Here is a 57,671-nt window from a genome sequence, read left to right as displayed (position 1 = left end):
GTGTCTGCCGATCGCCGAGGTCTCCCGCATCGTGGGCAACGACACGGCGGGCATCTCGGTGGCGTTCCTCGTGGTGGGGTCGACCGTCGAGCTGCCAGCGCTCCGACTCGCGGCGACGCGGTTCCCGGTGGGGGTCGAGGTCGTGGCCGTCATCTGCGAGCCCGAGGCCCAGCCGCGCTTCCTGCGGGTCGCGGGCCTGACGGTCATGACCATCGGCTACCTGGACGACCTGCGCCATGCGCTGCACCGGTCGGCTGCCGCATGAGCGCCCCCGCTCCTGCTCCCGCGCCCGCGGTGCGCGTCCGAGGGTCAGCGCGTCGCGATGCCCGGCGCAGTGCTCGCCGCGTGTCCGCGCTGCGGTTGGTCGGCGGGACCCTCGTGGTCTGGTTGCTCGTCGCCGTCGCCAGCGTCTCGTGGTGGCCCGTGTACCGCGACGGCGCGATGGCGGTCGCCGCGGTCACGGCGATCCTGGCCGGCACGCTGGTCGCGCTCCTCGGCGCCGTGTACCGCCTGTCGTCCCCGGTCGTGGGCATCGCGACGGTCGCGGCGTTCGCGCTCACCGGGGTTCCCGCCGCGGTGCCGGGCGAGGCGAACGGGGTCCTGCCCACCGGTGGGGGGCTGCTCGACCTCTTCGCCGGCGTCGCCCTCGGCTGGAAGCAGCTGGTGACCATCAGCCTGCCGGTCGGCTCGTACGAGGCGTTGCTCGTCCCGTACTTCGTCACGGCCCTCGTCGTGACCGTGACCGGCGTGAGCGTGGCGACCCGTGCCTCCCGGCAGGAACTCGGCGCGATCGCGCCGCTCGTGCTCTTCGTCATCGGGATCGTGGTGGGGCCGAGCCGACTCGACACCTCGGTCGTGACCGCGGTGGCGCTTGCCGGCATCGCGCTGGTGTGGGCACTGACCGCGCGGCACGTGCGTCGGGCCGTCGCAGTGGCCTCGACGATCGGTGCCCGCGTGCCGATCGCCCGGTCGGTGCTCCGTCCGGCGCTCGTCGGGACGGGCACGATCGTGGCTGCCGCCGTCGTGGCGACCGGTCTGGGCCTCGTCGCGCCGCCTTCGGTCGGTCGCACGGTGGCGCGGACCGACGTGGTGAAGCCGTTCGACCCGCGCGACTACGTGAGCCCGCTCAGCGGGTTCCGAGCCTACGAGGAGACCGACGAGGCCGATGCTGCGCAGCTCCGGGTGACCGGGCTGCCGGAGGACGGCTTCGTCCGCATCGCGACGCTCGACACCTACGACGGTGTCGTGTACCGGGTCGGCGGATCGGACGGGGCCTCGGCCTCCGGGACCTTCGAACGCGTGCCGACCTCGGTCGACGTGCGCGGCGTCCGCGGCACGACCGTCCGTGTCGGGGTGACCGTCGAGGGGTACCGCGGCGTCTGGCTCCCGACGGTGGGTGACCTCGAACAGGTCGACTTCTCGGGGCGGCGGGCCGACCGGGACCGCACGTCCTTCTTCTACAACGCCTCGACCGGCACCGGCGCGGTGGTGGGTGGCGTGACGCAGGGGACGACCTACGACCTCACCGCGGTGCTGCCCGATCAACCGACGGAGGAGCAGCTCTCGTCGGCGCGGCCCGGCTCGGCGGAGGTCCCGGCGCTCCAGGGCGTGCCCGACGCGGTGCGAGACACGACGGAGGCGTACACGGACGCAGCGGGCTCGGACGGCGCGAAGCTCGTCGCGATGCTGCAGGAGCTCAAGCGCACCGGCTACGTGAGTCACGGCGTGGGCGACGACCGCGCGAGCCGCTCGGGTCACGGCGCCGACCGGATCACCGAGCTCCTCACGTCGCCGCTCATGGTCGGCGACCAGGAGCAGTACGCCGTCGCCGCCGCACTCATGGCGCGGGAGCTCGGGTTCCCCTCGCGGGTGGTGCTCGGCTTCACCGAGGGCGGTGACTCCGGTACCGGGTCGTCCTCGACCAGTGGGACGACGACGTTCCGCGGTTCGGACGTGACGGCTCGGATCGAGGTCGACACGGCGCAGTGGGGGTGGGTGATGCTCAACCCGAACCCGACGGTCCGCGAGATCCCGGACGCGCAGCAGGAGACGCCGAAGCCGGTCACACGCCCGGAGACGGTCGTGCCGCCGCCTCCCGCGGACCAGCAGGACCAGGACCAGCAAGCGCCCCCGCAGAGCGACCGCGACACACCGTCGGTGCAGCCCCTGTGGTTGCAGATCCTGCTCGCCGTGCTGCCCTGGGCACTCGGTGTCCTCGCAGTGGTCGCGCTCGTGCTCCTGCCCTTCGCCGCGATCGTCCTGGTGAAGCGTCTCCGACGGCGGCGACGACGACGTGCTCCGTCGCCGCGCGCACGGGTCGTCGGCGCGTGGGACGAGTACCGCGATGCCCTGGTGGACCGTGGACACGACGTCGAACCGTCGGCGACGAGGCGTGAGAGCGTCCGGGGAGCGCCGGGGGAGGGCGGACCCGGACTCGCCGCACTCGCGGACCGCGCGGTGTTCGGGCCGAGCGACGTCGACGCGCCGACCGCCGACCGGATGTGGGCCGCGACGGACGAGGCGATCTCGAGCCTCCGCGCGGGACGGAACCGGCGGGAGCGCTTCAGGTCCGCAGTGTCCCTCCGGTCGCTGCGGGTCGCCGCAGCCGGTCGGGGCGCGGTGACGGGCATCGTCGGTGCCGTCGGCTCGAAGGGCGGTCGGACGTCACGTGACTACGATGGCCGGAGGCCGTTCGGACCTCGTGGACGCCAGCGCGAGGGTGGTCGGCCGAGTGAGGACAGAGGCACCACGTGATCAGATGCGAACACTGCGGCTCGGCGCTCCCGGACGGAGCGATCTTCTGCGGTGAGTGCGGACGTGCGGTGACGGCATCGGCGAGCCGACTCCCGGCAGCCACCGCACCGGTCGAACAGGCACCGCCGCCGCCGCTCCTCCAGCCCGACGTGCACGGCCGTCGCCCGGACCCTGCTGCGGACGCCTGGCTGCCCGAGGCGACCCTCGACCCGGCGACCCGCGCGTGGTTGACGGGCTCGGACCGCCCGGACGAGCAGGCACCTGCACCGACACCGGTCCACCGTCCGGACGACCCGGCGCAGCGCTCGGTGTCGACCGATCCGGACGCCGCCGGCTCCGGTCCGGCGCCGTGGACGCCGACCGCCGGCGGCGCGTCGATCGACGAGCCGCCGCTCGACCCGGACGCCTTCGCCTCCCGGCCGACGACCGGCACCACCGACGACGATCCCGAGGTCACCCGCGTCGCTGAGCGCGCTCGGCGCGGCGCGGTCGCGGACGGCACCGCACCCCAGGCGCCGACGGCCCCGCCGACCGCACCCGTGTGGGAGTCGCCGGTGCAGCAGGATGCTCCGTCGTGGCAGCCGCCCGCTGCTCGGGAGGCCGCCCCGGCACAACCGTCGACACCGTCGTGGTGGATCGGACGGTCCAACTCCGCCGCCCAGAGCACCCCGACCGAGTCGTCGACCGACGTGGCGCACGCCCCCGGGGTCGGCACGGACGATGCGTCCGAGCACTCCGACGCCGCCGCGGACGGCCGGCGCGCGACCCCTTCCGACGAGGGGAGTGGGGCCGAGCAGGGAGAACCCGAGGGTCCCGCGCCCGTGGCGTCCCCGCCGCAGCCCGGGGACACTGCCGTCGTCGAGCCGTTGGTCGACCGACGGCCCGCCCCGCAACGACCCGCCACCCAGCGGCCGACGCCGCTCGTCACCCCCGGGAGCGCCGGAGCCACCTGCCACGTGTGCGGCCACACGCTCGAGCCCGACGACATCTTCTGCGGCGAGTGCGGTGCCGTGCGCCCCGCGGTGACGGCAGCGTTCACGGGCCCGATCGTCCCGCTGCCCGTCGCTCGCCCGGACTGGGCCGCAGACGGTGACGAACCCGCCGACGCGGGCGACACCGTCGCCGAGCACGACGAGGTCGCGACCGGAACGGACACCTCGACCGGCACAGCGGACGGTCCAGCGGACGTGGTTGACGACCCGGCCGCCGCCGCTGAGCCATCGCTCGGCGGTTCACCTGCGGACGACGACGACCAACTCTTCCGCGCCGCCGTCCGACCCCGCGGCCTCCATGCGGCGCCGACTCCGGACGGCGACACCCCCGACGTGTCGGCGACGGCAGGACCGGTCGCCACGGACGGGCAGACCCCGACCTCGGCTCCGTTGCCGCCCGTCCCCACCGCCGCGCCGCTCCCGCCCGTCCCCGGGCTGCCGGAACCCACGCCGACGCAGCTCCCGACGACGCCGCTCGGCCGCCCGGTGGTCCCGTCCAGTGCCGGCGCCGAACTCGACGACGGTGACGCACCCGATGACGGCCCACCCGACGGCACGGCTCCCGACGACAGCGCTCACGACGCCACTGCACCCGACGAGGAGCCGGACGTCGACGAGACTCGGATCGTGTCGAAGACTCCGACGCATGCGCCCTTCGTGCTGCACTTCAGCACCGGGGAGCGCTTCGGCGTCCACGGCACAGGGCTCCTCGGCCGCCTGCCGCGCCCGCAGCCGGGTGAGCGGTTCGACGACCTCCTGACCGTCCACGACCCGGGCAAGTCGGTGTCCAAGACGCACCTCGAGCTCGGTCGCGACGGTGGAGACCTCTGGGTGTCCGATCGTTTCTCCGGCAACGGCACCGTCGTGCGGCACATCGACGGGTCGATCCGCCGGTGCGAGCCCGGACGCCGCTACCGGGTGGAACGCGGTGCCCGTGTCGACATCGGCGAGCAGTTCTTCCTCGTCCAGTAGGCCTCTCCTGCACCGGAGTGGTCGAGCGTTCCGGCCTCCACAGGTCGTTCGCGGTGCGTTCGAGCACGGACGGTGTGCTGGTGCGATGGGGGAGTGGAACTCCTCGTGGCACGCACGGTGCTCGTCGTCGGCGCGGTCGGGCTGGTCGCCCTCGGCGTGCTCGCGGCGACGTCCGGGGTCGCTCGCGCGGCGGCGATCGGCGCCGGGCTGGTCCTCTCGTTGCTGGACCGCGCGTTGGTCCGCCACGGGGCCCGGGCAGCGCCGAAGCCGGAGGTGACCGGATGGTCGGCTGCTGTGTCGTTGCCCAGCGCCGGATCGACACCGGGCGAGCGCGGGGCGGTCCGGGCGTCAGCGGACACGGTCGAGGCACTCGCCGTCGACCACGAGCGATCGGTGCTCGTCGGGCACACGCTCGGCGACGCTCGCGCCGTCCGGACCGATGCGCCGCACGTCGTCGTCGTGGGGCGCGGAGCCCTCGCACGAGCGGTGTTCGACGCCATCGCGGTGCAGTGCCGCGCCGCCGCGGCCGAGGTCCGGGACAGCGACGCCCTCCCCGACGGGCTCACGGCACCCGGCGACGGCACCGCGGTGGTCGTCTGCACCGACGCGAGGGCGGGGTCGAGGCGAACGGTCGTCCTCGTCGCCGAGCACGGCCACGTCCCTCGACGAGCGGACCTCCTGGTCACGGTGGGGCGCACGGGCTGCACCGCGCGGACGGACGACGGCCGCGCGGTGCGGATCCTCCCGGTCCTGCCGAGCGTCGAACCCCCGGCAGGGCCGAGCAGGGCAGACCGGGACACGCGCGAGCGCACCCGACGGCGCCCACGTGCTCAGCTCAGCGCAGGCCGGCTCCGACGCGGACCGCCCCCACCGGCACATCCCCGCCGAGCACCTGCTCACCGGTCGCCGCCATGACGCCGGCGACACCCTCGGTGCTCACCAGGCCGTTGCGCTCGAGCAGCGTGAGCGCGGCGAGCGTCCCCGCCCGCTGTGCCCCGTCGAGGGTCTTCACCGCGACGGCCGCCCCGCCGGGCAGTCCCATCACCATGACCCCCTCGGCGCCGAGCTTCGCGAGGACCCCCAGCTGCTCGATGGTCACCGTGTTCGCCCGACCCACACCGTCGATCGCCCAGGGGTGTGCCAGCACCGCATCGGTCAGGGCCGCCGAGTCGTCGTCGGCGCGGGCCACCACGGCCGCGAAACCGTGGGCGAGGCCGGTCAGCGTGAGCGGGAAGACCGGGGCGCCGCACCCGTCGGTGCCGACGAGGTCGACGGTCTCCGAGGTGTACTCCGCGACGGTGGAGCGGACCAGGCGCTGCATCGGGTGCTCGACGTCGAGGTAGGTCTGCTCGTCCCAGCCGTTGACCCGGCAGGCAGCGAGCATGGCGGCGTGCTTGCCCGAGCAGTTCATCGCCAGGCGTCGTGGCTGGTCCATCGTGCGGGCGGTCGCCCGGTCGAAGGGCATGTCGGGCGGGCAACCGAGGTCCGCTTCGACGTGGTCGAACGACTCGAGCATGTGTTGCGCCACGGCCTGGTGCGCGACGGTGCCGGCGTGGCTCGCGGTGGAGAGCACGAGTTCCTCGTCCGAGAACGACGCGCCGGCACGTCGGACCGCGAGTGCCTGGAACGGCTTCATCGTCGATCGCGGGTAGATGCTGGCAGCGAGGTCACCGACCGAGTCGATGACGCTGCCGTCAGCCGCGACGACCACCCCCGCGCCGACGTGGCGGCTCTCGTCGAAGCCGTTGCGGTCGAGGACGGCGAGTTCGACGGATCCGTCGGCGGTGAGAGGATGGCGCTCAGTCATGCCGCCATGCTAGAGCGCGCGGCCAGGGTCACCAGAGCCACCACCGCCACGAGGAGCCACACGTGTCCGACCACTCCTACGCCGTGTCCGTCCGTTGGACCGGAGACCGCGGCTCCGGGACGAGCGGCTACCGCGACTACGGCCGCGACCACGTCGTCTCCGCCACGGGCAAGCACGACCTCGCCGGCTCCGCCGACCCCACCTTCCGCGGCGACCGCGACCGCTGGAACCCCGAGGAACTCGTCGTCGCCGCCCTCGCGCAGTGCCACATGCTGAGCTACCTGCACGTCGCCGTGCAGCAGGGCTTCACGGTCGTGGCCTACGAGGACCGCGCGACCGCGAGCCTCAACCTCAACCGCGACGGCTCCGGGGAACTCACGGAGACGACGCTGCACCCGGTCGTGACCATCCGCGAGGCCGACCGGGTCGAGGACGCCGCAGCAGCCCACGCCGAGGCCAACCGCCTGTGCTTCATCGCGCGCTCCGTTGCGTTCCCCGTCCACCACGAGCCCGAGATCCGGGTCCTCGCAGGGGACTCATCGGCGGGTGCGGCAGACTAAGGTCCCGTGAAGCGTCTCCGCCTGCTCCCGATCGCCCTGGTCCCCGCCGTCGTGCTGGGCCTCGCCGCCTGCTCCGGCTCCGGATCGGGGAGCGCCTCCTCGTCGCCGAGCGCAACGTCCAGCGCGAGTGCGAGCGCCGCCGCGATCACGTCCTGCCCGGACCCGGGCAAGGCATCCGACTCGGTGAAGGTCTCGGGCGCGGTCGGCGGTGGCACGGCTCCGAAGGTGTCGTTCGCCAAGGGGCTCAGCGCCTCAGGGGCTGAGGCGACGGTCGCCGTGAAAGGCTCGGGGCCGACGCTCAAGTCGGGCGACTACGCCCAGGTTGCGGTCGTCGTCTACAGCGCGAAGGACGGCACGAAGATCGGCGGTGCAGGGTTCGACTCCGGGAACGCGCAGACCTTTGCCGTCGGCAGCCCAGGGTTTGGCGCCGTCCTCGAATGTGCGGCAACGGGATCGAGAACCATCGCCGTCGGACCGGCGAGCGCGTTCAACGCAGGGACGTCTGGTGACGTCGTCATCGTCGCCGATGCACTTTCGAAGATCCCGACGAAGGCCACCGGCATCCCGCAGCAGCAGGACCCGGCGCTGCCGACCGTCGAGGACAAGGCCGACGGCGAGCCGCAGATCACGGTGCCGTCCGGTGCGAAGGCTCCGTCGAAGACCGAGGTCGAGGTCCTCAAGCAGGGCGACGGCCAGGCCATCAAGGACGGCGACACGGCGCTCGTGCAGTACAAGGGCGTGACGCTGCAGGGCGGCAAGGAGTTCGACTCGTCGTGGTCGAAGGGCGTGCCGACCACGTTCACGGTGTCCGAGGGCCAGCTCATCAAGGGCTTCGTCACCGGGCTCGTCGGCCAGAAGGTCGGCTCGCAGGTGCTCATCGTCACGACGGCGGCCGATGCCTACGGTGCGAACCCGCCCGAGGGGTCGGGCATCCCGGCGAACGCGCCCCTCGTGTTCGTCGTGGACATCCTCGCCCTCGGCTGAGTCGACCGCCATGCAGCCGGCCACCGAGCAACCCGCCACCGAGCAACCCGCCACCGAGCAACCCGCCACCGAGCAACCCGCCACCGAGCAACCCGCCACCGAGCATCCCGCCAAGCGCCGGATCATCATCCTCGGCAGCACCGGATCGATCGGCACCCAGGCCCTCGACGTCGTCGAGCGGAACCCGGACCGCTTCGAGGTCGTCGGCCTCACCGCGGGCAGCAACCGCGACATCGTGGCGCAGCAGGCGGAACGCTACGGCGTCCGCGACACCGCCTTCGGCGCCGAGGACTCCGAGCGCCTCGTCCGCAGCGTCGAGGCCGACGTGGTCCTCAACGGGATCACCGGGTCGGTCGGTCTCGGCCCGACCCTCGCCGCCCTCGATTCCGGCGCGACGCTCGCCCTCGCCAACAAGGAGAGCCTCATCGTCGGCGGTCCGCTCGTGCAGGCGGCCGCGCGCCCCGGGCAGATCGTCCCGGTGGACAGCGAGCACTCCGCGATCGCGCAGGCGTTGCGCTCCGGCTCCGCCGACGAGGTCCGCCGCCTCGTCCTCACCGCGAGCGGCGGCCCGTTCCGGGGACGCTCGCGTGCCGAGCTCCGTGACGTCACGCCCGCGCAGGCGCTCGCCCACCCGACGTGGGACATGGGGCTCGTCGTCACGACGAACTCGGCGACGCTCGTGAACAAGGGTCTCGAGGTCATCGAGGCCCACCTGCTCTTCGACGTCCCCTACGACCGCATCGACGTCACCGTGCACGCCCAGTCGATCGTGCACTCGATGGTCGAGTTCGTCGATGGCTCGACGATCGCGCAGGCCTCCCCGCCCGACATGCGGCTCCCGATCGCGCTCGGTCTGGCCTGGCCGGACCGGGTGCCCGGCGTCGGCGTGCCGCTCGACTGGACCACCGCGAGCACGTGGACGTTCGAGCCCCTCGACGCGGACGCGTTCGGCGCGGTGGCGCTCGCGAAGCGCGTCGGCGAGGCCGGCGGCACCTTCCCGGCGGTGTTCAACGCCGCGAACGAGCAGGCCGTCGCAGCCTTCCACGCGGGTGCGATCGGCTTCCTCGACATCGTCGACACCGTCGAGCGGATCGTCGACGAGCACGCAATGGGGGAGTCCTCCCTCGAGGGCGTGCTGGCAGCGGAGCGCTGGGCGCGCGCCGCAGCGGACCGCGCGCTGACGCGCTGACCCGCACCGTGCCTCCCGGCTGCGACGTCGGCGGGGCAGCACCGGAGGTGACCGACCCTGCCTGGAGGCACGGTGAGCCTCTCAGAGAGCGCTCGGCTCCGTCTTGGGAAGCGTCCCGTACCCTTTCCCGGTGACCGTCGAATCCGTCCTGCTCTTCGTCCTCGGCGTGGTCGTCTTCATCGTCGGCCTGCTGGTCTCGATCGGACTCCACGAGCTCGGGCACCTCTCCTTCGCGAAGCTCTTCAACGTGAAGGTGACGCAGTACTCGCTCGGCTTCGGCAAGGCGATCTGGTCGTTCAAGCGGGGCGAGACCGAGTACGGCATCCGCCCGATCCTGCTCGGCGGCTACATCTCGATGGTCGGCATGCTCAAGCCGCGGGCGTCCGGGAGGCCGAACGCGATCACGAACACGGGCATGTACGGGGCGTTCGTGCAGGACGCCCGGCAGGCCAGTGCCGAACAGATCGCGGAGTCCGGCGGGGACGACTCGCGGGCGTTCTACCGCCTGACCCCGTGGAAGCGGATCATCGTCATGGTCGCCGGCCCAGCGATGAACCTGGTCATCGGGATCGTGCTCTTCGGCGTGCTGCTCTGCGGCTTCGGGGCGCCGACAACGACGTTCACGTCGAGCGTCGGATGCGTGCTGCCGAACAGCCAGACGACGACGTGCACCTCGGGCGACGCGGTGTCCCCGGCGAAGCAGGCGGGCATCGAGTCCGGTGACGTCGTGCTCTCGGTCGACGGGAAGCCCGACCCGACCATCGCCGAGGTGTCGTCGGCGTTCCAGAAGAGCGCCGGCAAGGAGCTCACGGTCGTGGTCGAGCGGGACGGCGAGCGGAAGACCCTCGAGATCACGCCCGTCCGCGCCACGCGCGACGTCTACCTGTCCGACGGCACCGTCGCCAAGAACGAGGACGGCACGACGAAGACGCAGCAGGTCGGTGTCGTCGGCGTCAGCATCGGCCAGTCGCTCGTCCGGCAGTCGCCCGCCGCGGTCCTCCCGGCGACGGGCGCGCAGATCTCCGCGTCCGCGCACCTCATCATCGACCTGCCGCAGCGTTTGGTCGCGGTGTGGAACGCGGCGTTCGGCTCGCAGGCCCGGTCGCAGGACAGCCCGGTGTCGGTCGTCGGCGTCGGCCGCGCGATCGGCGAGGTGTCGTCGATGTCCGGTGTGCCGGTCGTCGACAAGGCGTACACGATCCTCGGCCTGCTCGCGTCGCTGAACATCGGCCTGTTCGTCCTCAACATGGTGCCGCTCCTGCCGCTCGACGGCGGGCACATCGCGGGCGCGTTGTGGGAGGCCGTGAAGCGCCGGTCGTTCAAGCTCGTCGGCAAGGCGGATCCGGGGCCGATCGACCTCGCGAAGACGATGCCGCTCACGATGGTGGTCGTGGTGCTCCTCGCCGGGATGAGTGCCCTGCTCATCTACGCCGACATCGTGCGCCCAGTGAACCTCTTCGGGTAGCGACGGCGCCGCGGCCGCGCACTACGCTTCCACCCATGAGCACTGCTCCGGAAGTCCGCACGGTCGAGCGCCAGGGGACCGACGTCATCGCCGAGGCCGACCGGAAGGGCACGCCCCGCGGGCTGTTCTGGCCGTGGTTCGCCGCGAACATCTCGGTGCTCGGACTGAGCTACGGCTCGTTCGTGCTCGGGTTCGGCATCTCGTTCTGGCAGGCGACGATCATCACGGTCGTCGGCGTCGCGTTCTCGTTCCTGCTGTGCGGCGTCGTCGCCATCGCGGGCAAGCGTGGGTCCGCCCCGACGATGGTGCTCAGCCGTGCGGCGTTCGGTGTCCGCGGCAACCGGCTGCCGTCGTTCCTGAGCTGGGTGCTCACGGTCGGGTGGGAGACCGCGCTGGCAGCCCTGGCCGTGCTCGCCACGTCGACGGTGTTCCGCGAGCTCGGGTGGGACGGCGGCGTGCTGACGAAGGTCGTCGCCCTCATCGTCGTCGCCGCGCTCATCGTCGGGGCCGGGATCGCCGGCTTCGACGTCATCATGCGCCTGCAGACGTGCATCACCGTGATCACCGCCGTGCTCACGGTTGTCTACGTGGTCCTCGCGGTTCCCTCGATCGACTTCGCCGCGATCGCCGCGCTGCCGGCGGGCAGCGTCCAGCAGGTCATCGGGGCCCTCGTGCTCGTGATGACCGGGTTCGGCCTCGGTTGGGTCAACGCAGCCGCCGACTACTCGCGGTACCTCCCGCGGACGGCCTCCACTCGGGGGGTGGTCGGATGGACCACGTTCGGCGGGGCCCTCGCACCGGCGCTCCTGGTCGTCTTCGGCGTCCTGCTCGCCGGGTCGTCGAAGGAGCTGAACACCGCGATCCAGAACGATCCGATCGGCGCGCTCACGACGATCCTGCCCGTCTGGTTCCTCATCCCGTTCGCGATCGTCGCGATCCTCGGCATCGTGGGTGGTGCGGTGCTCGACATCTACTCGTCCGGGCTCGCGCTGCTCAGCGCGGGCGTGCGCATCCCGCGGCCGGTCGCGGCCGGGGTGGACGGTGTGGTGATGGTCATCGGAGCCGTGTACGTCGTGTTCTTCGCCGGGACCTTCCTCCAGCCGTTCCAATCGTTCCTGATCACGCTCGGCGTCCCGATCGCGGCCTGGGCCGGCGTCTTCGTCGCCGACGTCCTCCTGCGCCGCCGTGACTACGCCGAAGCCGAGCTCGAGGACCGACGCGGTCGCTACGGCGCCGTGCGGTGGAGCGCGGTCGCCCTCATCGCCGTCGGGACCGCACTCGGTTGGGGCCTCGTCACCCTGTCCGGGCCAGCGTGGCTCGCCTGGCAGGGCTACCTGCTCGGACCGTTCGGGCTCGGCGGCCGTGAGGGCGCGTGGGCCTACGCGAACCTCGGCGTCCTCGTGTCGCTGCTCGTCGGCTTCCTCGGCACGCTCCTGTTCTCGGCCGGGGCCGTGCGCCGCCAGGAGGGCCGCGCATGACGGTGGCCGACGACGCCTGGCTCGTCGTCGTCGACATGCAGGAGGTGTTCACGGGAGAGAGCCCCTGGGCCGCACCGCGGTACGCCCACGCCGGGATGGCGATCGAGCACCTGCTGCCCCGGTTCACCGGTCGGACCGTCTTCACCCGGTTCGTCGCGCCCGAGCGGCCCGAGGGTGCGTGGGTGCCGTACTACGGTGACTGGCCGTTCGCCCTCGTGCCCGACGCAGACCCGCTGTACGCGCTGACCGAGCCCTTCGCGACCGCAGCTGCCGACCGCGGCGACCCCGTCGTGACGGAACCGACCTTCGGCAAGTGGGGGACGGGCCTCCAGGCCGTCGTCGGCGACCATCCGCACCTGGTGCTGACCGGCGTGTCCACCGACTGCTGCGTCCTGTCGACCGCGCTCGCGGCGGCGGACGCCGGCGCGACCGTCACGGTCGTCGCGGACGCCTGCGCGGGCGCGAGCGACGAGGACCACGAGCGTGCCCTCGCGGCGATGCGGCTGTACGCGCCGCTCATCACGGTGGTCGACTCCGCGAACGACCTCTGAGCGCGGCCGACGCGACGGGCGTCTGCGCGCAGCTGACGCCGCCCGCGTCCCGCCTGTGAGACGGCGGCGGTCGCGTCACCGCGACCGCGTAGAGTGACGACCGTGCCAGCAGTGAACCTCGGTCTGCCGAAAGTCCCCGAAACCCTGAGCCCGCGTCGCAGGTCGCGGCAGATCCGGGTCGGCAAGGTCCTCGTGGGCGGTGACGCACCGGTCTCCGTGCAGTCGATGACGACGACGCCCACGACGAACATCAACGCGACGCTGCAGCAGATCGCCGAGCTCACCGCGTCCGGCTGTGACATCGTGCGCGTCGCCGTCCCGAGCCAGGACGACGCCGACGCGCTGCCGATCATCGCGAAGAAGTCGCAGATCCCGGTCATCGCCGACATCCACTTCCAGCCGAAGTACGTCTTCCAGGCCATCGACGCCGGGTGCGCCGCGGTCCGCGTGAACCCGGGCAACATCCGGAAGTTCGACGACCAGGTCGGCGCGATCGCGAAGGCCGCGAAGGACGCCGGCGTCTCGCTCCGCATCGGCGTGAACGCGGGGTCGCTCGAGCCGAGCCTGCTGCAGAAGTACGGCAAGGCCACCCCCGAGGCGCTCGTCGAGTCGGCCGTGTGGGAAGCGAGCCTCTTCGAGGAGCACGACTTCCACGACTTCAAGATCTCGGTCAAGCACAACGACCCGATCGTCATGGTCAAGGCGTACCGGCAGCTCGCCGCGGCGGGCGACTGGCCGCTGCACCTCGGCGTGACCGAGGCCGGCCCGGAGTTCCAGGGCACCATCAAGAGCGCCACGGCGTTCGGCATCCTGCTGGCCGAGGGCATCGGCGACACCATCCGCGTCTCGCTCTCCGCGCCGCCCGTGCAGGAGGTGAAGGTCGGCCTGCAGATCCTGCAGTCGCTCAACCTCCGTGAGCGCAAGCTCGAGATCGTCTCGTGCCCGAGCTGCGGCCGCGCGCAGGTCGACGTCTACCAGCTCGCGAACGACGTCACGAAGGGGCTCGAGGGCATGACCGTCCCGCTCCGCGTCGCCGTCATGGGCTGCGTCGTGAACGGCCCCGGTGAGGCCCGCGAGGCCGACCTCGGCGTCGCGTCGGGCAACGGCAAGGGCCAGATCTTCGTCAAGGGCGAGGTCATCAAGACCGTGCCCGAGCGCGAGATCGTCCAGACCCTCATCGAGGAGGCGAACCGCCTCGCCGACGAGATGGGTCCCGCGGCAGCCACCGGTTCCGTCCAGGTCATCACGACGCCGTAGCGGTCACCGCTTGACGGACGGGAGGCACGGTGCCAGCTGGCACCTGGGACCACGCCGGCCGGTTCCCGGCAGACGCGCCAGCGGCTGCCGGGCCGTGACCGGTGGGGAGCCTCCCGTCCGTCACCGGGACCGCTGGGTGAGCGCCGCGCCGCTAGGCTTGCCCCGTGGTCACACGGCTCTCCCATCTCTTCCTCCGCACGCTCCGCGACGACCCCTCCGACGCCGAGGTGACGAGCGCGAAGCTGCTCGTCCGCGCCGGGTACGTCCGTCGCCAGGCCCCGGGCATCTTCGCCTGGCTGCCGCTGGGCCTCCGGGTCCGTGCCCGCATCGAGGGCATCATCCGCGACGAGATGGTCGCGGCGGGTGCGCAGGAGGTCCTGCTCCCGGCACTCGCACCGCGCGAGCCGTACGAGGCGACGAACCGTTGGACCGAGTACGGCGACGGCATCTTCCGCCTCAAGGACCGCAAGGACGCCGACTACCTCCTCGCGCCGACGCACGAGGAGCTCTTCGCCCTGCTCGTGAAGGACCTGTACTCGTCGTACAAGGACCTCCCCGTCACGCTGTTCCAGATCCAGGACAAGTACCGCGACGAGGCCCGCCCGCGTGCCGGTCTCCTGCGCGGTCGCGAGTTCACGATGAAGGACGCGTACTCGTTCGACATCGACGACGCCGGTCTCGACCGCAGCTACCAGACGATGCGTGACGCCTACGAGCGGATCTTCGCCCGGCTCGGCCTCGAGTACGCGATCGTCAAGGCGGACGCCGGCGCCATGGGCGGTTCGAAGTCCGAGGAGTTCCTGCACCCGATCGCGGTCGGCGAGGACACCTTCGTGCGCAGCGCCGGCGGCTACGCGGCGAACGTCGAGGCCTACGTCACCCCGGTGCCCGAGTCGCTGCCGATCGAGGGGCAGCCGGAGCCGGTACTGCTCCCCGCGGCGGACACCCCCACGATCGACACCCTCGTGGCGCACGCGAACGAGGTCGCCCCGCGCGACGGCGCCCCCTGGACCGCCGCTGACACGCTCAAGAACGTGGTCCTCGCGTTGACGCACCTCGACGGCACCCGTGAGGTCGTCGTCGTCGGCCTGCCCGGTGACCGCGAGGTCGACCTCAAGCGCGCCGAGGTGGCCTTCGCGCCCGCCGAGGTCGAGGCCGCCGGCGACGACGACTTCAAGCAGCACCCCGGCGTCTTCGTGAAGGGCTACATCGGTCCGCAGGTCCTCGGCGCCGAGAGCGCGTCCGGCGTCCGGTACTTCGTGGACCCCCGCGTCGTCGACGGCACGGCCTGGATCACGGGGGCGAACGAGCGCGGCGTACACGTGTCCGGGCTCGTCATGGGCCGTGACTTCACGGCGGACGGCGTCGCCGAGGTCTCCGACGTCCGCGCCGGCGACCCGGCCCCGGACGGCTCCGGTCCGCTCGAGACCGCTCGTGGCATGGAGATCGGCCACGTCTTCCAGCTCGGCCGGAAGTACGCCGAGGCGCTCGGCCTCAAGGTGCAGGACGAGAACGGCAAGCTCGCGACGGTCACGATGGGCTCGTACGGCATCGGCGTGACGCGGATCCTCGCGATCCTCGCCGAGGCGCACAACGACGAGAAGGGCCTGGTCTGGCCGAAGAACGTCGCGCCGTTCGACGTACACGTCGTCGCGACCGGCAAGGACTCGGTCGCCTACGACCTCGCGACCTCGATCGTCGACACGCTCGAAGGCGACCGCTTCGAGGTCGTCTACGACGACCGTCCCAAGGTGTCGCCCGGCGTGAAGCTCCGGGATGCGGAACTCCTCGGCATGCCGATCGTCGTCGTCGCGGGGCGGAACGCCGCCGACGGCGTCGTCGAGCTCTGGGACCGCGCGTCCGGTGAGCGCCGCGACGTGCCGGTCGCGGAGCTGCTCGACGCGGTCCGCGCGATCTAGCGAGTCACGCCCGCGACGGGACGACACGACGGCCTGGAGGCGCGGTGCCAGCTGGCACCGCGCCTCCAGGCCGTTCTGGGGTACGCTGGTCGCCGACTTCCGCGACGTTCCACTGCGGAGGCGACTCATCTGAATACGGAGGCACCTCGGTGAAGATCGATCTCGCAGTCCTGCGACTCATGGAGCGCGAGCGGGAGATCCCGTTCGAAGAGCTCGTCCAGATCATCGAGCAGGCGATCCTGACGGCCTACCACAAGCACACCGCCGAGAACGGCGAGCCGGCCGACGCGCAGTCCCGCGTCGAGCTCGACCGCAAGAGCGGCGAGGTCTCCGTCTACGTGCCCGAGCGCGATGAGGAGGGCACCGTCGTCGGCGAGGCCGTCGACCAGCCCAGCGACTTCGGACGCATCGCGGCCTTCGCGGCGAAGCAGGTCATCAACCAGCGCCTCCGCGACATCGGCGACGACAAGATCCTCGGCCAGTTCCGCGGCAAGGAGGGCGACATCGTCGCCGGCGTCATCCAGCAGGGGCCGAACCCGAAGATGGTGCACGTCGACCTCGGCACCGTCGAGGCGATCCTGCCGCCCGAGGAGCAGGTGCCGGGCGAGGAGTACAAGCACGGCAGCCGCATCCGCGTGTACGTGACGAGCGTCGGCCGTGGTCCGAAGGGCCCGCAGATCACCGTCTCGCGAACGCACCCCGGGCTCGTCCGGAAGCTGTTCGCGCTCGAGGTCCCGGAGATCGCGTCGGGGGTCGTCGAGATCACCTCGCTCGCCCGAGAGGCCGGCCACCGCACGAAGCTCGCGGTCAAGGCCAACGAGCCCGGCGTCAACGCGAAGGGTGCGTGCATCGGCGAACTCGGTGCGCGCGTCCGTGCGGTGACGACCGAGCTCGGTGCCGAGAAGATCGACATCGTCGACTGGTCGCCCGACCTCGCGACGTTCGTGGCGAGCGCGCTGTCGCCGGCGAAGGTGACGAGTGCGTTCGTGCTCGACGCCTCGACGAAGGCCGTCCGTGCGCTCGTGCCCGATTACCAGCTGTCGCTCGCGATCGGCAAGGAGGGGCAGAACGCCCGTCTCGCCGCGAAGCTCACCGGTGCGCGGATCGACATCCAACCGGATTCGATCCTCGACGGCGACGAGTGACCGCGACGAACCGTCGCACCGGAGCGTGACCGCGCAGGCGCAGCCTCGCGGACGGCGTCGCGTCGGCGGCGTTTCGCTGCCGGCGTGGGCCCACCGGGCGTGCCGGATCGCGTCCGTCCGAGGCAAGGAGTAAGGTGGAACCCGTCAGAACGTGCATCGGCAGTCGCCGTCGCGCGCCCCGATCCTCCCTCCTCCGTGTCGTCGCCCTCGGCGACGGGCGAGTCGTGGCGGATCCGAAGGCAGTCATGCCGGGCCGGGGAGCGTGGCTCACCCCGACCGTCGACGCCTACGAGCTGGCCGTCAAGCGCCGGGCATTCCGCCGGGCACTTCGGCTGGATCGCGAACCCGACACGTCCTCGGTCCTCGAGTACCTGCAAGGCCTCACGGCCGCGCCGGCATCCGAGCGCCCGGACACGACAGAACAGGCTGAACGGCTTATGGACAACTGATGAGCGGCTCGAAATGAGACCCGTCATCCAGTGAGTCCTGCCCCTTCACGGGGCAGGACCCGTGAAGGAGAACAGTGGCAAAACCACGCGTACACGAGATCGCATCCGAACTCGGTGTCGACAGCAAGACCGCAATGGAGAAGCTCAAGGAGCTCGGCGAGTTCGTCAAGGGCCCGAGCTCCAGTGTGGAACCCCCCGTCGCGCGCAAGCTCCGTGCTGCGCTGCAGGCGGCCGGCGCCTCGGCGTCGAACACCGCCGCGCCCGCGGCCGGAGCAGCAGCGCCGAAGCCCGGTGCCGCCGCCCCGAAGCCGGGCACGGCATCCCGCTCCGCCGCGCCGAAGCCCGGTGCGAAGCCGGGTCCGGCGACGCCGACCCCTGCCCCGCAGGCACCCGCCGCTGAGCAGCCCGCCTCCGACGCGCCGACCCCGGCCGCGCCGAAGTCGGTCGCACAGCGTCAGGCCGAGGCAGAGGCCGCGCAGAAGGCCGCAGCGGCCGAGAAGGCCTCGGGCACGGCGAACAAGGGTGGCGAGGCCACCGGTTCCGCTTCGCCGAAGCCGAACACGGCCGCCGGCCCCAAGCCGGGTGGCCCGAAGCCGGGCGCGCGTCCGGGCAACAACCCCTACGCGTCGAGCCAGGGCATGGGTTCCCGCCCGCCGCGCCCCGGCAACAACCCGTACTCGCAGAACCAGGGCATGGGCCAGCGCCCGGCCGCCGGTCAGGGTGGCGGCAACGGCATCCCGCGTCCGGCCCCGCCGCGTCCCGGTGTCCCGCGCCCCGGTGCTCCCCGTCCGGGTGGCCCCGGCCAGCAGGGTCGTCCGAACGGCTTCGGGCAGCGCCCGGGCCAGGGTGGCGGCCGCGGCGGCCAGGGCGGCGGCTTCAACCGTCCCGGTGGTGCCGGTGGCGGCGCCGGTGGTGGCTTCAGCCGCCCGGCGTTCAGCGGCCCGCGTCCCGCCGGTGGTGGCGGTCGTGGCCGCGGTCCCGGTGGCGGCACCGCAGGTGCGTTCGGCCGCGGTGGCGGCAAGAGCCGTGCCCGCAAGTCGAAGCGGACGAAGCGCGCCGAGTACGAGATGCGGCAGGCGCCGTCGCTCGGCGGCGTGCAGGTCCCGCGCGGCGACGGCACCACGGTCATCCGTCTGCGTCGCGGTGCGAGCATCTCGGACTTCGCGGACAAGATCGACGCGAGCCCCGGCAACCTCGTGACGGTGCTGTTCCACCTCGGTGAGATGGCGACCGCCACGGAGTCCCTTGACGAGGCCACGTTCGAGGTCCTCGGCGAGGAGCTGGGCTACAAGATCCAGATCGTCTCGCCGGAGGACGAGGACAAGGAGCTCCTCGAGGGCTTCGACATCGACCTCGAAGGCGAACTCGAGGACGAGGACGACTCGGTGCTGCAGCAGCGGCCCCCGGTGGTCACCGTCATGGGTCACGTCGACCACGGCAAGACCCGCCTCCTCGACGCGATCCGGAACTCGAAGGTCGTCGAGGGCGAGGCCGGCGGCATCACCCAGCACATCGGTGCGTACCAGATCGTCACCGAGCACGAGGGCGTCGAGCGTCCGATCACCTTCATCGACACCCCTGGTCACGAGGCGTTCACCGCCATGCGTGCCCGTGGTGCGCAGGTGACCGACATCGCGATCCTCGTGGTCGCGGCGGACGACGGCATCATGCCCCAGACGATCGAGGCGCTGAACCACGCGCAGTCGGCCGGTGTGCCGATCGTGGTCGCGGTGAACAAGATCGACAAGGAAGGCGCGAACCCGGCCAAGGTCCGCCAGCAGCTCACCGAGTACAACCTGGTGGCCGAGGAGTACGGCGGCGACGTCATGTTCGTCGACGTGTCGGCCCGTCAGAACATCGGCATCCAGGACCTCCTGGACGCGGTGCTGCTCACGGCGGACGCCGGTCTCGACCTGCGTGCGAACCCCGACAAGGACGCCCGCGGTGTGGCGATCGAAGCCCGACTCGACAAGGGTCGTGGTTCGGTGGCGACCGTGCTCATCCAGTCCGGCACGCTCCACGTCGGTGACGCCATCGTCGCGGGCACGGCCTACGGTCGCGTCCGTGCGATGACGGACGAGAACGGTGTCGCCGTCCAGGCAGCGACCCCGTCGCGTCCGGTCCAGGTGCAGGGTCTGTCGTCGGTGCCGCGCGCCGGTGACACGTTCCTCGTCACGGAAGAGGACCGCACGGCTCGTCAGATCGCCGAGAAGCGTGAGGCCGCCGAGCGCAACGCCCAGCTGGCCAAGGCCCGCAAGCGCATCTCGCTCGAAGACTTCACCCGTGCACTCGAAGAGGGCAAGGTCGACTCGCTCAACCTCATCATCAAGGGTGACGTCTCCGGTGCCGTCGAGGCACTCGAGCAGTCGCTCCTCGACATCGAGGTGGACGACAGCGTCCAGCTGCGCATCCTGCACCGCGGTGTGGGTGCGATCACGGAGTCGGACATCGACCTCGCCACGATCGACAACGCGATCGTCGTCGGCTTCAACGTCCGTCCGGACGTCAAGGCCCGCGAGCGTGCGGCCCGCGAGGGCATCGACGTGCGCTTCTACTCGGTCATCTACAACGCACTCGAGGACATCGAGCAGTCCCTCAAGGGCATGCTCAAGCCCGAGTACGAAGAGGTCCAGTCGGGCGTCGCGGAGATCCGCGAGGTGTTCCGTTCCTCCAAGTTCGGCAACATCGCCGGTGTCATCGTCCGCTCCGGCACGATCACCCGCAACGCCAAGGCGCGCGTCATCCGCGAGGGTGTCGTCATCGCCGACGGTCTGGCGATCGAGTCCCTGCGTCGCTTCAAGGACGACGTCACCGAGGTCCGCACGGACTTCGAGGCCGGTATCGGTCTGGGCAAGTACAACGACATCCAGATCGGTGACGAGATCGAGACGACCGAGCTCGTCGAGAAGCCGCGCGACTAGTCGCCTGGCTATCCTGGACCCCGCCGTTCCCCCAGGGAGCGGCGGGGTCCACCCGTTCCACCAGTAGATTCCCTGCCCCAGGAGGCACCCATGGCTGACCCGCAGCGCGCCCGCAAGATGGCGGACCGCATCAAGGAGGTCGTCGCACGCCGGCTCGACAAGGGCCTCCGCGACCCGCGACTCGGTTTCGTGACGATCACCGACGTCCGAGTCACGGGGGACCTGCAGCACGCGTCCGTGTTCTACACCGTGTACGGCACCGACGAGGAGCGCGCCGACTCGGCAGCAGCGCTCAAGGCGGCGACCGGCATGCTCCGCAGCGAGGTCGGCAAGAACATCACGGCGCGGCTCACCCCGTCCCTCGAGTTCATCGCTGACGCGCTCCCGGAGACCTCGGCGCACATGGAGGACCTGCTCGCGCAGGCGCAGGTCCGGGACGCGCAGGTCCGTGCCGCCTCGGCGGGGGCGCAGTACGCCGGCGACGCCGACCCGTACAAGCACGACGACGACGAGGAGGACGACGCCGCTCGGGCGTAGTCCTCAGCCGACCGGGAGCGTGTACCCGCCCGCATCGTCGCCGACGGCCAGTCCGTCACGCACGAGCGAGGCGAGTGCACGCTCCCGCTGCTCGGCGTCCGGCCAGACGAGGTCGATCTCCGACCGGAGCACGGGCACGTCGCTCGCGCGGAGCTCCGCCATGATGAGGCCCCGCACCTGCCGGTCGCTCCCGGCGAACCTGGCCTGCTTCGGCGCGCGCGGCCCGTCGTGGTCCGGGTACCCGGCGGCGCGCCAGGCGCAGCGGTCCGCGATCGGGCAGGCGTCGCACGCGGGGGAGCGGGCGACGCAGACGAGCGCTCCGAGTTCCATCACCGCGGCGTTCGTGGCGGCGGCGTCGTCGCGGTCCGCCGGCAGCACCGACTCCATGAGCGGCAGGTCCTGCTTCGCCTTCGCGGGACCGGGCTGCCCCTGGCCGAGCAGGGCCCGTGCGAGGACGCGGCGGACGTTGACATCGACCACGGGGTGCCGGTCGCCGTAGGCGAAGACCGCGACGGCCCGTGCCGTGTAGTCGCCGATGCCGGGCAGCGCGAGGAGCGCGTCGACGTCGCGCGGCACGACGTTGTCGTGCTGTTCGGCGATCGCCGTCGCGGCCGCGTGCAGCGCGAGCGCCCGTCTCGGGTAGCCGAGCCGGTCCCACGCGCGCACCGCGTCGGACGGTGGCGACTGCGCGAGGTCGCGAGGGGTCGGCCAGCGGGTGAGCCACGCCTCCAGTCTGGGGACCACACGCGCGACCTGCGTCTGCTGCAGCATGATCTCGCTCACGAGCGTGCCCCAGGCGGGGAAGCCGGGACGGCGCCAGGGGAGGTCGCGCGCCTCGGCGCGGAACCACGCGATGAGCGGGGTGGCGATGTCGGGGGCGCCGGTCTCGGCGGTGCCGTCCACGGGTCGCGCGTTCTCCACACCCGGCCTGGAGGCTCGACTCGCGTTCACCAGGACAGCCTACGGTGGGGTGCATGGCACGCTGGGCACCGCAGGAGACCGACACCATGGCCGCGATCGCGGCCGAGGCGATCGCGCAGGTCGGCACGAACCGGACCGTCGTCGGGGTCGACGGACAGTCCGGGACCGACCTCGAGCACGTGGCCGCGGCGCTCGTCGCCGGCTTCGAGCAGCACGGGGTGCAGGCGATGGCCGCTGCGGCCCCCTCGGCGTCGGTCGACCAGCTCCGGTCCGAGCTCGTCGCACCGTTCCGCTCCACCGGTTCGGGTCCCGGCGTGCTCGTGGTGCACGGTCACGGCGTCCTCGACCCGGGCGTCCGTGGCCTGTGGCGGTGGTCCCTGTGGGTCGAGCAGGAGGAAGGACGGCTCGAACGGCGGGCGGACGTCAAGATCGCCGCGTCCGCCGTGCTCGACGTCACCGACCCCGAGCACCCCCGCCGTGAGTGGAACGACGCCTGCTGACCGGACCTCGGTCGTGACGGGCGCTGGTAACCTCTCCGGGTGCTCGAATCGCCGCCGGACGGGATCCTCCTCGTCGACAAGCCGCAGGGGATCTCCAGTCACCGGGTCGTGTCGATCGCTCGACGTCGGCTCGGCCTGAAGAAGATCGGCCACGCCGGCACCCTCGACCCGATGGCCACCGGGCTGCTGCTGCTCGGTGCCGGGCCGTCCACGCGGCTCCTGACGCACCTCGTCGGCCTCGGCAAGACGTACACCGCGACGATCCGTCTCGGTGTCTCGACGGACTCCGACGACGCCGACGGCGACCCGACGGCGGCGACGGGCGTCTCCGGCGCGGACGTGTCCGAGGCCGCTGTCGAGAGGGCGGTCGCGGCACAGCGCGGCACGATCGACCAGGTGCCCTCGACCGTGAGCGCCATCAAGGTCGACGGCCGTCGGGCGTACGACCTCGCGCGGAAGGGCGAGGAGGTCGTGCTCAAGTCCCGCACGGTCACGGTGTCGCGCTTCGACGTGACCGGCCGTCAGGAGCACACGGTCTCCGTGGACGGTGCCGAGGTGCAGGTGGTCGACCTCGACGTCGTGGTCGCCTGCTCGTCGGGGACGTACGTCCGTGCACTCGCTCGCGACGTCGGGGCCGCGCTCGGCACCGGAGCGCACCTCACCGCACTCCGGCGCATCGACGTCGGGCCGTTCCACGTCGACGACGCAGTCGACATCGAGGACGACTCGGTCGACGTCCGGGCAGCGCTCCTGCGTCCCGTCGACGTGGCGCGCACCCTCTTCCCGACCGTCGCGCTCGACCCGGTGGCCGCGAAGGACCTCGCGGACGGCAAGCGGGTCCGCGCCGAGCACCCGGACCACGACGGCCCGGTCGCCGCCATCGCCTCGGGGTCGGACCGCCTCGTCGGACTCGTCTCCGTCCGTCGCGGCCAGCTCCGGGTCATCACCAACTTCCCGACCGCGCTCTCCACCCCGACGGGAGCCTGACACGTGATCGAGTGGTTCATGTGGGTGCAGCTCGTCGTGGCGGTCGTCGCCGGGCTGTTCGCGGTCGTCGTCGGGTTCGTCGGTCGGAAGCCCGACGACTACACGGTCGGCTCGCTCGTCCTCGTGGAGCTGCTGCTGCTCGCGCAGGGCGTCATCTCGCTCGTGCTGCCCGCGGTCGGCAACCCGCCGCAGGGCAACGCGCTCGAGTTCGGCGTGTACGCAGTGTCGGTGCTCCTCGTGCCGCCGGCAGCGATCGTGTGGGCACTCATCGACCGGACGCGGTGGAGCACGGTCGTCCTCGGCGCCGGGGCGTTCACCGTCGCCGTGATGGTGTACCGGATGTACCAGATCTGGTTCGCGCTGACCTGACCCATCCGCTCGTGACGTCCCGGTCATCGGTGACGGCGGGCGTCGGTAGAATCGGTGCAATGGCGACCAGATCCTCACTCGCGACCGGCGTCGGCCGCGTCCTCATCGCCGTCTACGGCATCCTCGCGCTGGCCGCGACGGGTCGCAGTGTCGTGCAGATCATCGAGAAGTTCTCCTTCGCGCCGTTCGCCTACACGCTGAGCGCGGTCGCCGCCGTCGTGTACATCGTCGCGATGATCGCCCTGATCGCGCCCGGTCGCGCCTGGTACCGCGTGGCCTGCGTCACGATCGGCTTCGAGATGGCCGGTGTCCTCGTCGTCGGGACCCTCTCGTTGCTCGACCGCCAGCTCTTCCCGGACGACACCGTCTGGTCGTACTACGGCCTCGGGTACCTCTTCGCGCCGCTCGTGCTGCCGATCGCGGGACTGTGGTGGCTCCGCAAGCACCACCGCACGGCGGCGACCGCGTCGACCGCTGACCGGACCGACCCGTCCGCGACCGCCCGCGTGGGCGAGTAGGGACCCTCGTGCAGTACTACGACGACCTCGCCGACGTGGCCGACGGCTTCGGGCCGAGCGCCGTGACCATCGGCAAGTTCGACGGCGTCCACGTCGGCCACCGTGCTGTCATCGCGCACCTCGAACGCGCGGCGGAGCAGCAGGGACTCGTGTCGACGGTCGTCACCTTCGATCGTCACCCGCTCAGCGTGATCGACCCCGTGAAGACCCCGCCGGCGCTGACGAGCACGGCGCAGCGTCGGGAGCTGCTCGACCAGGTGGGTGTCGACGCGACCGTGCTCCTGCACTTCGACCAGGACCTCCAGTCGAAGGAGCCGGAGGACTTCGTGTCCGAGATCCTCGTCGGAACCCTGCACGCGCGGTTGGTGTTCGTCGGGAGCGACTTCCGCTTCGGTCGTCGCGGCGCCGGCGACGTCGCGCTGCTCCGCCGTCTGGGGGAGCGGTACGGGTTCACGGTCGAGCTCATCGACGACGTGGACCTCGTCGACGACGTGCGGCCGGCCGGCGAGCGTCGGGTGTCCTCGACGTGGATCCGCGAGCTCCTCGGTGTCGGGCGTGTCGCCGAGGCCGCGCGGCTCCTCGGCCGCGAGCACGCGGTGCGCAGCGTCGTCGTGCACGGCAACCAGCGGGGCCGCGCGATGGGGTACCCCACCGCCAACCTCGACCCGCACTGCGAGGGCTTCGTCCCCGCCGACGGTGTCTACGCCGCTCGTGTGCTGCACGAGGGCACGGTGTACCCGGCGGCGGTGTCGGTCGGCAACAACCCGACGTTCGAGGGCGTGCCGGAGAAGCAGATCGAGGCGCACCTGCTCGATGTCGACATCGACCTCTACGGCGACACCATCGCGGTCCTGTTCGTCTCGTACGTCCGCGGCATGGTGAAGTTCTCGTCCATGGACGAGCTCGCCGAGCAGATGCGGCAGGACGACCGCGACATCCGGCTGCTGCTCGGGCTGCCCGCGCCCGTCTGACACCGCCGCGCGGCCCGAGCGTCGTGCGTGCGCCCCGAGCCGGCCGGCCACTGGCCCGGCGTCCGTTCCGCGATGGCGACAGTCTCGTCGTGTCGCTTTCGCGATGGCGACAGGTCCGTCGTGCCGCCTTCCCGAAAGCGACAGAACTCCGAACGCACGACCCGCAACAGTGTCGCTCTCGAGGGACGCACGCGAGCCGACGACCGGGCCCGGTCGCGCGCGAAGCCCACACATGCAGGACGCCCCGCGACCGATCGGTCGCGGGGCGTCCTGCATGCGGTGCGACGATCAGCCGCCGAGTGCGTCGAGCCAGATCTTCCGGGCGTCGAGAGCCTCTTGCGCGTCCTTGATCTTCCGCGCGTCACCGGACTCCTTGGCCGCCGCGAGCTCGGATTCGAGCTTGCCGATGGCGTCCTCGAGCTGGCTCGCGAGTCCGGTCTGCCGGGCCTTGCGCTCCGGGTCCGAGGCCTTCCAGTGCTCGTCCTCGAGGCTCCGCACGTGGTCCTCGATCTGCCGGAGGCGGTCCTCGATGCGACGGACGTCCCCGCGGGGCACCTTGCCGATCTCGTCCCAACGGCGCTGGATGCCCGTGAGGGTCCGACGCGCGGCCACCCGGTCGGTCTCCTGCAGCAGCGGTTCGGCCTCGGTCAGGAGGGCCTGCTTGGCCTCGAGGTTGGCGGAGAACTCCTCGTTCTCGATGGCCGCCTCGGCGTGACGCTGCTCGAAGAGGACATCACCGGCCGCCTTGAACCGTGCCCACAGTGCGTCGTCGTGCCGCTTGCCCGCCCGGCCCGCACGCTTCCAGTCGTCCAGCAGCTGCCGGTAGGTCGGGATCGCGTCGGAGCCGCGCGGCGCGAGCGCTTCGGCCTGCGCGACGAGGTCCTGCTTGCGGCTCCGGGCGTCGCGGTGCTGGGCGTCGAGTTCCGAGTAGAACGCCCGACGGTGCTGGTCCACGGTCGAGCGGGCGGCGCGGAACCGCTTCCAGAGCTCGTTGGCCTCGTTCTTGGGGATGCGCGGGCCGTCGTGCTGGTGCTGCTGCCACCGTGCGAACACGTCGTCGAGCTGCGCGGTGATCTGCTTCCACTGGGCACGCGCCGGGTCCACCGCTGCGAGGCCCTCGGCCTCTTCCACGAGGGCGGCGCGGTACGCGAGCGCCTCGGTCAGCGCCTGCTGCGCCTGCTCGGCCTGCTCCTTCGTGAGCGACCCGACCTGGTCGGTGAGCGCCTGCACGCGGTCCTCGAGCGACTTGATGTCACCGACGACGCGGGCGTCAGCCAGCTGCTCGCGGAGGTGCGCGACGGTGCGGGAGACGTCGTTCGCGCTGGCGCCGCGCTGGACGCGCTGCTCGGCGATCTTCACCTGGCCCTCGAGGTCGGCGTACTTCCGCGCGAAGTAGGCGAGGGCCTCGTCCGCGGTGGCGTCCGGGTACTCGCCGACGGCTCGCTCGCCGTCTTCGTACCGGACGTACACCGTCCCGTTCTCGTCGACCCGCCCCCAGGTCGTTGCTTCGTCAGATCCCACAGGTCTCGCCTCGATCGTGGTCGTGCATCGCCGACGTCCCCGTCGGCACGGTCAGGTCGTCAGCCTATTGCACGGAGCGGCCCCGGGGACGGCCGGGGTCGACGGGTTGTGGACTACTGCTCGCGCTCGATGGTCGCGCCCGTGATCGTCGTCTTCACCTTCGGCTCGCCCGTACCGTCGCTGCCGGGGTCCGAGATGCCCTTCGAGGTGATCTGCGAGACGAGGTCGGACAGCCCGCTCGTGACCTTGCCGACGACCGTGTAGCCGCCCGTCGAGCCGTCGAGCGTGGTGTCGCCGGTGACGATGAAGAACTGGGTGGACTGCGAGTACGGCGACGAGCTCCGGGCGATGGCGATGGTGCCCTTCGCGTACTCGCCGTCACTCGGCACGTTCTCGAGCGGGCCGTACTGGAACCCGGCGTCGCCGGTCCCGTCGCCGTTTGCCGAGCCGCACTGGAGGAACTGCAGGCTCGTGCTGTCGGCGAGCCGGTGGCACGTGGTCCCGTTGTAGAACTGCTCCTGGATGAGCTTGATCTCGACGCTCGCCGCCTGCGGGGCCTTCTTCCCGTCGAGCTCGATGCCGAGCCGCACGTCCTTGTTCAGCGTGAGCGTGCCGGTCCAGGTCGAGTCCTCCGCGATGGACTTGCTCGGCACGTCGCCGGTGTTGCCCGCGGTGGCGCTCGGGGTGGGCGTCGCGGTGGCCGAGGCGCTCGTGCTGGCCTCCCCGGAGCCCTGCGCGCCGGCGAAGGCGAGCTGCGACCCCGTCGCGAGGGCGGCCACGACGACGAGCACGATCCCGCCCACGACGTTGTCCCGGACCCGACGCCGCCGTTGCCGCTCGTGCAGGCCCTGGCGGGCCTGGTAGAGACGGAGGCGCTCGCGCGCCTCGCGGTTGTCACGCGCCTGGTTCTTCGGTGCCACGGTGCTGGTACGGCCTCTCGTCTCGAGTGTGCGACGAGCGTAGCGGAACGCACCACGCTCCGGCCTGGAGGCGCGGGTCGGGCCCGCACCGTGCCTCCCGGCCGGTGGGCGGTGCTGTCGGTGGTGACGCCTAGGCTTGGTCCCATGGCGACGGACCGCTCGGGCATGAACGCGCCCACCACGGGTGGGCGAGCGGGGCTCGCTCAGGGTTCCGTGCCGCTCGCGGTGCGGATGCGACCGACCTCGCTCGACGAGGTCGCCGGTCAGCAGCACCTCCTCGGTCGGGGGTCGCCCCTCGTGCAGCTCGCCACCGGCACGCGCGAGAACCCCGGCGGCGTCTCCGTGATCCTCTGGGGGCCTCCCGGCACCGGCAAGACGACGCTCGCGCAGGCGATCGCCCGACAGTCGGGCCGCGAGTTCGTCGAGCTCTCGGCGGTCACCGCGGGCGTGAAGGACGTGCGTGAGGTGATGGAGAAGGCGCTCGCGCACCGTGACCTCTACGGGTCGACCACCGTCCTCTTCCTCGACGAGATCCACCGCTTCAGCAAGGCCCAGCAGGACGCACTGCTGCCGGGGGTCGAGAACGGGTGGGTCATCCTCATCGCCGCGACGACCGAGAACCCGTCGTTCTCGGTGATCTCGCCGCTGCTGTCCCGTTCCCTCCTCCTGACGCTCAAGCCGCTCACCGACGCCGACCTCGGCATGCTCGTCGACCGCGCGGTCGAGGACCCCCGCGGTCTCGGCGGCGGGGTCGTCCTCGGTGACGAGGCCCGGGCGGCGATCGTCCGGCTCGCCTCCGGCGACGCGCGTCGTGCGCTGACCGCGCTCGAGGCGGCCGCCGGGTCGGCGTCGGCCGCGCAGGACGAGGACGACACCGTCCCGGTCGTCGATGCCGACACGGTGGCGGCCGCGGTGGACCGGGCCCTGCTGCGGTACGACCGGCAGGGCGACGAGCACTACGACGTCATCAGCGCGTTCATCAAGTCGGTGCGGGGGAGCGACGTCGACGCCGCGCTGCACTACCTGGCCCGGATGATCGAGGCCGGCGAGGACCCGCGGTTCATCGCCCGGCGCATCATCATCTCGGCGTCCGAGGACATCGGCATGGCAGATCCGCAGGCCCTGCCCATCGCCGTCGCCGCCGCGCAGGCCGTGCAGCTGATCGGCATGCCCGAGGGGCGCATCCCGCTGGCCGAGGCCGTCGTCTACCTCGCCACGGCGCCGAAGTCGAACGCATCGTACAACGGCGTGAACCAGGCCATCGCGGACGTCAAGGCCGGGCGCATGGGCGTGGTACCGACCCACCTGCGCGATGCCCACTACCCGGGCGCGAAGCGGCTCGGCCACGGCAAGGGCTACGTCTACTCGCACGACGCCGAACACGGTGTCGCCCGGCAGCAGTACCTGCCCGACGCGCTCGAGGGCACCGAGTACTACACCCCCACGACGAACGGCTTCGAGCGCGAGGTCGGCCCGCGGCTGGAACGACTCCGGAAGATCACGCGGGGCGAGTAGGTGCGGCGGTCGTCACGGGGCCGTGTTGCTGCTATCGTTGATGCGCCTACGTCCTGGTCCTCGCGTGCGGCTGCGTCGAGGACAGAGTGCCACAGCTGTGGCACGGGGACAGAGGTTCGGACTGTAGCCGTCCGATCCCACAGGCTCATCCCTCTGGATCCCTTCGCGGGGTTCGTCGGTGCGTGCGCGTGCCGAGACCCGTGATCCGTTCAGTTCAGACAGAGAAAAGGACCCTGTGTCTACCAAGTCACGTACCCGTAGCAAGACCCGCCTCTCCCGCGCGCTCGGCATCCCGCTGACGCCGAAGGCGGCCCGGTACCTCGAGAAGCGCCCCTACGGCCCCGGTGAGCACGGCCGTACCCGCCGTCGCGCGGACAGCGACTACGCCGTCCGTCTCCGTGAGAAGCAGCGTCTGCGCGCCCAGTACGGCATCCGCGAGAAGCAGCTCCGCATCGTCTTCGAAGAGGCCCGCAAGACGAAGGGCCTGACCGGTGAGAACCTGGTCGAGCTCCTCGAGCAGCGCCTCGACGCCCTCGTGCTGCGTGCCGGCTTCGCCCGCACCACCGCGCAGGCCCGTCAGCTGATCGTGCACCGCCACATCCTCGTCGACGGCAAGCTCGTCGACCGCCCGTCCTTCCGCGTGAAGGAGGGGCAGCTCATCCACGTGAAGCAGCGCTCCGAGTCCCTCGAGCCGTTCCAGGTCGCCGCCGCCGGTGGGCACCAGGAAGTCCTGCCGAAGGTCCCGGGCTACCTCGAGGTCGAGATCGACAAGCTCCAGGCCCGCCTCGTGCGTCGCCCGAAGCGTGCCGAGGTCCCCGTGACCTGTGAAGTGCAGCTCGTCGTCGAGTACTACGCAGCGCGCTGATCGCCTGATCACCCACGAACGGCGGGTCGTCCTCTCAGAGGGCGGCCCGCCGTTCCGTGTTCCCCCTCAGCACCGCCACTAAGCTTGTCGGGCGTGCACACCACGCACGCGAGAGGGAGAGGCACCGTGAAGCAGCTGTTCTTCGTCGCCGTCGGCGTCGTCATCGGGTTCGTCGTCGCGCACCAGGTCGCGAACACGCCCGCCGGCGCGCGCTTCTTCGCCGACGTGAACGCGCGGACGAAGGCCTTCGCGGACGCCGTGGCCGACGGGTACAAGTCCCGCGACGCCGAGCTCCGCACCGACGTCTGAGCGCGGTCACCGACCGACGCACGTCCTCCTCGCACGCACTCGACCTGAAACCAGGAAGCACCATGCAGACCGCAGAGATCCGCCGCCGTTGGCTCCAGTTCTTCGGCGACCGCGGGCACACCGTCGTCCCGTCCGCGTCGCTCGTCTCGGACGACCCGTCGCTCCTGTTCACGGTGGCCGGCATGGTCCCGTTCATCCCGTACCTGACCGGGCTCGTCCCGGCGCCGTACCCGCGGGCGACGAGCGTGCAGAAGTGCATCCGCACGAACGACATCGAAGAGGTCGGCAAGACCCCGCGCCACGGCACGTTCTTCCAGATGAACGGCAACTTCTCGTTCGGCGACTACTTCAAGGAGCAGGCGATCCAGTACGCCTGGGAACTCCTGACGACGCCGGAGTCCGACGGCGGCCTCGGCTTCTCGCCCGACGACCTGTGGGTCACGGTGTACGAGGACGACGACGAGGCGATCGCGTTCTGGAAGCAGCACTCGTCCCTGCCCGACGAGCGGATCCAGCGGCTCGGCAAGGACACCAACTACTGGTCGACCGGGCAGCCCGGTCCGGCCGGCCCGTGCTCGGAGATCTTCTTCGACCGCGGCCCGGCGTACGGCGTCGACGGCGGCCCGGCGACGGACGACGACCGCTACGTCGAGATCTGGAACCTCGTCTTCATGCAGTACCAGATCGCCGACGTGCGGTCGAAGTACGACTTCGAGATCACCGGTGAACTGCCGAACAAGAACATCGACACCGGCATGGGCCTGGAGCGCGTCGCGTTCATCAAGCAGGGTGTCGACAACATGTACGAGATCGACCAGGTGCGCCCGGTCCTCGATAAGGCCGCGGAGGTCTCCGGCCGCCGGTACGGCGCCGAGCACGAGGACGACGTCCGGATGCGCGTGATCGCCGACCACGTCCGCTCGGCGCTCATGCTGATCGCCGACGGTGTCTCGCCGTCGAACGAGGGGCGCGGCTACATCCTCCGTCGCCTCCTCCGCCGCACGGTGCGCGCCATGCGACTCCTCGGCGTGGAGGGCGCGACGTTCCCGCAGCTCTTCCCGGCGTCGCGCGACGCGATGCAGGACGCCTACCCGGAGGTCGCGTCCGACTACGACCGCATCGCCCGCATCGCCTACGCGGAGGAGGAGACCTTCCTCCGCACGCTGGCGCAGGGCACGACGATCCTCGACGTCGCGGTCGAGCGCGCGAAGGCGGACGGCGAGCCCGCGATCGGCGGCGACACCGCGTTCCTGCTGCACGACACGTTCGGCTTCCCGATCGACCTGACGCTCGAGATGGCCGAGGAGGCCGGGGTCGACGTCGACCGTGGCGCGTTCGACACCCTGATGTCCGAGCAGCGTGCCCGTGCGAAGGCGGACGCGAAGAGCAAGAAGACCGCCCTGGCGGACCTCAGCGTCTACAGCGCGTTCCGGGCCAAGGGCGAGACGACGTTCCTCGGGTACGACGCGCTCGAGGCCGAGACCTCCGTCCTCGGCATCATCGTCGACGGCGTCAGCGTTGACCGTGCGGTCGCGGGCGACATCGCCGAGGTCGTCCTCGGCGAGACCTCGCTGTACGCGGAGTCCGGCGGTCAGGACGCCGACCAGGGTTCGATCATCGGCAACGGCTTCGACCTCGAGGTCCTCGACGTCCAGCGCCCGGTGACCGGGCTCTGGAGCCACACCGTGCAGGTCCGCTCCGGCGAGGTCGGTGTCGGCGACGCCGCCACGACCGTGGTCGACGCGGAGTACCGCCGCGGTGCGACCCAGGCCCACTCCGCGACGCACCTCGTGAACGCCGCGCTGCGGGACATCCTCGGCCCGGAGGCGCTGCAGGCCGGCTCGTACAACAAGTCCGGCTACATGCGTCTCGACTTCTCCTGGTCGCAGCCGGTGTCGCTCGAGACGCGCTCCGAGATCGAGGACGTCGTGAACAACGCGATCCGCTCGGACCTCGAGGTCTCGACGCGGGTGCTCCCGCTGGCCGAGGCGAAGGAACTCGGTGCGCAGGCGCTCTTCGGCGAGAAGTACGGCGCCGAGGTCCGCATGGTCGACATCGGCGGTCCGTGGTCGCGCGAGCTCTGCGGTGGCACCCACGTGGCATCGAGCGCACAGGTCGGACTCGTCAACCTCGTGGGGGAGTCGAGCGTCGGTTCGACGAACCGCCGCGTCGAGGCCCTCGTCGGACTCGAGGGCTTCCGCGACCTCGCGGTCGAGCGGACGATCGTGTCCCAGCTGTCGAGCGCGCTCAAGGCCCCGCGAGAGGACCTCCCGACGCGCATCCAGTCCCTCATGGACGACCTGAAGACCGCACAGAAGCGGATCGCCGAGTTCGAGTCGGCGAACCTGCAGCAGCGTGTGCCGGCGATCGCGCGGACGGCGTCGACCGTCGGAGCCATGACCGTCGTGGCGGAGACCGTCGACGGCGTCCAGTCGGGCGACGACCTCCGGTCCCTCGCGACCGGGGTCCGCGCGCAGCTCGGCGACGGTGCGACGGTCGTCGTGCTCGGCGCCGTCGTGAACGAGAAGCCGGTGGTCATCGTCGCGACGAACGACGCGGCACGCGCTGCGGGCGTCCAGGCCGGTCCGCTCGCCAAGGAGGCCGCCGGCGTCCTCGGCGGCGGGGGCGGCGGCAAGCCCGACCTCGCCCAGGGCGGCGGGACCGACACGGCGGCGCTGCCCGCCGCGCTCCGGGCCGTGACCGCCCGCCTGGCGGGCTGAGCGTGGCGATCCGGTCCGGGCGGCGCCTCGGCATCGACGTCGGCCGTGCCCGGATCGGGGTCGCCGTGTGCGACCGCGACGGGCTGCTCGCGACGCCGGTCGAGACCGTCCGCCGCGATGACAAGACCGACCTCGGGCGGATCCTCGCGATCGCGGACGAGTACGACGCCCTCGAGGTGGTCGTCGGGCTGCCGCTGTCGATGTCCGGCGCGGACACCCCGTCGACCGAGGACGCGCGGCTGTTCGCCGCCCGGATCGCCGAGCACCGTCCGGTCCGGCTCGTGGACGAGCGGCTGTCGACCGTCACGGCACAGCGCGGGCTGCACCAGGCCGGGCGCAACACGAAGAAGTCCCGCGCCGTGATCGACCAAGCGGCCGCTGTTATCATTCTGCAACACGCGCTCGACCACGAGCGTGCGTCCGGCGCCCCACCAGGGGCCGAGCTCCCCTGACGGACGAGCCCAGCGACGAGCGGGCTCCGACGGACCGCTGCCGACCGCGGTGTCCCAGGTGGAGTCCCCGAACGAGAGACCAGAGGATCCGTTGGCAGACGACCTGGACTGGAACGCGATCATCTCGCCCGCCGGTGACGGCGGGCGGCGACGACCCGGCGACGACGCCGCGTCGGACGACGATCGCCCGCTGTCACGCCGTGAGGCGCGCGCTCGCGAAGCCGCACGCGCCGCAGCCGCGGAGCCGCAGCACGTCGACGCCGGCCCCGACGGGCAGCATGACGACGGGCGGCATGACGACGGGGCGCGTGGCGACGGGCGGCGAGCGGAGGCCCCGCCCGTCGACGACCCGGCTCCCACGGTCTCGCGACCTGACCGGGACCGTCCGGTGTCGCCGGCCGACGCACCCGTCGCGACCAGCGCCGACGAGCTGCACCCCGAGGTGACCGCCCTGCTCACCGGTGAGCACGTCGTGCCGCAGGACGAGGTGGCACGAGCCGCGGCAGCAGGAGCCGGCGAGGGGCGTGGCGGGGGAGGCCGTGCCTCCAGGCCGGGTCGCGAACCGCGACCACCGCGCCGCCGCGGACCGCTCATCGCGGGGATCGTGATCGTGGCGATCGTCCTCGCGGGCGGGGTCGCCGGGTACGGGTTCATCGCGCCGAAGATCCAGCAGGTCGTCGCCGCCGTCACCGGAGCGCAGGAGTCGGACGACTACAGCGGCGACGGGGCCGGCAAGGTCACCATCACCATCCGACAGGGCGACATCGGCGAGGACGTCGCGAAGACCCTCCAGCGCAGCGACGTCGTGAAGAGCTCGAAGGTCTTCTACAAGCTCCTGCTGCAGTCGCCCGAGGTGCAGTTCCAGCCCGGCTCGTACACCCTGAAGAAGGAGATGAGCTCGAAGGCGGCCCTCGCGGCGCTGCAGGACCCGTCGAACGCCGTGAAGGCGTCGATCGTCATCCCCGAGGGCACGGCGCTGAAGGACATCGAGGCAGGCATGGTCTCGAAGGCCGGTCTCACCGAGGCCGAGGTCTCGGCCGCCGCGAAGGACGTCTCCGCCTACGGGCTCCCGGCGAACGCGAAGACCCTCGAGGGGTGGCTCTTCCCGGCGACCTACCCGATCAACCCGGGGTGGACCGCGAAGCAGTACTTCCAGTCCATGGTCGACACCATGAAGGAACACCTGGCGTCCGCCGGCGTGGCCGAGGGCGACCAGGAGCGCGTGATCGTCTTCGCGTCGCTCGTGCAGAAGGAGGCCGGCCTCGCGGCGGACTACCCGAAGGTCGCGCGCGTCTTCCAGAACCGCCTCGACATCGACATGCCGCTGCAGTCCGACGCCACCGTCGCGTACGGGACCGGGAACACGCACCGCGTGACCACGACCGACGAAGAGCGGGACGACGCCTCGAACGAGTACAACACCTACGTGCACAAGGGGCTGCCGCCGGCACCGATCTCGAACCCGGGCGACATCGCGATCAAGGCCGTGACGAACATGGCGCAGGGCAAGTGGTTGTACTTCGTGACGGTGAACCTCGAGACCGGCGAGACGGTGTTCTCGGACACGTACGCCGAGCACCAGGTCGCGGTGGCGAAGTTCCAGGCGTGGCTGCGGGCGCACCCCGACTACCAGTAGGCCCGGCGTCGCACACGACCCCGCTGTGGGAGGATTGGCACCATGCTTCGTTGGTTGACTGCTGGTGAGTCCCACGGACCCGAACTGATCGCGATGCTCGAGGGTCTGCCCGCGGGTGTCCCGGTGTCGTTCGAGTCCATCCGTACCGACCTCGCGCGCCGCAAGCTCGGGTACGGCCGGGGCTCCCGCATGAAGTTCGAGCAGGACGAGCTGCACGTGTCCGGCGGTGTCCGGCACGGCTACTCCCTCGGCAGCCCGATCGCGATCCGCATCGGCAACACCGAGTGGCCGAAGTGGGTCGAGGTCATGAGCCCCGAGCCGATCGAGCAGACCGAGATGTCGCGTGGGCGCTCGGCGCCGCTGACCCGCCCGCGACCCGGTCACGCCGACCTCGTCGGGATGCAGAAGTACGGCTTCGACGAGGCCCGCCCGATCCTCGAACGCGCCTCCGCACGCGAGACCGCCGCCCGCGTGGCGCTCGGCGCCGTCGCGAAGTCCTTCCTCGCCGAGCTCGGCATGCGGTCGGTGGCGCACACGCTCCAGGTCGGGACCGTCCGTGTCCCGGACGGCACGGCTCTGCCGCTCCCCGACGACGTCGACCGTCTCGACGATGACCAGCTGCGCTGCTTCGACGCCGAGACCTCGGCGCGGATGGTGACCGAGGTCGAGGCCGCGAAGAAGGACGGCGACACCCTCGGCGGCGTCGTCGAGGTCCTCTTCTACGGCGTGCCGCCGGGGCTCGGGTCGCACGTGCAGTGGGACCGACGACTCGACGCCCGTCTCGCGGCAGCGATCATGGGCATCCAGGCGATCAAGGGGGTCGAGGTCGGCGACGGCTTCGCGACCGCCGGCCGCCGCGGCTCGGAGGCGCACGACGAGCTCTACCGCGAGGACGGCGAGATCGTCCGGACCACCGACCGTGCGGGCGGGACCGAGGGCGGCATGTCCACGGGGACCGTGCTGCGGGTCCGCGCCGGCATGAAGCCGATCGCGACCGTGCCGCACGCCCTGCACACCATCGACGTCACGACGGGTGAGGACGCCTCGGCGCACCACCAGCGTTCCGACGTCTGCGCTGTCCCTGCCTCGGGCGTCGTCGCCGAGGCGATGGTCGCGCTCGTCCTCGCCGACGCGGTCCTCGAGAAGTTCGGCGGCGACAGCGTGGCGGAGACGAAGCGGAACCTCGACGCGTACCTCGCGTCGATCCCCGAGACGCTCCGTTCCCGTCGTACCGAGTCGGCGGACACCACGCCCGTCCTGTGAGCGGCGGACCGCGAGCCGGCGCGACACGCTCGGGTCGGCTCTCGGCGCCGGTGGTCGTCATCGGCCCGATGGGCGCGGGCAAGTCGACCGTGGGCAAGCGCGTCGCGAAGGCCCTCGACGTGCCGTTCACCGACACCGACCGGGTGATCGTCCGCGACCACGGCCCGATCCCGACGATCTTCGAGACGCGGGGCGAGCCTGCGTTCCGTGAGCTCGAGGCCGCCGCCGTCCGCGCCGCCGTCACCAGTGGTGGCGTGGTCGCCGTCGGGGGCGGGGCCGTGACGCACGCGGCCACCCGCGAGGCGCTCGCAGGGGCACGGATCGTGCTCCTCACGGTGTCGCCCGAGGCGGTGGCCGACCGGATCGCCGGGAGCGACCGTCCGCTGCTCGCCCACGGCGGGATCGACGCGTGGCAGACCATCATGGACGAGCGTGCCGCGACCTACGCCGAGCTCGCCCACGTCGTCCTCGACACCTCGCGCCGGCCGATGTCCCACGTCGTGGCGGACGTCGTCGCGTGGGTCCGCGATCACGAACAGCAGGCGGGTGCGACCGCACCAGGTGCCGGCGAACCGCACACGAACGAACCAGGAGCGACCCCGTGACCGAAGCCGTCCTGCCCGAGGGCACCACCGAGATCCGCGTCGGCGGCGATGACGGCTACGTCGTCGCGGTCGGCAACGGGCTGCTCGGCTCCGTGCCCGCGCTGCTCGGCCCCCGGGTCGCGAAGGTCCTCATCGTGCACGCGCCGACCCTCGGCGCTCGGGCGAACGACCTCCGCACGCTGCTCGTCGACGCCGGGATGGAGGCACTCATCGCCGAGGTCCCCGACGCCGAGGGCGCGAAGCGCGTCGAGGTCGCGGCGTTCTGCTGGCAGATCATGGGGCAGTCGGACTTCACGCGCACCGACGCCGTGATCGGGCTCGGCGGGGGAGCCGTCACCGACCTCGCCGGCTTCGTGGCCGCGACCTGGCTCCGCGGCGTGCCGTACATCGCGATCCCCACGAGCGTGCTCGGAATGGTCGACGCGAGCGTGGGTGGCAAGACGGGGATCAACACCAACGAGGGCAAGAACCTCGTGGGCGCGTTCTTCGCACCGCGTGCGGTCGTCGCCGACCTCGACCTCGTCCGCTCCCTCCCGCGCAACGAGATCCTCACCGGGTTCGCCGAGATCGTGAAGGCCGGGTTCATCGCCGTCCCGGAGATCCTCGACGTGATCGAGGCCGACGTCGCGCGCGTGACGGACCCGACCACGCCGGAGTTCCGCCGTGTCGTCGAGCTGGCGATCGAGCTCAAGGCGCAGGTGGTCTCGGACGACTTCACCGAGCAGGGTCGGCGGGAGATCCTCAACTACGGGCACACGCTCGGCCACGCCATCGAGCACGCCGAGCGGTACCAGTGGCGGCACGGCGCAGCGGTGGCGGTCGGCATGGTCTTCGCCGCCGAGCTCGCGCGGCTCACCGGGCACCTCGACGACGCGACGGTCGATCGGCACCGCTCGATCCTGGAATCGCTCGAACTGCCCACCTCGTACGGCATCGGACGTTGGGAGGGCCTGCTCGCGACGATGCGACGCGACAAGAAGGCGCGCGCGGGCATGCTGCGGTTCATCATCCTCGACGGGGTCGGCAGGCCGACGACGCTCGAGGGGCCGGAGGACCACCTGCTCTTCACGGCGTACCAAGAGGTCGGCGTCTAGCCGGACGGCGAGTGCGTGGGCGGACTCAGCGCAGGACGCGCCGGGTCCGGCGCCACCACCACTTCACCCGCATCGACACGGTGACGATTCCGGTCCGCTCCGACTCGTACCACTCGGCGAGGGTCGCGCCCTCCACCCAGGCGTCGAGGACGGCGTCGTCCTCTTCCGTGCCGTCCATCTTGAACTGCGGGCATCGGGGAGCGGGGCGAAGAGCCGCATCATCCGTCCTTCCGGTCTCGGTGGTCCACCGGTTCGTGCTCGTGCCGCCGGAGCGCCCGGCGGGCGAGGTTCCGGTCAGGTTTGGGCGCCCACCGTACGTTCATCAGTCGCTCGAGCACAGTCTTCGAGATGTCGTACTCCGATTGCGTCTCAGATCGGCGGATCGCCCACGTCAGGCGTCGCCAGGCGTGGTCCCGATCGACCCCGCGGCGCGACTGGAACGCGCCGAACCAACTGACGACGGCGGCGCAGATCGCGGCGACCGCGGCGATGACCGCGCTGACGAGTGCTGTCTCCATGCCCCGATCATCCGTCGTACGCGCCGGCCACGGACGCGACGCGAGCCGAACTGTGGAACGCGCGCCGTGCCTCCCGGCTGTGCAGGGACCGTCCTCGTACCCGCACCGCACCTGCCGGACCCAGGCCACGGGAGCACACTGGGTCGGTGCCCACCCCGCCCCGCCTGAGCGACCTCGGCCAGCAGGACGCGGACGTCGGCAGCCTGCGAACCCGCGGCCGCCGCTTCGCCGAGCTCCTGCGCATCGCCCGACGTCACCACCTCGTCCCGTTCCGCCGCCTCGACTTCTCCCGGGATGCGGGAACGAGCGACCTGCGGCGTGACCAGGCCGAACACCTGCGTCGAGCCCTCGAGGAGGCCGGCGGCGGGTTCGTGAAGATGGGGCAGCTGCTCTCCACCCGTGACGACCTGCTCCCGGACGAGTGGACCGAGGGGCTCGCCCACCTGCAGCGGAACGTGACGCCCGCGCCGGCCGGCCAGGTCGCCGAGCTCCTCGCGGCGGAGCTGCACGCACCGGTGGACGCGGTCTTCGCGTCGTTCGACCCCGAGCCCGTCGCCGCCGCGTCGATCGCACAGGTCCACCGTGCGCGCCTGCACGACGGCACCGAGGTCGCGGTCAAGGTGCAACGGCCCGGCATCGACACCGCCGTCCGTCGCGACGTCGACATCGCGCTGCGGGTCGTGCGGTTCCTGGCGCGGACGAGCACGGAGGCGCGGCAGGTCGGCGTCGTCGACGTGGCGGCGCAGTACGCGGCGGACCTGGTGCGGCAGGTCGACTTCTCCTCCGAGGCCCGGAACCTCGCCGCGCTCCGCGCCGCGCAGGCCAGGAGTGCCCGTCCCGACGAGGTGTACCTCCCGGTGCCGTACCCGGAGCTGTCCGGTCGTCGCGTGCTCGTGATGGAGTTCCTCGAGGGCGACACACTCAGCGCGCTGCGCGCCGAGCGGTCGGACCGCGACCTCGACGCGCCGATGCGCGCGATCCTCCGCGCGTTCCTCCGGCAGGTGGTCTTCGACGGCCTCTACCACGCGGACCTCCACCCGGGCAACGTCGTGCTCCTGCCCGACGGCCGGCCCGCGTTGATCGACTTCGGATCGGTCGGGAGGCTCGACCCCGGTCTCCGGGACACGGTCCAGGAACTGCTGGCCGGCTACCTCCAGGACGACACGGCCCGGATCGCCGACAACGTCCTGCGGATGGCGCCCGTGCGCGATGTCCGCGACGAGGTCGACTTCCGTCGGGACATCGCGCGCTTCGTCGCGGACGAGCTCGGTCCCGGTGCCCGCATCGGCGTGCAGACCGTGGACGACGCCGTGGAGGTCTTCGGGCGCTACCGGCTGAAGCCACCGCCGGACTTCGTGGCGGCGGCACGGGCGCTCGCGATCTTCGAGGGCACGCTCCGGACGCTGACGCCCTCGTTCGACCTCCTCGAGGAGTCGCGGGACCTCGCGAAGCAGCAGATCCGCGACCAGCTGCGGCCGTCGGCGCTGCGGGACGTCGCGGTGCGCGAGCTGTTCGGCGTCGTGTCCGCGGCGCGGAAGCTCCCACGTCGTGTCGATCGCATCACGGAGGCGCTCGAGTCCGGGCGGCTGTCGGTGAACATCCGGCTGTTCGGGGACCGGCAGGACCGCCGGCTCGTGACCGGGCTCATCCGGCGCATCCTGCTCGTGCTGCTCGGGTCGGGCGCCGGGATCCTGTCGATCGTGTACCTGACCCTCCCGGCCCGTCCGACGGCGGTGCTCTCGACCGGAGCGGCGGGCGGGCTGCTCGGCGGGGCGACGGTCGTGCTGCTCGGGTGGGCGGCGATCGACGCGTGGCGGGCGCGGCGGCGGGACTGAGGCGGCCGGGGCGGGCCCGTCCGCTACACTCGTCGGGGCGTCGCGCCGATCCGGCCAGCGACCGCCGCGCCGGGCCGCAGTGCCCGCGAGACCTTCACAACACCATCGAACGGAAGACCCATGGCGAGCACCACTGACATCAAGAACGGCGCCGTTCTCATCATCGACGGCCAGCTCTGGTCGGTCGTCGAGTTCCAGCACGTCAAGCCGGGCAAGGGCGGTGCGTTCGTCCGCACGAAGCTCAAGAACGTCGTCTCCGGCAAGGTCGTGGACCGCACGTTCAACGCGGGCGCCAAGATCGACACCGCGACCGTCGACCGCCGCGACTACCAGTACCTGTACCAGGACGGCGAGTCGTACGTGTTCATGGACACCGACACCTACGACCAGATCCCGGTCTCGGAGACCGTCGTCGGCGACGCGAAGAACTACCTGCTCGAGTCCGCCATGGTCACCATCGCGATGAACGAGGGCAACCCGCTGTACATCGAGCTCCCGACGTCGATCGTCACCGAGGTCGAGACCGAGCCGGGTCTCCAGGGCGACCGCTCGTCCGGTGGCACGAAGGACGCGACGATCATCGCGACCGGTCACCGCATCCAGGTCCCGCTGTACCTGGAGAGCGGCACCACCGTGAAGATCGACACGCGCGACGGCAGCTTCCTCGGCCGCGTCAACAACTAGGCGACGCCGTATGAGTGCTCGTTCGAAGGCCCGCAAGCGCGCCCTCGACATGCTGTACGTGGCGGAGGTCCGCGAGCTGCCGATCGCGGACGTCCTCGCGACCGAGACCGTCCGGCACCTCGACCAGCCCGAACGCGCCTCGAGCTGGGACTACGCCCGGCAGATCGTCACGGGCGTGGACGAGGCCCGGCACGAGATCGACTCCGTGATCGTCGACCACGCCCAGGGCTGGTCGATCGCCCGGATGCCGGTGCTCGACCGCTGCATCCTCCGCATGGGCGTGTGGGAGCTCCGCTTCAACAGCGAGGTGCCCGACGCCGTCGCGATCGCCGAGGCCGTCGAGCTCGCGCAGTCCCTGTCCACCGAGGAGTCCGCGGGCTTCGTCAACGGTGTGCTCGGAGCAGTCGCGGGCGGTCGGGTCAGCGGGTCCAAGCAGCAGGATGCACCGTCCGGTCGGACGGTCGCAGGGGGCCGGGAGTCCCGGTAGGGTTGACCACGTCAGCGTCCTTTAAGTCCGTCCGGTGAGGCGGGGAAGGAGGTCGGCGTGGGTACCCGAACGGTCCTGCAGAACACCGACATCACGCGTGCCTTGACACGCATCGCGCACGAGATCCTCGAGGCCAACCACGGCGCCTCGGACCTCGTGCTCCTGGGCATCCCGACACGGGGTGCCGTCCTGGCGGAGCGCCTCGCGGCGATCCTGGCCGACATCGAGCCCGAGTGGGCGGCCGACCGCGAGCAGCGGCTCGGCACCCTCGACGTGACGATGCACCGTGACGACCTCGGTCACGGCATCGGGCGGGCGCCGCACCGGACGACGATCCCGACGAGCGGCATCGACGGCAAGGTCGTCGTGCTCGTCGACGACGTGCTCTACTCCGGCCGCACCGTCCGGGCCGCGCTCGACGCGCTGCAGGGGATCGGCCGGCCGCGGGCCGTCCGACTCGCCGTGCTCGTCGACCGGGGCCACCGCGAGCTCCCGATCCGCGCGGACCACGTGGGCAAGAACCTGCCGACCGCCTCCGACGAGCGGGTCACGCTGCGGCTGACCGAGACGGACGGCAGCGACGAGGTCGTCATCGAGCAGGCCGAGCAGAACGGGCAGCCCGAGCAGGCCGAGCAGAGCGAGACGCAGTCGGGCGGTGCTGTCTGATGCGCCACCTCCTCTCCACCGCCGACCTCGCGCGCGCCGAGGCCGTCCACATCCTCGACGTCGCCGAGGAGATGGCCGAGGTCAACACGCGCGAGGTCAAGCGGCTCCCGGCGCTCCGCGGCAAGACGGTCGTGAACCTCTTCTTCGAGGACTCCACCCGCACGCGCATCTCGTTCGAGGCGGCCGCCAAGCGTCTCTCCGCCGACGTCATCAACTTCGCGGCGAAGGGATCGAGCGTCTCGAAGGGCGAGTCCCTGAAGGACACCGTCCAGACCCTCGGCGCGATGGGCATCGACGGCATCGTGATGCGCCACGGTGCGTCCGGTGCGCCGCGGGTGCTCGCGGACGCCGACTGGATCGACGTCCCGGTCGTCAACGCCGGCGACGGCACGCACGAGCACCCGACGCAGGCCCTGCTCGACGCCTTCACGATGCGCCGCCGCCTGCACGGTGCGGCGAGCCGGGGTCAGGGCCTCGACGGGGTCCGCGTCGCGATCGTCGGCGACGTCCTGCACAGCCGCGTGGCACGCAGCAACGCCTGGCTCCTCCGCACGCTCGGCGCCGAGGTCACGTTCGTCGCCCCGCCGACGCTGCTCCCCGCCGTTGACCGCCCGTTCGGCGCCGCTGTCCACCACGACCTCGACGTCGCCCTCGCCGAGGACCCGGACGTCGTGATGCTCCTCCGCATCCAGCAGGAGCGCATGCACGACGCCTTCTTCCCGAACGAGCGCGAGTACACGCGGCACTTCGGCCTCACGGCCGCGCGCGCCGCGGGTCTCCCCGAGCGCACGCTGATCATGCACCCCGGCCCGATGAACCGCGGCCTGGAGATCGCCGGCGTCGCCGCCGACGACCCGCGCTCGACGGTCGTCGAGCAGGTCGCCAACGGCGTGAGCGTCCGCATGGCCGTCCTCTACCTCGCCCTGACGGGCGACCACGACGCGAAGGAGTCCGTCGCATGACCGCCCACCTCATCCGCGGCGCGCAGCTGGTCGACGGCACGCGCGCCGACATCCGCCTGGAGGCACGGCGCATCACCGCGGTCGGGTCCGGTCTCGACACGGCCGGCGCCGCGGTCGTCGACGCCGACGGGCTGATCGCCCTGCCCGGCCTCGTGGACCTGCACACCCACCTCCGCGAGCCCGGCGGCGAGGAGTCCGAGACGGTCCGCACCGGCTCGCGCGCGGCGGCCGCCGGCGGCTTCACCGCCGTGAACGCGATGGCGAACTCGAACCCGGTGGCGGACACCGCCGGCGTGGTCGAGCAGGTGCAGGCGCTGGGGGACGACGCGGGCTACGTCACGGTCCGCCCGATCGGTGCGGTGTCGCAGGGCCTGCAGGGCACCCACCTCTCGGAGATCGGGGCGATGGCGACGAGCCGCGCACGGGTCCGGGTGTTCTCGGACGACGGCTCGTGCGTGGCGGACCCGCTGCTCATGCGTCGGGCGCTCGAGTACGTCAAGGGCTTCGGCGGTGTGATCGCCCAGCACGCCCAGGAGCCGCGGCTCACGCTCGGCGCCCAGATGAACGAGGGCCGGCTCTCGTCGGAGCTCGGACTCGCGGGCTGGCCGGCCGTCGCGGAAGAGGCGATCATCGCCCGCGACGTGCTGCTCGCCGACCACGTCGGCGCACGCCTGCACGTCTGCCACGTCTCGACCGCGGGCAGCGTCGAGGTGATCCGGTGGGCGAAGTCCCGCGGGATCGACGTCACGGCCGAGGTCACGCCGCACCACCTGGTGCTGACCGAGGACCTCATCGCCGGCGTCGACGGCGCGCCGGGGTACGACGCCCGGTACAAGGTCAACCCGCCGCTCCGTGCCCGCGAGGACGTCGAGGCGCTCCGGGCCGCCCTCGCCGACGGCACGATCGACATCGTCGCCACCGACCACGCGCCGCACACCGCCGAGGCGAAGTGCTGCGAGTGGCCCGCCGCCGCGAACGGCATGGTCGGCCTCGAGTCCGCGCTGAGCGTCGTGCAGGCCGCCGTGGTCGACTCCGGTCAGATCGCCTGGTCGGACGTCGCCCGCGTGCTCTCCGAGGCGCCGGCACGCATCGGCCAGGTCGACGGGCACGGCCACGGCATCGTCGAGGGCGCGCCGGCCGAGGTCACGCTGTACGACCCGAGCGCGTCGCGGGAGTTCGCCGTGACCGACCTCGCTGGCCAGTCGCAGAACTCGCCGTACCTCGGCATGCGGCTGCCCGGTCGGGTCGTCGCGACGTTCCACCACGGCTACCCGACCGTGCTCGACGGCGCGGTCGTCGACGACGAGTCGGTCGCGGCACGCGCGGCCGAGACGGTCGCGGCGCACGCCGCCGCCGCCCGCGAGGCGGCACGGTGAGCGGCGATGCAGCCCGGTGGCTCACCGGGGGAGTCATCCTGCTGCTGGTGGCCCTGCTGTTCCTCGCGATGGCGCGCACCTGGCGGACCCGGAGCCGCGCGCAGGCCGCAGCCGTGCCTCCCGTCCCGGTCCCGGCCGACCCGGGTCCGCAGGTCGGGTCGTGGGACGGCTTCACCGTCGCGACGACCCGCGCCGACCAGCCGCTGGAGCGCATCACCGCCGGCGGTCTCGGCTTCCGCAGCCGCGGGGGCGTGACCGTCCACGAGCACGGGGTGGTGCTGCACCACGCCGGGGCACCCGACCGCTGGGTCGCGACCGACGCCGTCCGCGGCGCCGACCGCGCCACGTGGGCCATCGACCGCGTGGTCGAGCCCGGGGGACTGGTCCGTCTGCGATGGACGGCGACCGGCGCCGCAGGTGCGACGGACCTCGACACCTACTTCCGGTTCCCGGAGGGCGACGCGGCAGCAGCACTCGCCGCCCTGCAGGGACCGACGACGAAGCACGAGCACCCGCACACCGCGGGCGAAGGGACGAACTGATGACACGCGAACGGGCCGTACTGGTCCTCGAGGACGGCACCCGCTACGAGGGACGGGCGTACGGCGCCCGAGGCCGATCCCTGGGTGAGGTGGTCTTCGCGACCGGCATGACCGGGTACCAGGAGACGCTGACCGACCCGTCCTACGCCGGGCAGATCGTGGTGCAGACCGCGCCGCACATCGGCAACACGGGTGTGAACGACGAGGACCCCGAGTCCCGCCGCATCTGGGTGGCCGGGTACGTCGTGCGCGACCCCAGCCGGATCGTGTCGAACCACCGGGCGAACGCCACGCTGGACGACCACCTCGTCCGTGACGGCATCGTGGGCATCTCCGGGGTCGACACGCGGGCGCTCACCCGCCGGATCCGCGACGCGGGCGCGATGAAGGGCGGCGTGTTCAGCGGCCCCGAGGCGGACCTGTCGGCGGACGAGCAGCTCGCGGCCGTCCGTGACCAGGCCGCGATGACCGGTGCGAACTTCTCCGCGATGGTGTCCACCCCCGAGACCTACGTGGTCCCCGCAGTGGGCGAGCAGATCGGCCGGCTGGCCGTGCTCGACCTCGGCGTCAAGGCGTCGACCACCCGGTACCTCGCCGAGCGCGGGTTCGAGGTGCACGTCGTGCCGCAGGACATCACCGCCGAGGCGCTCGAAGCCCTGGCCCCCGACGCGTTGTTCTACTCGAACGGCCCCGGCGACCCGGCGGCGAGCGACGCCCAGGTGGAGCTCCTGCAGGACAGCCTGAAGACCGGTCGCCCGTTCTTCGGCATCTGCTTCGGCAACCAGCTGCTCGGCCGCGCGCTCGGCTTCGGCACGTACAAGCTGCCGTTCGGGCACCGCGGCATCAACCAGCCGGTGCTCGACACCACCACGGGCAAGGTCGAGATCACGAGCCAGAACCACGGCTTCGCGGTCGACGCGCCCCTCGGCGAGGTGATCGAGTCGCCCGCCGGGTTCGGCCGCGTCGAGGTCTCCCACTACTCCCCGAACGACCAGGTCGTCGAGGGCCTCCGCGCGCTCGACGTGCCCGCGTTCAGCGTGCAGTACCACCCCGAGGCGGCGGCCGGTCCGCACGACTCGATGTACCTGTTCGACCGGTTCGCGGACCTCGTCCGTGCCCGACGCGACGGCCGGCCGCTCGACGCGGCCACCGCCGACGCCACGACCCCCGCAGCCGACGTCACCAAGGAAGCCAACTGATGCCGAAGCGCGCAGACATCAACTCCGTCCTCGTCATCGGCTCCGGCCCGATCGTCATCGGGCAGGCCGCCGAGTTCGACTACTCGGGCACCCAGGCGTGCCGCGTCCTCCGCGCCGAGGGCGTCCGCGTCATCCTCGTCAACCCCAACCCGGCGACGATCATGACCGACCCCGACTTCGCCGACGCGACCTACATCGAGCCGATCACGAGCGCGTCGCTCGAGGAGATCATCAAGATCGAGCAGCCCGACGCGGTCCTGCCGACCCTCGGCGGCCAGACGGCGCTGAACGCGGCGATCAAGCTCGACGCCGAGGGGATCCTGGAGAAGTACGGCGTCGAGCTCATCGGCGCCAAGGTCGACGCGATCCAGCGCGGCGAGGACCGCCAGCTCTTCAAGGAGCTCGTGCTCGAGTCCGGCGCCGACGTCGCCCGCAGCCACATCGCGCACACCCTGGACGAGGCCAAGGAGTACGCGGCCGACCTCGGGTACCCGCTCGTCGTCCGCCCGTCCTTCACGATGGGTGGCCTCGGCTCGGGCTTCGCCTACGACGAGGAGGAGCTCGTCCGCTTCGTCGGTGACGGCCTCCAGTCCAGCCCGACCACCGAGGTGCTCCTGGAGGAGTCGATCCTCGGCTGGAAGGAGTACGAGCTCGAGCTCATGCGGGACAACTTCGACAACACCGTCGTCATCTGCTCGATCGAGAACGTCGACCCCGTCGGTGTCCACACGGGCGACTCCATCACGGTCGCCCCGGCCCTGACGCTGACGGACCGCGAGTACCAGAACATGCGGAACATCGGCATCGACATCATCCGCCGCGTGGGCGTCGACACCGGTGGCTGCAACATCCAGTTCGCGGTCGACCCGTCGAACGGCCGGATCATCGTCATCGAGATGAACCCCCGCGTGTCGCGCTCGTCGGCCCTGGCATCGAAGGCGACGGGCTTCCCGATCGCGAAGATCGCCGCGAAGCTCGCCATCGGGTACCGCCTCGACGAGATCCAGAACGACATCACGCGGGTGACGCCGGCGAGCTTCGAGCCGACGCTCGACTACGTCGTCGTGAAGACCCCGCGGTTCGCGTTCGAGAAGTTCCCGGCCGCCGACGCCACCCTCACCACGACGATGAAGAGCGTCGGCGAGGCGATGGCGATCGGCCGGAACTACGCCACGGCGCTGCAGAAGTCGCTCCGCTCGCTCGAGAAGCGTGGCTCGTCGTTCCACTGGGCCACCCCGACGGCCGAGCTCGACAAGGACGCGCTGCTGGAGAAGTCGAAGACCCCGACGGACGGCCGCATCGTCACGGTGCAGCAGGCGCTCGTCGCCGGTGCCACCGCGGACGAGGTCTTCGAAGCCACGAAGATCGACCCCTGGTTCATCGACCAGATCGTCCTCATCAACGAGGTCGCCGACGAGGTGCGCGCTGCGGAGACGCTCGACGCGGACACCCTGCGCTGGGCGAAGGAGCACGGCTTCAGCGACGCCCAGATCGCGAGCCTGCGCGGCATCTCCGAGCAGGAGGCGCGCGACGCCCGGCACGCGCTCGGCATCCGTCCGGTCTTCAAGACCGTCGACACCTGCGCCGGCGAGTTCCCGGCCCTCACGCCGTACCACTACTCGTCGTACGACACCGAGACCGAGGTCGCCGCGAGCGACCGCAAGAAGGTCGTCATCCTCGGCTCCGGTCCGAACCGCATCGGCCAGGGCGTGGAGTTCGACTACTCCTGCGTGCACGCGTCCTTCGCGCTGAGCGACGCCGGGTTCGAGACGATCATGATCAACTGCAACCCGGAGACCGTCTCCACCGACTACGACACGTCGGACCGCCTGTACTTCGAACCGCTGACCACCGAGGACGTCCTCGAGGTCATCGAGGCCGAGGCGGCGTCCGGCGAGCTCGTCGGCGTGGTCGTGCAGCTCGGCGGCCAGACGGCCCTCGGGCTCGCGAAGCCGCTCGAGGCCGCAGGGATCCCGATCCTCGGCACCTCGCCCGCGGCGATCGACTCCGCCGAGGAGCGCGGGCAGTTCTCTGCGATCCTCGACGAGGCGGGCCTCCTCGCACCCCGCAACGGGACCGCACACGACCTCGCGAGCGCGACCGCCGTGGCCGAGGAGATCGGCTACCCGGTCCTCGTCCGCCCGTCGTTCGTGCTCGGCGGTCGCGGCATGGAGATCGTCTACGACCCGACGGCCCTCGCCGACTACTTCGACCGGATGGCCGACCAGGCGATCATCGGCCCGGAGCTCCCGCTCCTGGTCGACCGCTTCCTCGACGACGCGGTGGAGATCGACGTCGACGCCCTCTTCGACGGGGAGCGCCTGTACATCGGCGGCATCATGGAGCACATCGAGGAGGCCGGCATCCACTCCGGCGACTCGGCGTGCACCCTGCCCCCGGTCGGACTCGGCAAGGCCGAGATCCGTGGCGTGGTCGAGGCGACCGAGCGGATCGCGCGCGGCATCGGCGTGCAGGGCCTGCTCAACGTCCAGTTCGCCATCGGCGCCGGCGTGCTCTACGTCCTCGAGGCGAACCCGCGCGCGAGCCGCACCGTGCCGTTCGTCTCCAAGGCGCTCGGCATCCCGCTCGCCAAGGCCGCGAGCCGCATCATGACGGGCACGAGCATCGACCAGCTCGTCACCGAGGGGCTCCTGCCCGAGCGCGACGGCTCGTCGGTGCCCGCGCAGGCCCCGGTCGCCGTCAAGGAGGCCGTGCTGCCCTTCCGCCGCTTCCGGACGCACGACGGCCAGGTCGTCGACTCGGTGCTCAGCCCCGAGATGCGCTCCACGGGCGAGGTCATGGGCATCGACCGCGACTTCCCGCGGGCGTTCCTCAAGTCGCAGGACGCCGCGTACGGGGGCCTGCCGACGAGCGGCACCGTCTTCGTGAGCGTCGCCGACACCGACAAGCGCCAGGTCGTCCTGCCGATCCACCGCCTCCAGCAGCTCGGCTTCACGATCACCGCGACCGAGGGCACCGCCGAGGTCCTCCGCCGCAACGGCATCGAGGTCACCCTCGTCGGCAAGTACAGCGAGGGCGGCGAGAGCGTCGTCGACCTGCTCGCCCGCGGCGAGGTCGACGTCGTCATCAACACGCCGTCCGGTGCGGCCGGGCGCGCGGACGGCTACGAGATCCGCGCGGCCACCGTCGCGGCGGACAAGCCGCTGTTCACGACGATCGCCCAGCTCGGCGCGGCGGTCGCCGCGATCGAGACGATCGGCACCGAGCACACGGTCCGCAGCCTGCAGGACTACGCGCTCGAGCGCGCGACCTGGTGACGGCCGGTCTCGTGGCTGCTGACGACCTGCCTGGGCCCACGCCGCCGGTTCCGGACCGACGCGCCAGCGGCGGTTCGGCCGTGCCGGTGGGGAGAGACGCGGCCTCCTTCGGCATCCGGCTGGCGGCCGCCATGGCGTCGCGTTCCGCACTGTGCGTCGGTATCGACCCCCACGCCGCCACCCTGGCGGCGTGGGGGCTCGGCCGCGACGAGCAGGGCCTCACCGCCTTCGGGGCGACGCTCGTCGACGCGGCCGCCGGCCACGCGGCGGTCGTGAAGCCGCAGATCGCATTCTTCGAGGCCGCGGGGGTGCCGGGCTACCGTGCGCTCGACGCGACCCTGCGTCGAGCACGCGATGCGGGCCTCCTGGTCGTCGCCGACGTGAAGCGCGGCGACATCGGCAGCACCGGTGACGACTACGCGGAGGCCTGGGTCGACCGCGACGGGCCGTTCCGGGCCGACGCGATGACCGTGTCGCCGTACCTCGGTTACGGGTCGCTGCGCGGCACGATCGACACCGCCCGGGCGAACGGCGCCGGGGTCTTCGTGCTCGCGGCGACGAGCAACCCCGAGGCGCGCGTGCTGCAGACCGCGGTGCTCGCCGAGGGGCCGCGTTCCGGCCGGACCGTGGCGGCCGGTATCGTCGAGGACGTGGCAGACGACAACCAGAGCGCAGCCGAGCAGCCCCTCGGGGACGTCGGGCTGGTGCTCGGCGCGACCCTCGACCTCGACGACTTCGGGATCTCCGGCGACGACATCGGCACCGCGCCGGTGCTCGCGCCGGGATTCGGTGCACAGGGTGCCCGCATCGAGGACCTCCGCTCGCTGTACGGCGCCCGCGCCGGGCAGGTGCTCGTGAGCGAGTCGCGCGGCCTGCTCGTGGACGGCCCGGACGGCGTCGCCGCGCTCGTGGCCGACCGTGCCGACCGGATCGCCGCCGCGCTCGGAGCCGCCGCGTGACGGACGGTGCCGACCGCGCGTCGCTCCCGGCCCACCGGAACCCGCCGGAGGTCGACCGTGTCGCCGCCGCGCAGGCCGCGGTGGCGGCGCGACGCGCCCGGGCAGCGGTGAAGGCCGCGATCGTCGCGGGGGAGCGGACGCCGCTCGAGGTCGCCCGTGCGGCGTGGTCCGACGAGGACGCTCCGGCGGAGAAGTCGCTCCGCGTCCGCGACCTCCTGACGTCGCTGCCCGGGATCGGTCCGGCGCGCGCGGACTCCGTGATGCAGACGCTGCGGATCGCGACGTCGAAGCGGCTCGGCGGGCTCGGCGTCCGACAGCGTTCGGCGCTGGCGGACTGGCTCGCCGCGCGCGGGCAGAAGCGCACGGCGTCGAAGCTCGTGGTGCTCGCCGGGCCGACGGCCGTCGGCAAGGGCACCGTCAGCGCGTACATCCGAGAGCACTTCCCGGACGTCAACCTCAGCGTGTCCGCGACGACCCGGAAGCCCCGCCCCGGCGAGGTCGACGGCGTGCACTACTACTTCGTGGACGACGCCGAGTTCGACCGGATGATCCGCGACCGGGAGCTCCTCGAGTGGGCGACCGTGCACAACTCGTACCGCTACGGCACGCCGCGTCCGCCGATCGACCGCGCGCTCGACGCCGGCGACCGCGTGATGCTCGAGATCGACCTGCAGGGCGCCCGCCAGGTGAAGGACGCGATGCCCGAGGCGGTGCTGGTGTTCCTGCTGCCGCCCACGTGGGAGGAACTGGTCCGCCGGCTCATCGGTCGCGGCACCGAGTCCGCCGAGGAACAGGCGCGCCGGCTCGAGACCGCGAAGGTCGAACTCGCCGCGCAGGACGAGTTCGACGTGAAGATCGTGAACTCCGATGTCAGCACCGCGGCACACGAAGTCGTAGACTTGTTCACTGCGCCCTGACGGGCGAGAAGTATTCTTCCCTCGACAGGAGACACCATGGCCAACCCCCAGGGCATCATCGACCCGCCCATCGACGACCTGCTCGCCAAGGTCGAGTCGAAGTACGCGCTCGTGATCTTCGCGTCGAAGCGCGCTCGCCAGATCAACGACTACTACGCCGACCTGCACGAGGGCTCGCTCTTCGACAACGTCGGTCCGCTCGTCGACTCGACCATCGACGACAAGCCGCTCTCCGTCGCGCTCCACGAGATCAACGAGGACAAGCTGACGGTCACCAAGCAGCAGCAGCCCACCGACTGATCCCGGTGACGACGAGCAACCTGCGCCTCTTCACGTCCGAGTCGGTGACCGAGGGGCACCCCGACAAGATCTGCGACCAGATCTCGGACACCATCCTCGACGCCCTGCTCGAGGTCGACCCGCACGCACGCGTCGCCGTCGAGACCATGGTGACGACGGGCCTCGTGCACGTCGCCGGTGAGGTCACCACCTCCGGCTACGTCGAGATCCCGAAGCTGGTCCGCGACGTGATCACGGGCATCGGGTACAACTCGTCCGAGGTCTCCTTCGACGGTCGCACCTGCGGCGTCGAGGTGTCGATCGGCGCACAGTCCCCGGACATCGCGCAGGGCGTCGACGAGTCGCTCGACAGCCGCTCGGGTGCCGGCGTCGACCCGCTCGACCGCCAGGGTGCCGGCGACCAGGGCATCATGTTCGGCTTCGCGACGAACGAGACCCCCGAGTACATGCCCGTCGCCATCTGGCTCGCGCACCGGCTCGCCGAGCGCCTGGCCGCGGTCCGCAAGTCGGGCGAGCTGTCGTACCTCCGCCCGGACGGCAAGACGCAGGTGACGGTCGGGTACGACGGCGTCGTGCCGAAGACGGTCGAGACCGTCGTGCTCTCGACGCAGCACGCCCCGAGCGTCACGCTCGATCAGCTCACTGCGGACGTCACGGAGCACGTGATCCGTCCGGTGCTCGCGCAGGTCGACCTCGATGCGTCGCACGTCGACGTCATCGTGAACCCGACCGGCCGCTTCGAGATCGGCGGGCCCCAGGGCGACGCCGGCCTCACCGGTCGCAAGGTCATCGTCGACACGTACGGCGGGGCCTCCCGGCACGGCGGCGGTGCCTTCTCGGGCAAGGACCCGTCGAAGGTCGACCGCTCGGCCGCGTACGCGCTCCGCTGGGTCGCGAAGAACGCCGTGGCCGCGGGCCTCGCCGACCGGCTCGAGGTGCAGGTCGCCTACGCGATCGGCCGTGCCAAGCCCGTCGGACTGTACGTCGAGTCCTTCGGGACCGGCCACGTCGACGACGCCACGATCGAGGCCGCGATCCTGCAGGTCTTCGACCTCCGGCCCGCCGCGATCATCCGCGACCTCGACCTCCTCAAGCCGCGCTACGCCACGACGGCGACGTACGGCCACTTCGGTCGTGACCTCCCCGGCTTCACCTGGGAACAGCTCGATCGCGTCGAGGAACTGCGCGCCGCGGCAGGACTCGTCCCCGCCACCGTCTAGCGGTCCCGCGTGACCACCGTCGCGCGCGTCGTCCTCGACTCGCCGCTCCCGCAGTTGGACCGTCTGTTCGACTACCGGGTGCCGAGCGAGCTCGAGGACGACTGCGTGCCCGGGGTCCGCGTGAAGGTCCCGCTCCGGACCGGTGCCAGGATGTCCGACGCCTACGTCGTCGAGGTCGTGTCGGAGGGCACTGTGCTTGTTGATACGACCTATGCCGGCGAGCTGAGCCAGGTCGAGGAGGTCCTCTCCCCGGTGCCGGTCCTGGCACCGGAGATCTGGACGCTCGCGCGCGCCGTCGCCGACCGCGCCGCCGGTGTCGCCTCCGACGTGCTCCGGCTCGCGGTGCCGACCCGTCAGGTCCGCGCCGAGAAGGCCTGGCTGGCCCGCGACACGTCGTGGTCGCCGCCGGTGGTCCACCCCACCCCCGTCACCGGCTACGCCGAGGGCGCCCTGGAGGCACTGCTCGCCGACCACGGTCGGGCTGCGGTCGACGCCGTCCCCCACCCCGTCGACCTCGGCTCCGTCGACGAACCCGTCTGGGTGCCGGGATGGGCCGCGACGCTCGCGCAGGCAGCGTCGCAGGTCGTCGCCCGCGAGCAGTCGGCCGTGCTCGCGGTGCCGGACTTCCGCGACGTCGCCGACCTGGAGCGGGCGCTCCTCGCCGTGCTGCCGCCCGAGCGTGTCGTCCGGTTCGACGCCAAGCAGACCAACGGGCAGCGGGCGAAGGCCCTCCTGCAGGCCCGGACGCACGCGGTGGTCGCGATCGGCAACCGCACGGCGGTGTTCGCGCCGGCGACCGAGCTCGGCCTCATCGCGATGTGGGACGACGGCGACGCCTCGTTCGTCGAGCCCCGGGCACCGTACGTGCACTCCCGGGACGTCGCGCTCGTCCGCACCGCGCAGTCCGGCGCCGCGCTCCTGTTCCTCGCGCACGCCCGCTCGACCGACGTGCAACGGCTCGTCGAACTGCGCTGGCTGCAGGAGGTCGCACCGTACCGGGTGCCGACGCCGAAGGTGGTCCCGACCGCGCAGCAGGCGAGCGCCGAGGGCTTCGCCGCGCAGGCACGCATCCCGAGCACGGCGTGGCGAGCTGCTCGTGAGGCCAGCCAGCACGGGCCGGTGCTCGTCCAGGTCGCGAACCCAGGCTTCGGTACCGGGCTCGTCTGTGCCGACTGCGGCGAGCGTGCGCACTGCCGGGTGTGCGGGGGACCGCTCGGCAGCCCGCACCGGAACGCGACGCCGCAGTGCCGGTTCTGCGGTGCGCTGGCGGTCGGGTTCCGCTGTCCGACGTGCGGCGGCGGGAAGCTCAAGCCGGTCGGGCAGGGGGCGCAGCGCACCGCCGACGAGCTCGGTCGCGCGTTCCCCGGCACGAGGATCGTGGTCGCCGACGGCTCCCGGCCGCTCGACGAGGTACCGGCCCGCCCCGCGGTGGTCGTCGCGACCCGAGGTGCGGAGCCGAGCGTGCCCGGCGGGTACGCGTGCGTGCTGCTCCTCGACGGCGAGCGGCTGCTGGCCCGCGAGGGACTCCGGGTGCAGGAGGACGTCCTGCGGTTCTGGACCAACGCCGCGGCGAAGGGCGCACCCGGCGCCGAGGTCTACCTCGTCGGCATCGGCGGGCGACTCGCGACGGCGATGGCGACGTGGCGGCTCGACGGTCCTGCGCACGACGAGTTGGCCGATCGCCGCGAGTTGCACTTCCCGCCGGCGGTCCGCGTCGCGACGCTCACCGGGACGGACGAGGCCGTGACGGCCGCGGTCGAGGCCCTCGGCGACGCCACGGCCGGTCCCGTCCTCGGCCCGGTGCCCGTCGAGGGCGACCCGGTGCCCGGGACCGTCCGGGCGATCGTGCGGTTCCCGTACGCGCACGGTGCGGAGGTCGCGGCGACACTCAAGGCCGAGGTGATCCGGCGCTCGTCGACCCGGCGGGTGCTCCCGGGCGGCAACCGTCGTCGTGCGGCGCCGACCCTGCGCGTGCGGCTCGACGACGTCGAACCCTTCACCGAGGTCTGACTGGCGCGGACGCGGCCCCACGGCATCGTTGCGCGTTCGTGCTGCGACACCACACCGCGTGATCGACGTGTGTTTCGTCGCACGATGCGCCTGCATCGTGCCGCGCGGGACCGAGGCGGCCCGTCCCGCCACCGCGACGCCGCACGGCCCGCCGGGTGACCGTTCGCCCACCGACGCCGCGTGGCGCGGCCGAGCCGTGCCTCCCGGCCGGTGCCGGACGCGCGGCGCACCCCGCGCCGCGCACCCGCGCCGCGCGCCCCGCGCGAGCCGACCTGTGGGAGGCTGGACGACGGTGGCCACGAACCACCGCCGAACACATCACACGCACGACGAAGTGACGAGGTGACGCCGATGCGGGCGCTCTACAAGCCGGACGCGGGTCCGGGTCTGACCATGACCGACCGGCCGGTGCCGGAACCGACGGAGGACGAGGTCCTCATCCGGGTCCTCCGCACCGGGATCTGCGGGACGGACCTGCACATCCAGCGGTGGGACGACTGGGCGGCGTCGGCGGTGACCGCTCCGCTCGTCCCCGGCCACGAGTTCTTCGGCGAGGTCGTCGAGGTCGGCGCCGGCGTGCGGGACGTCGCCGTCGGGGACCTCGTGTCCGGCGAGGGCCACATCGTCTGCGGCACCTGCCGGAACTGCCGGGCCGGCCGCCGACAGATGTGCATCCGGACGAAGGGCCTCGGGGTGCAGCGCGACGGCGCGTTCGCGGAGTACCTCACGCTGCCTGGCACGAACGTCTGGGTGCACCACGGGCCCGTCGAGCCCGAGGTCGGTGCGCTCTTCGACCCGCTCGGCAACGCTGTCCACACGGCGCTCGCGTTCCCGCTCGTCGGCGAGGACGTCGTGGTCGCCGGGTGCGGCCCGATCGGCCTCATGGCGATCGCGGTCGCACGCCACGCCGGTGCACGGTTCGTCGTCGGCACGGACGTCAGCCCGAACCGGCTCCGGATGGCGGAGCAGATGGGCGCCGACCACGGCGTCGACGTCCGAGGCGACGGGGCTGCCGCGCTCCGCGCAGCGCAGGGGCGACTCGGCATGCGCGAGGGGTTCGACGTCGGCTTCGAGATGTCGGGTGCACCCACCGCGCTTCCCGCTCTCGTCGAGAACATGAACCACGGCGGACGGATCGCGATGCTCGGGCTCCCGAGCGGGCCGATCGCTGTCGACTGGGGCAAGGTCGTCACGCACATGCTCACCGTGAAGGGCATCTACGGCCGTGAGATGTTCGAGACGTGGCAGGCGATGAGCTCCATGCTGCAGACGAGTGCGGTGCTGCGGGACCGCATCGGCTCGATCGTGTCGGCGCGCTACCCGGCGCGCGACTGGGAGGCAGCGTTCGCCGCGGCGGCGAGCGCGGACGGCGGCAAGGTCGTCATCGACTGGACGGAGCACTGATGTACGGCGCGATCAAGGACCACCTGGCGACGGAGCTCGCGGGCATCGAGGACGCGGGCCTCACGAAGCGGGAGCGCGGCATCGCCGGTCCGCAGCGGGCGGCGATCGAGGCGGACGGCACCGACCTGCTGAACTTCTGCGCGAACAACTACCTCGGGCTCGCGGACTCGACGGACCTCGTCGACGCGGCGAAGGACGCGCTCGACCGGTGGGGGTACGGGATGGCGAGCGTGCGCTTCATCTGCGGCACGCAGGACCTGCACCTCGACCTCGAGCGGCGGGTGGCGGGGTTCCTCGGCACCGAGGCGGCGATCCTGTACTCGTCGTGCTTCGACGCGAACGGCGGCCTCTTCGAGGTGCTGCTCGGCCCCGACGACGCGATCATCTCGGACGAGCTGAACCACGCGTCGATCATCGACGGCATCCGGCTCTCGAAGGCGCAGCGGTTCCGGTACCGGAACCGGGACACGGCCGACCTGGAGGCGCAGCTCGCCGCCGCCTCGTCGGCTCGGTTCCGTGCGGTGGTCACCGACGGCGTCTTCTCGATGGACGGGTCGATCGCGCCGCTCGCCGAGATCTGCGACCTCGCCGAGCGGTACGACGCCCTCGTCATCGTGGACGACTCGCACGCGGTCGGGTTCATCGGCGAGCACGGCCGGGGGACACCCGAGCTCTGCGGCGTCGCCGACCGGGTCGACGTGTACACGGGGACGTTCGGCAAGGCGCTCGGCGGGGCGTCGGGCGGCTACGTGGCGTCCCGACGGGAGATCGTCGACCTGCTCCGCCAGCGGTCCCGGCCGTACCTGTTCTCGAACTCCCTCGCCCCGGTGATCGCCGCGGGGACCGTCGCGGCGCTCGACCTCGTCGAGCGGTCGGACGACGCCCGCGCCCGGCTCGCCGCGAACGCGCGGACCTTCCGGTCGCTCATGACCGACGCCGGCTTCGAGCTGCTGCCGGGGGAGCACCCGATCGTCCCCGTGATGTTCCACGACGCCGCCCGCACGGCGCGGATCGCCGACGAGATGCAGGCCCAGGGCGTCTACGTGACGGCGTTCAGCTACCCGGTGGTGCCGAAGGGGCGGGCGCGCATCCGGGTGCAACTGTCGGCGGCGCACACCGAGGAGCAGGTGCGGCGGTGCGTCGACGCGTTCGTGGCGGCGCGGGACGC

52 protein-coding genes (2 of these 52 cut by a window edge) are annotated in these 57,671 nt (G+C 71.8%); 46 read left to right on the top strand and 6 right to left on the bottom strand.

Going from position 1 to position 57,671, the window contains the following annotated elements; all coding sequences use genetic code 11:
* The 4 genes from ACIPYW_RS13815 to ACIPYW_RS13800 all read left to right on the top strand — a co-directional run.
* Positions 1-265, top strand: partial view of a DUF58 domain-containing protein gene (locus ACIPYW_RS13815; protein ID WP_400414456.1) — the 3' portion only. It extends 1,148 nt beyond the left edge of the window; only the last 265 of its 1,413 coding nucleotides appear in the window; its start codon lies off the left edge, out of view; its stop codon occupies positions 263-265.
* Positions 266-345: 80 nt separating this feature from the next.
* Positions 346-2,754: a transglutaminaseTgpA domain-containing protein gene (locus ACIPYW_RS13810; RefSeq protein WP_400414453.1), complete on the top strand. Its 2,409-nt coding sequence runs from the start codon at positions 346-348 to the stop codon at positions 2,752-2,754.
* The gene (locus ACIPYW_RS13805; protein ID WP_400414451.1) at positions 2,751-4,718 is read left to right on the top strand and encodes a zinc-ribbon domain-containing protein; all 1,968 of its coding nucleotides are present in this window, start codon (positions 2,751-2,753) and stop codon (positions 4,716-4,718) included. The genes ACIPYW_RS13810 and ACIPYW_RS13805 overlap by 4 nt, the downstream gene beginning before the upstream one ends.
* Before the next feature lie 105 nt (positions 4,719-4,823).
* Complete coding sequence (locus ACIPYW_RS13800) at positions 4,824-5,633, top strand: hypothetical protein (protein WP_400414449.1); 810 nt, start codon at positions 4,824-4,826, stop codon at positions 5,631-5,633.
* Here the strand turns inward: ACIPYW_RS13800 and ACIPYW_RS13795 are convergent.
* Entirely contained in the window at positions 5,554-6,525 is a 972-nt protein-coding gene (locus ACIPYW_RS13795; RefSeq protein ID WP_400414447.1) for an asparaginase, read from the bottom strand. The genes ACIPYW_RS13800 and ACIPYW_RS13795 overlap by 80 nt on opposite strands.
* A gap of 62 nt (positions 6,526-6,587) precedes the next feature.
* Between ACIPYW_RS13795 and ACIPYW_RS13790 the strand changes: the two genes are divergently transcribed.
* The 12 genes from ACIPYW_RS13790 (at position 6,588) to rbfA (ending at position 20,980) form a co-directional block, all read left to right on the top strand.
* Entirely contained in the window at positions 6,588-7,085 is a 498-nt protein-coding gene (locus tag ACIPYW_RS13790) for an OsmC family protein (RefSeq protein WP_290131588.1), read from the top strand.
* A 6-nt stretch (positions 7,086-7,091) separates the two neighbouring features.
* Positions 7,092-8,069, top strand: coding sequence for an FKBP-type peptidyl-prolyl cis-trans isomerase (locus ACIPYW_RS13785; protein ID WP_400414444.1), 978 nt, complete (start codon positions 7,092-7,094; stop codon positions 8,067-8,069).
* Positions 8,070-8,079: 10 nt separating this feature from the next.
* Complete coding sequence (gene dxr, locus ACIPYW_RS13780; RefSeq protein WP_400414441.1) at positions 8,080-9,258, top strand: 1-deoxy-D-xylulose-5-phosphate reductoisomerase; 1,179 nt, start codon at positions 8,080-8,082, stop codon at positions 9,256-9,258.
* Between the two features lie 130 nt (positions 9,259-9,388).
* Positions 9,389-10,723, top strand: coding sequence for a M50 family metallopeptidase (locus ACIPYW_RS13775; protein ID WP_400414438.1), 1,335 nt, complete (start codon positions 9,389-9,391; stop codon positions 10,721-10,723).
* A 35-nt stretch (positions 10,724-10,758) separates the two neighbouring features.
* Positions 10,759-12,201, top strand: a complete 1,443-nt coding sequence (locus ACIPYW_RS13770) for a purine-cytosine permease family protein (RefSeq protein WP_400414435.1) — start codon at positions 10,759-10,761, stop codon at positions 12,199-12,201.
* Positions 12,198-12,752, top strand: a complete 555-nt coding sequence (locus ACIPYW_RS13765; protein WP_400414433.1) for a cysteine hydrolase family protein — start codon at positions 12,198-12,200, stop codon at positions 12,750-12,752. Before ACIPYW_RS13770 ends, ACIPYW_RS13765 begins: the two co-directional genes overlap by 4 nt.
* A 123-nt stretch (positions 12,753-12,875) precedes the next feature.
* Positions 12,876-14,009: a flavodoxin-dependent (E)-4-hydroxy-3-methylbut-2-enyl-diphosphate synthase gene (gene ispG, locus ACIPYW_RS13760; RefSeq protein ID WP_400414826.1), complete on the top strand. Its 1,134-nt coding sequence runs from the start codon at positions 12,876-12,878 to the stop codon at positions 14,007-14,009.
* A 164-nt stretch (positions 14,010-14,173) separates the two neighbouring features.
* A complete protein-coding gene (locus tag ACIPYW_RS13755) occupies positions 14,174-15,928 on the top strand; it encodes a proline--tRNA ligase (RefSeq protein WP_290131595.1) in 1,755 nt (584 codons plus the stop codon).
* 149 nt (positions 15,929-16,077) lie between these two features.
* Positions 16,078-17,073 (top strand): transcription termination factor NusA, encoded by a 996-nt coding sequence (gene nusA / locus ACIPYW_RS13750; protein WP_290131596.1) that lies wholly within the window; start codon positions 16,078-16,080, stop codon positions 17,071-17,073.
* 134 nt (positions 17,074-17,207) lie between these two features.
* Positions 17,208-17,522, top strand: coding sequence for a YlxR family protein (locus ACIPYW_RS13745; protein ID WP_058726537.1), 315 nt, complete (start codon positions 17,208-17,210; stop codon positions 17,520-17,522).
* 74 nt (positions 17,523-17,596) lie between these two features.
* A complete protein-coding gene (gene infB / locus ACIPYW_RS13740; protein ID WP_400414430.1) occupies positions 17,597-20,443 on the top strand; it encodes a translation initiation factor IF-2 in 2,847 nt (948 codons plus the stop codon).
* A gap of 90 nt (positions 20,444-20,533) precedes the next feature.
* Positions 20,534-20,980: a 30S ribosome-binding factor RbfA gene (gene rbfA, locus ACIPYW_RS13735; RefSeq protein WP_058726535.1), complete on the top strand. Its 447-nt coding sequence runs from the start codon at positions 20,534-20,536 to the stop codon at positions 20,978-20,980.
* 3 nt (positions 20,981-20,983) lie between these two features.
* On the opposite strand, the gene ACIPYW_RS13730 is transcribed toward rbfA, so the two are convergent.
* The gene (locus tag ACIPYW_RS13730; protein WP_400414823.1) at positions 20,984-21,850 is read right to left on the bottom strand and encodes an A/G-specific adenine glycosylase; all 867 of its coding nucleotides are present in this window, start codon (positions 21,848-21,850) and stop codon (positions 20,984-20,986) included.
* Between the two features lie 104 nt (positions 21,851-21,954).
* On the opposite strand from ACIPYW_RS13730, the gene ACIPYW_RS13725 reads away from it, so the two are divergent.
* From ACIPYW_RS13725 to ACIPYW_RS13705, 5 genes are read left to right on the top strand one after another with little or no spacing between them, the layout of a single operon-like run.
* Positions 21,955-22,401 carry a hypothetical protein gene (locus ACIPYW_RS13725; RefSeq protein ID WP_400414427.1) on the top strand — a complete coding sequence of 149 codons (447 nt, stop codon included), beginning with the start codon at positions 21,955-21,957 and terminating at the stop codon, positions 22,399-22,401.
* A gap of 39 nt (positions 22,402-22,440) precedes the next feature.
* Positions 22,441-23,388: a tRNA pseudouridine(55) synthase TruB gene (gene truB / locus ACIPYW_RS13720; protein WP_400414424.1), complete on the top strand. Its 948-nt coding sequence runs from the start codon at positions 22,441-22,443 to the stop codon at positions 23,386-23,388.
* Positions 23,389-23,391: 3 nt separating this feature from the next.
* Positions 23,392-23,757, top strand: a complete 366-nt coding sequence (locus tag ACIPYW_RS13715; RefSeq protein ID WP_400414422.1) for a hypothetical protein — start codon at positions 23,392-23,394, stop codon at positions 23,755-23,757.
* 59 nt (positions 23,758-23,816) lie between these two features.
* Entirely contained in the window at positions 23,817-24,275 is a 459-nt protein-coding gene (locus ACIPYW_RS13710) for a hypothetical protein (protein ID WP_400414420.1), read from the top strand.
* A gap of 8 nt (positions 24,276-24,283) precedes the next feature.
* Positions 24,284-25,246 carry a bifunctional riboflavin kinase/FAD synthetase gene (locus ACIPYW_RS13705; RefSeq protein WP_290131603.1) on the top strand — a complete coding sequence of 321 codons (963 nt, stop codon included), beginning with the start codon at positions 24,284-24,286 and terminating at the stop codon, positions 25,244-25,246.
* 288 nt (positions 25,247-25,534) lie between these two features.
* Here the strand turns inward: ACIPYW_RS13705 and ACIPYW_RS13700 are convergent, their stop codons facing one another.
* Both ACIPYW_RS13700 and ACIPYW_RS13695 read right to left on the bottom strand, forming a co-directional pair.
* Complete coding sequence (locus ACIPYW_RS13700) at positions 25,535-26,767, bottom strand: DUF349 domain-containing protein (protein ID WP_290131604.1); 1,233 nt, start codon at positions 26,765-26,767, stop codon at positions 25,535-25,537.
* Between the two features lie 113 nt (positions 26,768-26,880).
* Positions 26,881-27,687 (bottom strand): peptidylprolyl isomerase, encoded by an 807-nt coding sequence (locus ACIPYW_RS13695; protein WP_400414417.1) that lies wholly within the window; start codon positions 27,685-27,687, stop codon positions 26,881-26,883.
* A 165-nt stretch (positions 27,688-27,852) separates the two neighbouring features.
* Here ACIPYW_RS13695 and ACIPYW_RS13690 point away from each other — a divergent pair, with 165 nt between their 5' ends.
* The 9 genes from ACIPYW_RS13690 (at position 27,853) to aroB (ending at position 38,146) form a co-directional block, all read left to right on the top strand.
* Positions 27,853-29,202 carry a replication-associated recombination protein A gene (locus ACIPYW_RS13690; protein ID WP_400414821.1) on the top strand — a complete coding sequence of 450 codons (1,350 nt, stop codon included), beginning with the start codon at positions 27,853-27,855 and terminating at the stop codon, positions 29,200-29,202.
* A 235-nt stretch (positions 29,203-29,437) separates the two neighbouring features.
* Positions 29,438-30,067, top strand: a complete 630-nt coding sequence (gene rpsD, locus ACIPYW_RS13685) for a 30S ribosomal protein S4 (protein WP_058726527.1) — start codon at positions 29,438-29,440, stop codon at positions 30,065-30,067.
* Between the two features lie 126 nt (positions 30,068-30,193).
* Entirely contained in the window at positions 30,194-30,376 is a 183-nt protein-coding gene (locus ACIPYW_RS13680) for a hypothetical protein (RefSeq protein ID WP_096899128.1), read from the top strand.
* 62 nt (positions 30,377-30,438) lie between these two features.
* A complete protein-coding gene (alaS, locus tag ACIPYW_RS13675) occupies positions 30,439-33,096 on the top strand; it encodes an alanine--tRNA ligase (RefSeq protein ID WP_400414416.1) in 2,658 nt (885 codons plus the stop codon).
* An 8-nt stretch (positions 33,097-33,104) separates the two neighbouring features.
* Positions 33,105-33,548 (top strand): Holliday junction resolvase RuvX, encoded by a 444-nt coding sequence (gene ruvX, locus ACIPYW_RS13670; protein ID WP_400414819.1) that lies wholly within the window; start codon positions 33,105-33,107, stop codon positions 33,546-33,548.
* Between the two features lie 91 nt (positions 33,549-33,639).
* Positions 33,640-35,184 (top strand): endolytic transglycosylase MltG, encoded by a 1,545-nt coding sequence (gene mltG / locus ACIPYW_RS13665; RefSeq protein WP_400414414.1) that lies wholly within the window; start codon positions 33,640-33,642, stop codon positions 35,182-35,184.
* A gap of 42 nt (positions 35,185-35,226) precedes the next feature.
* Positions 35,227-36,447, top strand: coding sequence for a chorismate synthase (gene aroC / locus ACIPYW_RS13660; protein ID WP_290131609.1), 1,221 nt, complete (start codon positions 35,227-35,229; stop codon positions 36,445-36,447).
* Positions 36,444-37,052 (top strand): shikimate kinase, encoded by a 609-nt coding sequence (locus ACIPYW_RS13655; RefSeq protein WP_400414411.1) that lies wholly within the window; start codon positions 36,444-36,446, stop codon positions 37,050-37,052. Before aroC ends, ACIPYW_RS13655 begins: the two co-directional genes overlap by 4 nt.
* Positions 37,049-38,146, top strand: a complete 1,098-nt coding sequence (gene aroB, locus ACIPYW_RS13650) for a 3-dehydroquinate synthase (RefSeq protein ID WP_400414409.1) — start codon at positions 37,049-37,051, stop codon at positions 38,144-38,146. Before ACIPYW_RS13655 ends, aroB begins: the two co-directional genes overlap by 4 nt.
* Positions 38,147-38,171: 25 nt before the next feature.
* Here the strand turns inward: aroB and ACIPYW_RS13645 are convergent, their stop codons facing one another.
* Both ACIPYW_RS13645 and ACIPYW_RS13640 read right to left on the bottom strand, forming a co-directional pair.
* Entirely contained in the window at positions 38,172-38,324 is a 153-nt protein-coding gene (locus ACIPYW_RS13645; protein ID WP_400414407.1) for a hypothetical protein, read from the bottom strand.
* Between the two features lie 40 nt (positions 38,325-38,364).
* The gene (locus tag ACIPYW_RS13640; RefSeq protein WP_400414406.1) at positions 38,365-38,664 is read right to left on the bottom strand and encodes a hypothetical protein; all 300 of its coding nucleotides are present in this window, start codon (positions 38,662-38,664) and stop codon (positions 38,365-38,367) included.
* 146 nt (positions 38,665-38,810) lie between these two features.
* Here ACIPYW_RS13640 and ACIPYW_RS13635 point away from each other — a divergent pair, with 146 nt between their 5' ends.
* The 16 genes from ACIPYW_RS13635 to ACIPYW_RS13560 all read left to right on the top strand — a co-directional run.
* Positions 38,811-40,499, top strand: coding sequence for an ABC1 kinase family protein (locus tag ACIPYW_RS13635; protein ID WP_400414404.1), 1,689 nt, complete (start codon positions 38,811-38,813; stop codon positions 40,497-40,499).
* A gap of 120 nt (positions 40,500-40,619) precedes the next feature.
* On the top strand, positions 40,620-41,183 hold the full coding sequence (gene efp / locus ACIPYW_RS13630; RefSeq protein ID WP_290131613.1) for an elongation factor P: 564 nt from the start codon (positions 40,620-40,622) through the stop codon (positions 41,181-41,183).
* 10 nt (positions 41,184-41,193) lie between these two features.
* A complete protein-coding gene (gene nusB, locus ACIPYW_RS13625) occupies positions 41,194-41,670 on the top strand; it encodes a transcription antitermination factor NusB (RefSeq protein WP_400414401.1) in 477 nt (158 codons plus the stop codon).
* Between the two features lie 57 nt (positions 41,671-41,727).
* The gene (gene pyrR / locus ACIPYW_RS13620) at positions 41,728-42,336 is read left to right on the top strand and encodes a bifunctional pyr operon transcriptional regulator/uracil phosphoribosyltransferase PyrR (RefSeq protein WP_400414398.1); all 609 of its coding nucleotides are present in this window, start codon (positions 41,728-41,730) and stop codon (positions 42,334-42,336) included.
* Positions 42,336-43,298, top strand: a complete 963-nt coding sequence (locus tag ACIPYW_RS13615) for an aspartate carbamoyltransferase catalytic subunit (RefSeq protein ID WP_400414396.1) — start codon at positions 42,336-42,338, stop codon at positions 43,296-43,298. The genes pyrR and ACIPYW_RS13615 overlap by 1 nt, the downstream gene beginning before the upstream one ends.
* On the top strand, positions 43,295-44,674 hold the full coding sequence (locus ACIPYW_RS13610) for a dihydroorotase (protein ID WP_400414394.1): 1,380 nt from the start codon (positions 43,295-43,297) through the stop codon (positions 44,672-44,674). Before ACIPYW_RS13615 ends, ACIPYW_RS13610 begins: the two co-directional genes overlap by 4 nt.
* On the top strand, positions 44,671-45,216 hold the full coding sequence (locus ACIPYW_RS13605) for a hypothetical protein (RefSeq protein WP_400414391.1): 546 nt from the start codon (positions 44,671-44,673) through the stop codon (positions 45,214-45,216). Before ACIPYW_RS13610 ends, ACIPYW_RS13605 begins: the two co-directional genes overlap by 4 nt.
* On the top strand, positions 45,216-46,415 hold the full coding sequence (gene carA / locus ACIPYW_RS13600) for a glutamine-hydrolyzing carbamoyl-phosphate synthase small subunit (protein WP_400414388.1): 1,200 nt from the start codon (positions 45,216-45,218) through the stop codon (positions 46,413-46,415). Before ACIPYW_RS13605 ends, carA begins: the two co-directional genes overlap by 1 nt.
* Positions 46,415-49,693: a carbamoyl-phosphate synthase large subunit gene (carB, locus tag ACIPYW_RS13595; protein ID WP_400414385.1), complete on the top strand. Its 3,279-nt coding sequence runs from the start codon at positions 46,415-46,417 to the stop codon at positions 49,691-49,693. The genes carA and carB overlap by 1 nt, the downstream gene beginning before the upstream one ends.
* An 80-nt stretch (positions 49,694-49,773) precedes the next feature.
* Entirely contained in the window at positions 49,774-50,652 is an 879-nt protein-coding gene (pyrF, locus tag ACIPYW_RS13590) for an orotidine-5'-phosphate decarboxylase (RefSeq protein WP_400414384.1), read from the top strand.
* The gene (gene gmk, locus ACIPYW_RS13585) at positions 50,649-51,569 is read left to right on the top strand and encodes a guanylate kinase (protein WP_400414382.1); all 921 of its coding nucleotides are present in this window, start codon (positions 50,649-50,651) and stop codon (positions 51,567-51,569) included. Before pyrF ends, gmk begins: the two co-directional genes overlap by 4 nt.
* A 36-nt stretch (positions 51,570-51,605) precedes the next feature.
* On the top strand, positions 51,606-51,869 hold the full coding sequence (gene rpoZ / locus ACIPYW_RS13580) for a DNA-directed RNA polymerase subunit omega (protein WP_022906709.1): 264 nt from the start codon (positions 51,606-51,608) through the stop codon (positions 51,867-51,869).
* Positions 51,870-51,874: 5 nt separating this feature from the next.
* On the top strand, positions 51,875-53,089 hold the full coding sequence (metK, locus tag ACIPYW_RS13575; protein WP_400414380.1) for a methionine adenosyltransferase: 1,215 nt from the start codon (positions 51,875-51,877) through the stop codon (positions 53,087-53,089).
* A gap of 9 nt (positions 53,090-53,098) precedes the next feature.
* Positions 53,099-55,099, top strand: coding sequence for a primosomal protein N' (locus ACIPYW_RS13570; protein ID WP_400414378.1), 2,001 nt, complete (start codon positions 53,099-53,101; stop codon positions 55,097-55,099).
* A 351-nt stretch (positions 55,100-55,450) separates the two neighbouring features.
* Positions 55,451-56,503 carry an L-threonine 3-dehydrogenase gene (tdh, locus tag ACIPYW_RS13565; protein WP_400414376.1) on the top strand — a complete coding sequence of 351 codons (1,053 nt, stop codon included), beginning with the start codon at positions 55,451-55,453 and terminating at the stop codon, positions 56,501-56,503.
* Positions 56,503-57,671 carry the 5' portion of a glycine C-acetyltransferase gene (locus tag ACIPYW_RS13560; protein WP_400414375.1) on the top strand. 16 nt of this gene lie beyond the right edge of the window, so 1,169 of the gene's 1,185 nt are visible here — the first part of the coding sequence; the start codon lies at positions 56,503-56,505; its stop codon lies beyond the right edge, outside the window. The genes tdh and ACIPYW_RS13560 overlap by 1 nt, the downstream gene beginning before the upstream one ends.

Source organism: Curtobacterium sp. NPDC089689, assembly GCF_044749145.1.
GTDB lineage: Bacteria > Actinomycetota > Actinomycetes > Actinomycetales > Microbacteriaceae > Curtobacterium.
The sequence above is the reverse complement of the archived record's forward strand: the minus strand, read 5'-3'. Positions and strand labels throughout refer to the sequence as shown.

Excerpts from the sequence above, each read along its gene's own strand:
- ACIPYW_RS13795 (WP_400414447.1), bottom strand. The coding sequence starts at position 6,525 with ATGACTGAGCGCCATCCTCTCACCGCCGACGGATCCGTCGAACTCGCC.
- dxr (WP_400414441.1), top strand. The coding sequence starts at position 8,080 with ATGCAGCCGGCCACCGAGCAACCCGCCACCGAGCAACCCGCCACCGAG.
- ACIPYW_RS13770 (WP_400414435.1), top strand. The coding sequence starts at position 10,759 with ATGAGCACTGCTCCGGAAGTCCGCACGGTCGAGCGCCAGGGGACCGAC.
- ACIPYW_RS13765 (WP_400414433.1), top strand. The coding sequence starts at position 12,198 with ATGACGGTGGCCGACGACGCCTGGCTCGTCGTCGTCGACATGCAGGAG.
- rbfA (WP_058726535.1), top strand. The coding sequence starts at position 20,534 with ATGGCTGACCCGCAGCGCGCCCGCAAGATGGCGGACCGCATCAAGGAG.
- ACIPYW_RS13725 (WP_400414427.1), top strand. The coding sequence starts at position 21,955 with ATGGCACGCTGGGCACCGCAGGAGACCGACACCATGGCCGCGATCGCG.
- ACIPYW_RS13710 (WP_400414420.1), top strand. The coding sequence starts at position 23,817 with ATGGCGACCAGATCCTCACTCGCGACCGGCGTCGGCCGCGTCCTCATC.
- ACIPYW_RS13690 (WP_400414821.1), top strand. The coding sequence starts at position 27,853 with ATGAACGCGCCCACCACGGGTGGGCGAGCGGGGCTCGCTCAGGGTTCC.
- alaS (WP_400414416.1), top strand. The coding sequence starts at position 30,439 with ATGCAGACCGCAGAGATCCGCCGCCGTTGGCTCCAGTTCTTCGGCGAC.
- aroC (WP_290131609.1), top strand. The coding sequence starts at position 35,227 with ATGCTTCGTTGGTTGACTGCTGGTGAGTCCCACGGACCCGAACTGATC.
- ACIPYW_RS13645 (WP_400414407.1), bottom strand. The coding sequence starts at position 38,324 with ATGGACGGCACGGAAGAGGACGACGCCGTCCTCGACGCCTGGGTGGAG.
- ACIPYW_RS13640 (WP_400414406.1), bottom strand. The coding sequence starts at position 38,664 with ATGGAGACAGCACTCGTCAGCGCGGTCATCGCCGCGGTCGCCGCGATC.
- efp (WP_290131613.1), top strand. The coding sequence starts at position 40,620 with ATGGCGAGCACCACTGACATCAAGAACGGCGCCGTTCTCATCATCGAC.
- nusB (WP_400414401.1), top strand. The coding sequence starts at position 41,194 with ATGAGTGCTCGTTCGAAGGCCCGCAAGCGCGCCCTCGACATGCTGTAC.
- ACIPYW_RS13615 (WP_400414396.1), top strand. The coding sequence starts at position 42,336 with ATGCGCCACCTCCTCTCCACCGCCGACCTCGCGCGCGCCGAGGCCGTC.
- ACIPYW_RS13610 (WP_400414394.1), top strand. The coding sequence starts at position 43,295 with ATGACCGCCCACCTCATCCGCGGCGCGCAGCTGGTCGACGGCACGCGC.
- carA (WP_400414388.1), top strand. The coding sequence starts at position 45,216 with ATGACACGCGAACGGGCCGTACTGGTCCTCGAGGACGGCACCCGCTAC.
- carB (WP_400414385.1), top strand. The coding sequence starts at position 46,415 with ATGCCGAAGCGCGCAGACATCAACTCCGTCCTCGTCATCGGCTCCGGC.
- rpoZ (WP_022906709.1), top strand. The coding sequence starts at position 51,606 with ATGGCCAACCCCCAGGGCATCATCGACCCGCCCATCGACGACCTGCTC.
- tdh (WP_400414376.1), top strand. The coding sequence starts at position 55,451 with ATGCGGGCGCTCTACAAGCCGGACGCGGGTCCGGGTCTGACCATGACC.